General features: G+C 61.6%; 53 protein-coding genes, 4 tRNA genes and 1 pseudogene (1 of these 58 only partly in view). 31 read left to right on the forward strand and 27 right to left on the reverse strand.

What is annotated here, in order from left to right; translation table 11 throughout:
* Positions 1-494: 494 nt before the first annotated feature.
* Entirely contained in the window at positions 495-1,001 is a 507-nt protein-coding gene (locus J4E08_RS18385) for a hypothetical protein (protein ID WP_349539724.1), read from the forward strand.
* Positions 1,002-1,021: 20 nt separating this feature from the next.
* Positions 1,022-1,579, forward strand: coding sequence for a peptidoglycan-binding domain-containing protein (locus J4E08_RS18390; protein ID WP_349539725.1), 558 nt, complete (start codon positions 1,022-1,024; stop codon positions 1,577-1,579).
* A 272-nt stretch (positions 1,580-1,851) separates the two neighbouring features.
* Here J4E08_RS18390 and J4E08_RS18395 read toward each other — a convergent pair whose 3' ends face one another.
* Entirely contained in the window at positions 1,852-2,583 is a 732-nt protein-coding gene (locus tag J4E08_RS18395) for an IclR family transcriptional regulator (protein WP_349539727.1), read from the reverse strand.
* A gap of 127 nt (positions 2,584-2,710) precedes the next feature.
* On the opposite strand from J4E08_RS18395, the gene J4E08_RS18400 reads away from it, so the two are divergent.
* Entirely contained in the window at positions 2,711-3,532 is an 822-nt protein-coding gene (locus tag J4E08_RS18400) for an antibiotic biosynthesis monooxygenase (protein ID WP_349539728.1), read from the forward strand.
* Between the two features lie 12 nt (positions 3,533-3,544).
* A complete protein-coding gene (locus J4E08_RS18405; protein ID WP_349539729.1) occupies positions 3,545-3,895 on the forward strand; it encodes an EthD domain-containing protein in 351 nt (116 codons plus the stop codon).
* A gap of 411 nt (positions 3,896-4,306) precedes the next feature.
* Here the strand turns inward: J4E08_RS18405 and J4E08_RS18410 are convergent, their stop codons facing one another.
* Positions 4,307-5,152 carry a calcium-binding protein gene (locus tag J4E08_RS18410; RefSeq protein WP_349539730.1) on the reverse strand — a complete coding sequence of 282 codons (846 nt, stop codon included), beginning with the start codon at positions 5,150-5,152 and terminating at the stop codon, positions 4,307-4,309.
* A gap of 497 nt (positions 5,153-5,649) precedes the next feature.
* A complete protein-coding gene (locus tag J4E08_RS18415) occupies positions 5,650-6,567 on the reverse strand; it encodes a LysR substrate-binding domain-containing protein (protein WP_349539731.1) in 918 nt (305 codons plus the stop codon).
* 133 nt (positions 6,568-6,700) lie between these two features.
* On the opposite strand from J4E08_RS18415, the gene J4E08_RS18420 reads away from it, so the two are divergent.
* The 5 genes from J4E08_RS18420 (at position 6,701) to J4E08_RS18440 (ending at position 11,894) form a co-directional block, all read left to right on the forward strand.
* A complete protein-coding gene (locus J4E08_RS18420; protein WP_167641876.1) occupies positions 6,701-7,381 on the forward strand; it encodes a type 1 glutamine amidotransferase domain-containing protein in 681 nt (226 codons plus the stop codon).
* Between the two features lie 367 nt (positions 7,382-7,748).
* Entirely contained in the window at positions 7,749-8,228 is a 480-nt protein-coding gene (locus tag J4E08_RS18425) for an SRPBCC family protein (protein ID WP_349539732.1), read from the forward strand.
* 543 nt (positions 8,229-8,771) lie between these two features.
* A complete protein-coding gene (locus J4E08_RS18430; protein ID WP_349539733.1) occupies positions 8,772-9,707 on the forward strand; it encodes a PAS domain-containing protein in 936 nt (311 codons plus the stop codon).
* 534 nt (positions 9,708-10,241) lie between these two features.
* Positions 10,242-10,583 carry a helix-turn-helix domain-containing protein gene (locus tag J4E08_RS24600; protein WP_502949296.1) on the forward strand — a complete coding sequence of 114 codons (342 nt, stop codon included), beginning with the start codon at positions 10,242-10,244 and terminating at the stop codon, positions 10,581-10,583.
* 348 nt (positions 10,584-10,931) lie between these two features.
* Complete coding sequence (locus J4E08_RS18440) at positions 10,932-11,894, forward strand: DUF2332 domain-containing protein (protein ID WP_349539734.1); 963 nt, start codon at positions 10,932-10,934, stop codon at positions 11,892-11,894.
* A 286-nt stretch (positions 11,895-12,180) separates the two neighbouring features.
* On the opposite strand, the gene J4E08_RS18445 is transcribed toward J4E08_RS18440, so the two are convergent.
* Entirely contained in the window at positions 12,181-13,566 is a 1,386-nt protein-coding gene (locus J4E08_RS18445) for an IS1182 family transposase (RefSeq protein ID WP_349539735.1), read from the reverse strand.
* Between the two features lie 141 nt (positions 13,567-13,707).
* Positions 13,708-14,349, reverse strand: a complete 642-nt coding sequence (locus tag J4E08_RS18450) for a suppressor of fused domain protein (protein ID WP_349539736.1) — start codon at positions 14,347-14,349, stop codon at positions 13,708-13,710.
* 277 nt (positions 14,350-14,626) lie between these two features.
* Here J4E08_RS18450 and J4E08_RS18455 point away from each other — a divergent pair, with 277 nt between their 5' ends.
* The gene (locus J4E08_RS18455; RefSeq protein WP_349539737.1) at positions 14,627-16,453 is read left to right on the forward strand and encodes a TniQ family protein; all 1,827 of its coding nucleotides are present in this window, start codon (positions 14,627-14,629) and stop codon (positions 16,451-16,453) included.
* 152 nt (positions 16,454-16,605) lie between these two features.
* On the opposite strand, the gene J4E08_RS18460 is transcribed toward J4E08_RS18455, so the two are convergent.
* Positions 16,606-18,897 (reverse strand): adenosylcobalamin-dependent ribonucleoside-diphosphate reductase, encoded by a 2,292-nt coding sequence (locus J4E08_RS18460; protein WP_349539738.1) that lies wholly within the window; start codon positions 18,895-18,897, stop codon positions 16,606-16,608.
* 190 nt (positions 18,898-19,087) lie between these two features.
* Between J4E08_RS18460 and J4E08_RS18465 the strand changes: the two genes are divergently transcribed.
* The gene (locus J4E08_RS18465) at positions 19,088-19,498 is read left to right on the forward strand and encodes a DUF1489 family protein (protein WP_349539739.1); all 411 of its coding nucleotides are present in this window, start codon (positions 19,088-19,090) and stop codon (positions 19,496-19,498) included.
* 557 nt (positions 19,499-20,055) lie between these two features.
* On the opposite strand, the gene J4E08_RS18470 is transcribed toward J4E08_RS18465, so the two are convergent.
* From J4E08_RS18470 to pdxH, 4 genes are all read right to left on the reverse strand, one after another.
* Positions 20,056-20,132 (reverse strand) — tRNA-Pro (locus tag J4E08_RS18470).
* Between the two features lie 62 nt (positions 20,133-20,194).
* Positions 20,195-20,695, reverse strand: coding sequence for a DUF192 domain-containing protein (locus J4E08_RS18475; protein ID WP_349539740.1), 501 nt, complete (start codon positions 20,693-20,695; stop codon positions 20,195-20,197).
* The gene (locus J4E08_RS18480) at positions 20,671-21,198 is read right to left on the reverse strand and encodes a cold-shock protein (RefSeq protein WP_349539741.1); all 528 of its coding nucleotides are present in this window, start codon (positions 21,196-21,198) and stop codon (positions 20,671-20,673) included. Before J4E08_RS18480 ends, J4E08_RS18475 begins: the two co-directional genes overlap by 25 nt.
* A 171-nt stretch (positions 21,199-21,369) precedes the next feature.
* Complete coding sequence (pdxH, locus tag J4E08_RS18485) at positions 21,370-21,975, reverse strand: pyridoxamine 5'-phosphate oxidase (RefSeq protein ID WP_349539742.1); 606 nt, start codon at positions 21,973-21,975, stop codon at positions 21,370-21,372.
* Positions 21,976-22,113: 138 nt separating this feature from the next.
* Here pdxH and fabI point away from each other — a divergent pair, with 138 nt between their 5' ends.
* Entirely contained in the window at positions 22,114-22,920 is an 807-nt protein-coding gene (fabI, locus tag J4E08_RS18490) for an enoyl-ACP reductase FabI (protein WP_349539743.1), read from the forward strand.
* 257 nt (positions 22,921-23,177) lie between these two features.
* Positions 23,178-23,684, forward strand: coding sequence for a xanthine phosphoribosyltransferase (gene gpt, locus J4E08_RS18495; protein ID WP_183968943.1), 507 nt, complete (start codon positions 23,178-23,180; stop codon positions 23,682-23,684).
* A 59-nt stretch (positions 23,685-23,743) separates the two neighbouring features.
* Here the strand turns inward: gpt and J4E08_RS18500 are convergent, their stop codons facing one another.
* The gene (locus J4E08_RS18500; RefSeq protein WP_349539744.1) at positions 23,744-24,610 is read right to left on the reverse strand and encodes an SDR family oxidoreductase; all 867 of its coding nucleotides are present in this window, start codon (positions 24,608-24,610) and stop codon (positions 23,744-23,746) included.
* Positions 24,611-24,741: 131 nt separating this feature from the next.
* Here J4E08_RS18500 and J4E08_RS18505 point away from each other — a divergent pair, with 131 nt between their 5' ends.
* Genes J4E08_RS18505 through trpE form a run of 4 tightly spaced genes read left to right on the forward strand, consistent with a single transcriptional unit; the run spans position 24,742 to position 29,754 of the window.
* Positions 24,742-25,095: a winged helix-turn-helix transcriptional regulator gene (locus tag J4E08_RS18505; protein WP_349539822.1), complete on the forward strand. Its 354-nt coding sequence runs from the start codon at positions 24,742-24,744 to the stop codon at positions 25,093-25,095.
* A gap of 54 nt (positions 25,096-25,149) precedes the next feature.
* Positions 25,150-26,349 (forward strand): aminotransferase, encoded by a 1,200-nt coding sequence (locus J4E08_RS18510; RefSeq protein WP_349539745.1) that lies wholly within the window; start codon positions 25,150-25,152, stop codon positions 26,347-26,349.
* 30 nt (positions 26,350-26,379) lie between these two features.
* Positions 26,380-28,224: a peptidylprolyl isomerase gene (locus J4E08_RS18515; protein ID WP_349539746.1), complete on the forward strand. Its 1,845-nt coding sequence runs from the start codon at positions 26,380-26,382 to the stop codon at positions 28,222-28,224.
* A 15-nt stretch (positions 28,225-28,239) separates the two neighbouring features.
* The gene (trpE, locus tag J4E08_RS18520; protein ID WP_349539747.1) at positions 28,240-29,754 is read left to right on the forward strand and encodes an anthranilate synthase component I; all 1,515 of its coding nucleotides are present in this window, start codon (positions 28,240-28,242) and stop codon (positions 29,752-29,754) included.
* Between the two features lie 10 nt (positions 29,755-29,764).
* Here the strand turns inward: trpE and J4E08_RS18525 are convergent, their stop codons facing one another.
* Positions 29,765-31,336 (reverse strand): hypothetical protein, encoded by a 1,572-nt coding sequence (locus J4E08_RS18525; RefSeq protein ID WP_349539748.1) that lies wholly within the window; start codon positions 31,334-31,336, stop codon positions 29,765-29,767.
* Positions 31,337-31,947: 611 nt separating this feature from the next.
* Between J4E08_RS18525 and J4E08_RS18530 the strand changes: the two genes are divergently transcribed.
* Positions 31,948-32,021 (forward strand) — tRNA-Gly (locus J4E08_RS18530).
* 10 nt (positions 32,022-32,031) lie between these two features.
* On the opposite strand, the gene J4E08_RS18535 is transcribed toward J4E08_RS18530, so the two are convergent.
* Positions 32,032-33,138 carry an acetoin utilization protein AcuC gene (locus J4E08_RS18535; RefSeq protein ID WP_349539749.1) on the reverse strand — a complete coding sequence of 369 codons (1,107 nt, stop codon included), beginning with the start codon at positions 33,136-33,138 and terminating at the stop codon, positions 32,032-32,034.
* Positions 33,139-33,247: 109 nt separating this feature from the next.
* Here J4E08_RS18535 and J4E08_RS18540 point away from each other — a divergent pair, with 109 nt between their 5' ends.
* Positions 33,248-34,333: an AbrB family transcriptional regulator gene (locus tag J4E08_RS18540; protein WP_349539750.1), complete on the forward strand. Its 1,086-nt coding sequence runs from the start codon at positions 33,248-33,250 to the stop codon at positions 34,331-34,333.
* On the opposite strand, the gene J4E08_RS18545 is transcribed toward J4E08_RS18540, so the two are convergent.
* The 3 genes from J4E08_RS18545 to J4E08_RS18555 all read right to left on the reverse strand — a co-directional run bounded on the left by J4E08_RS18545 (position 34,334) and on the right by J4E08_RS18555 (position 37,465).
* On the reverse strand, positions 34,334-36,160 hold the full coding sequence (locus tag J4E08_RS18545; RefSeq protein ID WP_349539751.1) for an ABC-F family ATP-binding cassette domain-containing protein: 1,827 nt from the start codon (positions 36,158-36,160) through the stop codon (positions 34,334-34,336).
* A gap of 66 nt (positions 36,161-36,226) precedes the next feature.
* Complete coding sequence (locus J4E08_RS18550) at positions 36,227-37,003, reverse strand: GNAT family N-acetyltransferase (protein ID WP_349539752.1); 777 nt, start codon at positions 37,001-37,003, stop codon at positions 36,227-36,229.
* A gap of 3 nt (positions 37,004-37,006) precedes the next feature.
* Positions 37,007-37,465, reverse strand: a complete 459-nt coding sequence (locus tag J4E08_RS18555; protein ID WP_183968922.1) for an outer membrane protein assembly factor BamE — start codon at positions 37,463-37,465, stop codon at positions 37,007-37,009.
* Positions 37,466-37,556: 91 nt separating this feature from the next.
* Between J4E08_RS18555 and J4E08_RS18560 the strand changes: the two genes are divergently transcribed.
* The 9 genes from J4E08_RS18560 to J4E08_RS18600 all read left to right on the forward strand — a co-directional run bounded on the left by J4E08_RS18560 (position 37,557) and on the right by J4E08_RS18600 (position 44,578).
* Positions 37,557-38,135, forward strand: a complete 579-nt coding sequence (locus tag J4E08_RS18560) for a YceD family protein (RefSeq protein ID WP_349539753.1) — start codon at positions 37,557-37,559, stop codon at positions 38,133-38,135.
* 160 nt (positions 38,136-38,295) lie between these two features.
* Positions 38,296-38,502, forward strand: a complete 207-nt coding sequence (gene rpmF / locus J4E08_RS18565; protein ID WP_183968918.1) for a 50S ribosomal protein L32 — start codon at positions 38,296-38,298, stop codon at positions 38,500-38,502.
* 25 nt (positions 38,503-38,527) lie between these two features.
* On the forward strand, positions 38,528-39,661 hold the full coding sequence (plsX, locus tag J4E08_RS18570) for a phosphate acyltransferase PlsX (protein ID WP_349539754.1): 1,134 nt from the start codon (positions 38,528-38,530) through the stop codon (positions 39,659-39,661).
* Between the two features lies 1 nt (position 39,662).
* On the forward strand, positions 39,663-40,664 hold the full coding sequence (locus J4E08_RS18575; protein WP_349539755.1) for a beta-ketoacyl-ACP synthase III: 1,002 nt from the start codon (positions 39,663-39,665) through the stop codon (positions 40,662-40,664).
* Positions 40,665-40,819: 155 nt separating this feature from the next.
* On the forward strand, positions 40,820-41,122 hold the full coding sequence (ihfA, locus tag J4E08_RS18580; RefSeq protein WP_183968912.1) for an integration host factor subunit alpha: 303 nt from the start codon (positions 40,820-40,822) through the stop codon (positions 41,120-41,122).
* A 12-nt stretch (positions 41,123-41,134) separates the two neighbouring features.
* On the forward strand, positions 41,135-42,370 hold the full coding sequence (locus J4E08_RS18585) for a MerR family transcriptional regulator (protein ID WP_349539756.1): 1,236 nt from the start codon (positions 41,135-41,137) through the stop codon (positions 42,368-42,370).
* Positions 42,371-42,458: 88 nt separating this feature from the next.
* Positions 42,459-42,535, forward strand: a tRNA-Pro gene (locus tag J4E08_RS18590).
* A 138-nt stretch (positions 42,536-42,673) separates the two neighbouring features.
* Complete coding sequence (locus J4E08_RS18595) at positions 42,674-43,750, forward strand: 2'-deoxycytidine 5'-triphosphate deaminase (RefSeq protein ID WP_349539757.1); 1,077 nt, start codon at positions 42,674-42,676, stop codon at positions 43,748-43,750.
* A 183-nt stretch (positions 43,751-43,933) separates the two neighbouring features.
* Entirely contained in the window at positions 43,934-44,578 is a 645-nt protein-coding gene (locus J4E08_RS18600) for a DUF1236 domain-containing protein (protein WP_183968909.1), read from the forward strand.
* Between the two features lie 57 nt (positions 44,579-44,635).
* Here the strand turns inward: J4E08_RS18600 and J4E08_RS18605 are convergent, their stop codons facing one another.
* Complete coding sequence (locus tag J4E08_RS18605) at positions 44,636-45,049, reverse strand: SufE family protein (protein ID WP_183968907.1); 414 nt, start codon at positions 45,047-45,049, stop codon at positions 44,636-44,638.
* A 116-nt stretch (positions 45,050-45,165) separates the two neighbouring features.
* Here J4E08_RS18605 and J4E08_RS18610 point away from each other — a divergent pair, with 116 nt between their 5' ends.
* Entirely contained in the window at positions 45,166-45,675 is a 510-nt protein-coding gene (locus tag J4E08_RS18610; RefSeq protein ID WP_183968905.1) for a hypothetical protein, read from the forward strand.
* 136 nt (positions 45,676-45,811) lie between these two features.
* Here J4E08_RS18610 and rnd read toward each other — a convergent pair whose 3' ends face one another.
* The 3 genes from rnd to purM all read right to left on the reverse strand — a co-directional run bounded on the left by rnd (position 45,812) and on the right by purM (position 48,737).
* Complete coding sequence (rnd, locus tag J4E08_RS18615) at positions 45,812-46,966, reverse strand: ribonuclease D (protein ID WP_349539758.1); 1,155 nt, start codon at positions 46,964-46,966, stop codon at positions 45,812-45,814.
* A gap of 85 nt (positions 46,967-47,051) precedes the next feature.
* The gene (gene purN / locus J4E08_RS18620; protein ID WP_349539759.1) at positions 47,052-47,642 is read right to left on the reverse strand and encodes a phosphoribosylglycinamide formyltransferase; all 591 of its coding nucleotides are present in this window, start codon (positions 47,640-47,642) and stop codon (positions 47,052-47,054) included.
* Between the two features lie 48 nt (positions 47,643-47,690).
* On the reverse strand, positions 47,691-48,737 hold the full coding sequence (gene purM / locus J4E08_RS18625) for a phosphoribosylformylglycinamidine cyclo-ligase (RefSeq protein ID WP_349539760.1): 1,047 nt from the start codon (positions 48,735-48,737) through the stop codon (positions 47,691-47,693).
* A gap of 145 nt (positions 48,738-48,882) precedes the next feature.
* Here purM and J4E08_RS18630 point away from each other — a divergent pair, with 145 nt between their 5' ends.
* On the forward strand, positions 48,883-50,142 hold the full coding sequence (locus J4E08_RS18630) for a hypothetical protein (RefSeq protein ID WP_349539761.1): 1,260 nt from the start codon (positions 48,883-48,885) through the stop codon (positions 50,140-50,142).
* Positions 50,143-50,188: 46 nt separating this feature from the next.
* On the opposite strand, the gene J4E08_RS18635 is transcribed toward J4E08_RS18630, so the two are convergent.
* Positions 50,189-50,404, reverse strand: a complete 216-nt coding sequence (locus J4E08_RS18635) for a hypervirulence associated TUDOR domain-containing protein (protein WP_349539762.1) — start codon at positions 50,402-50,404, stop codon at positions 50,189-50,191.
* Positions 50,405-50,502: 98 nt separating this feature from the next.
* On the opposite strand from J4E08_RS18635, the gene J4E08_RS18640 reads away from it, so the two are divergent.
* Positions 50,503-50,579: transfer RNA gene (locus tag J4E08_RS18640), tRNA-Ile, on the forward strand.
* Positions 50,580-51,497: 918 nt separating this feature from the next.
* On the opposite strand, the pseudogene J4E08_RS18645 reads toward J4E08_RS18640, so the two are convergent.
* From J4E08_RS18645 to J4E08_RS18670, 6 genes and pseudogenes are all read right to left on the reverse strand, one after another.
* A pseudogene (locus tag J4E08_RS18645) lies at positions 51,498-51,805 on the reverse strand (transposase); the annotation flags it as partial.
* Positions 51,806-52,134: 329 nt separating this feature from the next.
* Positions 52,135-52,887: an HpcH/HpaI aldolase family protein gene (locus tag J4E08_RS18650; RefSeq protein WP_349539763.1), complete on the reverse strand. Its 753-nt coding sequence runs from the start codon at positions 52,885-52,887 to the stop codon at positions 52,135-52,137.
* The gene (gene kce / locus J4E08_RS18655; protein WP_349539764.1) at positions 52,887-53,819 is read right to left on the reverse strand and encodes a 3,5-dioxohexanoate:acetyl-CoA acetone transferase; all 933 of its coding nucleotides are present in this window, start codon (positions 53,817-53,819) and stop codon (positions 52,887-52,889) included. Before kce ends, J4E08_RS18650 begins: the two co-directional genes overlap by 1 nt.
* Positions 53,820-53,873: 54 nt before the next feature.
* Positions 53,874-54,737: a transporter gene (locus tag J4E08_RS18660; protein WP_349539765.1), complete on the reverse strand. Its 864-nt coding sequence runs from the start codon at positions 54,735-54,737 to the stop codon at positions 53,874-53,876.
* A gap of 36 nt (positions 54,738-54,773) precedes the next feature.
* On the reverse strand, positions 54,774-55,292 hold the full coding sequence (locus J4E08_RS18665) for a flavin reductase family protein (RefSeq protein WP_349539766.1): 519 nt from the start codon (positions 55,290-55,292) through the stop codon (positions 54,774-54,776).
* Between the two features lie 72 nt (positions 55,293-55,364).
* A protein-coding gene (locus J4E08_RS18670) for a p-hydroxyphenylacetate 3-hydroxylase oxygenase component (protein WP_349539767.1) crosses the window boundary here: on the reverse strand, positions 55,365-55,773 show its 3' end. 764 nt of this gene lie beyond the right edge of the window; only the last 409 of its 1,173 coding nucleotides appear in the window; its start codon lies beyond the right edge, outside the window; the stop codon is at positions 55,365-55,367.

A 55,773-nucleotide genomic window follows, 5' to 3' on the forward strand; every position in this document is an offset into this window, starting at 1 on the left:
GCAATCGCCCGCCCCGCTGCGCGAGATGAAAGCTCCGCGCGTCGGGCGATTGCTCAACCTGCGCCAATCGGCGTAAACACTAACCGGGCTCCGGTCGCGGCTGGATGAAAGTTCAGTGGCAGGTCACCGTTTCAGACAGGACGGACAGCGAAGCGAGCGGGTTGCACGGTCAGATCTCGCTGTAATCGCGGTTGATGAGATCAGCGGCCTCAGGCGCCTCGAACTTCATGAACCCCGCGTATCCACGAGAAAGGCATGTGAAAATATAGTTCCAAAAGCACATCAGGGTATCTCGTCGACGTATCGTCGGAGCTGCTTGCGGCCGAGAGTGTGGTAGACGCCTACCGAGACCCGCTGCAACTGGGCAATCACCACTGTCAAGGAGAAGAGATGACAACGGTCGAACAGGAAATCCGCAACCTGATCTTCGAGCAGGCTCCTAATTTTGGCGGACGTCCGAAAAAAACTTTGGTGCAGATGCGAACGCTGATCCAATGGAGGCTGAAGGAGACATCACCGGGCCCTCTGAAGAAACGCTTGCCCAGGCAATTGAGCGGCAAGAACGCAATGCCCACTTTGTCGTCGACCGCTTCGGCTTCGGCTCCATGTTCTGGCCCACACTTCAGGATATGGCCGACCGCTACGACGGGCTAGGCACCCGCGAGCGGGTGCGACAGATCCTCGACAAGCTGGTCTTCCAGGGCATCGAGAACGATCAGCGGCCCGTCGCCCGACAAATCGCCCAGCTCGTGCAGGCGCGTTCCTTCTGGGCTGAAGACGAGCTCCTCGAAGCCCTTAATGATGCTGGCCTTGTCGACAGCCTCGATTACTTCCAAGGTCTTCTCGAATACCTTCAACACCAGGACCTCTTGACGGACCGGAAGGTCGTGAAACCCGACAGGTCCATTTTCGCATCCAACATGTTGATGACCGGCGCAATACCTGCAAGAGTTCGAGAATTGATGGGGGTGTATCCATGTCGCGAATTCTTTGCGCAATAATTCTCTTGGTCGGAATATCTATGCCCGTTTTCGCGCAGAACGGAACAATGTTCTCGCGCGAAATCCGCGCCGAGGCCCAGCAGGCGCTGTCCTATTACGGCTTCGACACTGGACCAGCCGACGGTGTATTTGGATCGCAAACCCGGGCGGCTATTCGCGCGCGGCAAGCTGCGCGTGGAACACCAGCCACCGGGGAGTTCAGTCGTGCCGGTCTGGGCAACTTGCTGGAGCAATATCGCTCCGATCGAAGAGCGGACGCTTCGGCGGCGGACACGTTACCCATGCCCGTTCAAGGTGCAATCGCCGAGATGGCACAGATGTGCGGCACGACCACGGCAGCGCTGGCCGCACGGCAGGGACTGCTGCAAAGTGGCGAGATGAATAACGACGGGATCCTCGACTACGTGATCGACGGATCTGCTGCGCGGTGTAGCATGATTTGTGGTGCAGCCAACTGTTCGGTCACCACCGTTGTTTCGAATGCGAATGGTTACCGTAACAGCGATTTCCTCGGCTACGGCGTCAGTCCGGACAGCTTCAACTGCCTCTCGAACGGCATCTGCGAGTTTGCCCGTTGACCCGCCCACACTTTGTTGGATGCCCGCAAACCACTATTTTTGGCACCGTGAAAGCCGACGTTCACCAGAAGGCAGAAAATCCCCGCCTTGCCGACCTTCACTCAGCGAAATTGCCGAACGGTGGATGAATGACCGGTTCGGTGACGCCGCGCTGCGGCGTGGCCAGACTTGGTCAAGGTCGGCTGTGGGCCGTGAGGGACGACCGCCAGCGCCGCTCCGATGTCGCGGCCGCTGCGCTGCCGCAGGCCAGCTTCGAGCCCTTTGGGACTCTATCAGTCCCGACCGGGACCGGCCACTCCTGACGCGATCTCACGCATGATTTGCGCCATCTCGTCCAGCCGCGTGGCGGTCAGGCGGCTGCTCGGCCCGGCGAGACCGAAGCCCGCGCGGACTTCGCCATCGTCTTGCCAAGGAACGGCAACGCAATTGAGTCCGGGGCACCAGTTCTCTCGGTCAAGGGCGTGGCCGCGTGCTGCTATGGCGTCAATCTCGGTTGCGATCCCCGGGCCGATCCGGGGCGCGTGGACATCGAACATCCGGCGGCGCAGGGCCGGAAGTAATGCCAGGAAGAGAAGACCGATGGCCGAGCCTGCCATCGGCTGGCGCTCCCCGCGCTGGCTAGAGGCACGCAGCGTGCGCGGGCTCTCGATCGCGTCGAGAAAGTAAACCTCGTCACCGGAAGGGACGGCGAGGAATACTGTTTCACTGGTCCGGGTCGCCAGCTCCTCCAGAGCGGGGCGTAACCGGCGGCGCAGGGCATCGTCATCGCCCACCACCCGGGCAAGGTTCAGGATGCGATCCCCGAGATGATAGCGCATGTCGCCGGGGCGGCGTCGGATGTAGCCGGCATTTTGGAGGGTTCTGAGGATATTATGTGCAGTCGTCGTCTTCAGGCCTGTCCCTTTGGCGATCTCTCCGAGAGAGGCAGCACCGCCTGCATGGGCGATCGTATCGAGCATCTCTAGGGCACGGGTGACGGACTGGATCATCAGGAAAATTTCCACATCGCTGAAGTTTTGAATAGATATAGAGGAAACATTCACTTTTGACAGATTTCAACGGAACGGCCCGCGTTGTGGACGGGTTGGCACAGTGACTGCCGCAGCGCAGCATCCCAAGACGGAGACGACCATGACACGCACGATGATCGCAAGGGCCACGCCCAAGGTCGGCCAGACCGAAAGGCTGGCAGCACTGGTGGAGACGCTGGCCCGGCAGGTGCGCCGCGAGGCGGGCAACATCCGCTTCGAGGCGTTCAGCGAAGGTGGCGGAGCAGTGGTGATGCTTGAGGAATATCGCGACGACGCGGCCTTTGAAGCGCATCTGGCCCAGCCCCACACCAAGGAGTTCAATGCTGCACTCGCGGAGGTTGCCACCGGAGGCGCATCGTCCGTGACCGACCTCGCCAGCTTTGCCAGCGCACAGGTCTCGGCCCCGGGCATTCGGGCCGTGGACCATGCGGGGCTTACGGTCCCGGACATCGAGGCCGCGACCCGTTTCCTGTCCGACGCTTTCGGGGCGGTCATGCTTTACGACGTGCTGCCGGAGGGCGGACCCGACATGGAAGGCGAAGGGCCAGAGGCGGAACTGGGTCTTACCTCGGGTACACGGATCAAACACATGCGTCTTGTGCGGATTGGCAACGGGCCGTGCCTCGAGCTTTTCCGGATGGAGGGCGGGTCACAGTCCGATCCTGCGCGCCTTCAGGATCTCGGGCTCACACATCTCGGCCTCTACGTCGATGATATCGATGCGGCATGCGCTGCTTTTACGGCCGCCGGCGGCACGTTGTTGAAGGGCCCGCATCCGCTTGCCAACAACGAGGACAACGAGGGCAATGCGGGCATTTACGGCCGCGCCCCCTGGGGCACGCTGTTTGAGCTGCTGACCTATCCCGGCGGCATCGACCTGCCCACGGATTCCCCGGCTCCCCGCTGGACCCCCCATCCCTGAAGGATCAAGACCATGATTAAGATGACAATGCTTCTGAAGCGCAATCCGGATATCGATCACGCGGCCTTCGTGCGGCACCATCGCGAAACGCACGGGCCGCTGTTCCGTTCAATCCCGGAGGCGAAGACCCATGTGCTTCGCTATATCCAGACCCACCCGACCGAAGGCGAATTTCCTGTCCCGCAGTCCGACTTCGATGGCACCGCCGAAATCTGGTTCGACAGCCCGGAGGGGATGAAAACCGTGCTCGGGTCAGAAACCTATGAGCAGAAGGTCTTCCCCGACGAGAAAACTTTCCTCGACCATGAGAACACGCTCATCCTCGTGGGTGAGCAAACTGAGATCATCGAGGAGAAGGCATAGTCGGAGAAGTGGCGGCACGTCGTGGTGAGTGGGTTTGGAAAAGCGTCCGCTCCTTCCGCCTTTCTCACGCGTGTCTGCTCAGGGGCAGCGTAATCTGAGCATTCGAGCGAACGGCGGCAAAGTCCCGCGCTGCGGACATTGACCCTTTCAAGATGCTGCAAGATGGACGAATGGCCGGTCTGGTGAAGCTGCACCGCAGCGCTCGGCGCCGAGGCAAAGGTCGGGTATGGGCCGCGAGCGACGCCGCACGCGGAGTGACCAGGCGCTTGCCCCTGTCGCGCAGCGAAGTTTCGGAACGAGCCCATTTTCCAGATGCTGCGGATCAGGGGAACCTGCAAAATGCGGACAATTGCGACGTCGTGTAGATTACAAGCGCCGCCCGCAAATATACGAATGGCGGGCGGCGCGTCGTCACCGATCTTCAAAATCTTCCAAACGGAAGTTTCCGATCCATAGGTCTTGCAGATTTAACAGCGAGCCGGCTGTTCCTTGAATCGTGGCCACATGGACCCCGTTGTAGCGCACAATCGCAGGGGCCGCGTCATCGCCGTCTCCGGGCTCTCCCTCGATAACAAGGTTCGCGATGACATCATCGCTACTGAGATACGCACCCGTCTCATCGGTAAAAATCACCGTCTCGATCCCTTCGCGCCCTGCTCCCACCAGCCCGTTACTGGACGGATCGTCAAAGAGATCGGTGATGACGACCGGGGCTGCACCGGGCACGCCGGTTTCAATCTCAAAGCAATCCCGACCCTCGCCGCCGGTCAGCGTATCACCGTCGTCTCCCCCCAGGACATCATCACCTTCACCGCCGAAGACCGTATCCGACGCCCCAAGACCATCATCGCGCGCATTGATGGTGTCCGCGCCAGATCCGCCTGTGATCGTGTCCGATCCGCCGCCGCCATCAATCAGATCGTCACTGGCGCGGCCCGATATGTCCTGATCTTTCAATGTGCCAAAAATGATGTCCTCAATCGGGGTGCCGTTTATTTCGGTATCGTCGTTGGGGACAGGCTCTGTCGCCATGTCATCTGACGTGTCTTCGTCGTCTCCATCATCGAACCCGTTAAAAATTTCCAGCAACCCCCATCCGAACAGCGAGGCAAGTAAAACGGAAAAAATCATCGACACCTCCACAATCATTGAACGAGTTATGACAATGTTTTCGCGCCTTGACGAGTCGAACAGACTTCCCCCAAGTGGCATGCCGATGGGCGACAAGGTCGCCTGATCGGGGGCGCATATCAGCATTTTGAGGCCATTAAGGCGCACATAGCTGTGGAGGCGGCTGGAACAGTGCGGATCAAGCTGCGCATCCGAATTATTCTGGTCTGTCGACTCCGCTTTTCAGCACGACGGACGGACCTGTCCTGCCACTTTTGGCCAAAAACCACCGTTTGTGGAAAGGTCCACGAAAGCGGACGTTTGAACGCCCTGATCAAGGTCGGCAATATCCGGCTCTGCCGACCTTCATCCTCCGAAAATGCTGCGCCATGGACGAATGGCCGGTCTGGTGAAGCTGCGGCGCGGCAGCGGCGTGGTCGGTGGAAGACGGCTCTGGGCCGAATGCGTCGTCTGAATGAAGAAAGCGGAGAGCGGGCCTTGGCCATGGCAAGCCTGAATGCCGAAAGGCGTCGGAAGCGTAAAGTGACGCTGACGACCAGATCGGACAACGCCGCAGGGAGCGGACCCTTTCGGTGCTGCCCCGATCTAGCGGCCTCCGCAGACAATTGACAAGCACAGGATCGTCATGCGCCTCGAAGCCCTTCCATTTCTGCGGATACAAGAGTGTTCAGAAGGTCTCGCAGCCAGATGTTGGGCGCGTCGCTCCGGCTATGCGGATGCCAGGCGATTTGTGTGGGGAAGGTCCCGAGGTTTGCCGGGACCGTCATGTCCAGGAGGCCGTAGGGTTCGGCGACCATGGCGGCGATGCGCGCCGGAACGGTGGCGATGCCTCCGATACGGGCGACAGTCGGCGCGGCCATCAGGAAATGCGAGACGATGATCGAGGTATTGCGGCGAAGCCCCGTGTCGGCCGTCAGCTTGTGCAGGCCAGTGCGCCAGTTGCCGGGCGGTGCCACGACCACATGCGGCAACCGCTCGTAGAGGGGTCGGTCCAGTGTGGCGCCGCCTGCCAAGGCTTCGGGGGCAACGATGCAGCGGAAGCCGTCGGTAAACAGCTCCGAGACCACAAGGTCTTCCGGGGGAGGATAAAACCGTCCGAGGGCAAGATCGAAGCTCTGCCCGGCAAGGGAGCGGGGATCCAGGTCCGGGCCGATCGGCGCGATCTCAAGCTTCGCCCCGGGGGCGTGACGCGCGAAGGCCGCTGCCAGCGGCGGGGCCAGCACCACCTCCGCGTAGGGCCCCAGCAACAGCCTGAACCGCCGCGTGCTTCGGGCCGGATCGAAAGGCTCGGCGGCACGGAAGGCCTGTTCGAGCCGGGACAGTCCGGCCGCGACGTCCGGCGCAATCTGCAGGGCTTTCTCGGTCGGCTCGACGCCGTACCTCGCGCGCAGGAAAAGCTCATCCCCCAGGGCAAGGCGCAACCGCGCCAGGGCCGCACTGACGGTGCTTTGGGATTGGCCGAGGCGTCGCGCCGCGGCGGTGACATTGCGTTCCTCCATCACGGCGTGGAAGACCCGCAGAAGGGATATGTCGGCGCTCATTCGTCCGGTATATCGATTTCTGGGATCGCACGCATCAATTTCTCGATTGGCGGGTCCAGTCCCATATCAGTTCGGAGACGTTCCGGAGGTGAGCCTCGCGGGACGTTGCGAACGCCTCAAGGAGACCCTGAAAATGGCACGTATTCTGATCCTCTCGACCGCGACCGACGTCTTGGGCGATACCGGCAACCCCACCGGCGTCTGGTACGAAGAGCTGGCGAGCCCCTATTACGCCTTTCTCGACGCGGGACACGACGTCACGCTGGTGACGCTGGGCGGCAAGCCCATCCCCATCGACCCGAATTCCGACGTGAGCGGTGAGGATGCCCCGGCCTCGGTCACCAGGTTCCGCGCGGATGCCGAGGCGACGGCGCTTCTGCACAATCCCGGTCGTCTCGAGGACGAGGACGTCACCGCCTATGATGCGCTCTACATCCCGGGGGGCCATGGCGCGATGTTCGACCTAGCCGAAAGCGCGCTTGCGGCAAATGTCATCGGCAAGGCCTGGGACAGCGGCAAGATCGTCGCCTCGGTCTGCCACGGCCCGGCGGCCTTTGCGAAGGTCGTGGATGCGAACGGCGATTCCATTGTGAAGGGCCGCAAGGTCACCGCCTTCACGAACAGCGAGGAAGAAGCCGTGGGCCTTGTGGAGGCCGTGCCCTTCCTGCTGGAAACGAAGCTGCGCGAGCTCGGCGCAAAGTTCGACGGCGTCGACAACTGGCAGCCTCACGCCGTGGCCGATGGCCGCCTGGTCACCGGGCAGAACCCCGCATCGTCGGAAGATGCCGCGAAGAAGGTCTTGGCCCTGCTGTAACGCCCTGTGACGCCGCCCCGCGACGGGCGGCGTCACCTGCGCCAGATGGTCCGACCGAAGCGCCTCATGGCGCGCCGGGCGTCGTTCCTCCTCCCCGCGCCGGGGCTGTCCTTCACCTAGGGCTTTCCTACCAAACCGAACCTTCGGTACCGGTCACGCGCGCGTTCGCTGTGCGGGCCCAACCTGCCGTTCAGTCCCTGGCCGATCGCCGCAGTGCGCCTTCCCCATACCGGCCATTCGTCCATCGCACAGCATTTTCGGAGGCTGAAGGTCGGCTGGGCGGACGAAGAAGCCATTCAATTCGTTGCTTCGATATCCGGTTTCGTTTTATCCAGAGGGCAAAACTTTATAGGCTATTGGAGCATCTATGAAGACCGTGATCCTAGAGCACGAATACGCAGCCCCGGCAAAGGAGGTCTGGGCGTTGGCAACGGACCTCGATGCTCTCAAAGAGATCATGAAAGGCGTTGTCACCTTCGAAGGCTTGCCGAGCGGTCGCGTGCATCAGGGCCAGAAGATCACTGTGCAGGTGTCGCTGTTCGGCAAGTTGCCACCTCAGCCGTATTTCATGGAAGTCCTGGAATATGATGACAAAGCCATGATATTACGGTCTTTCGAAAAGGGCGCAGGCGTCAAGGCGTGGTGCCACACGCTGACCGTCGAACCGCAGCCATCGGGATCCCGGCTGCGTGACGTCATTGAAATCGACGCGGGCTGGATGTCGTGGGCCTTCGCACTCTGGGCACGGTTTCTGTATCGCAAGCGCCATGAACCGCGCGTTCGGATGCTGGCGGACATGCAAGCGAAACAGGCCGCCACTGACTTGGACGGTTCAAATTTGCGCTGAAACACGCCAAGATGGGTAGAGGCCTTTCGCGCGATGTGCAGCATCCAGAAAAGTGGGCTCGAAGCCGACCTTCGCTGCGCCGAAGGGTCAAACTGCTGACCACGCATCATGCGACCTCGCTCTCGGCCCTAAGCAGACCTTCAAGCCAAGGGCAATGGATGGCCGGTGTCAGCCCTGAGCACATCCAAGGCTCCAGACGCCGTTTTGCGATCACTGACCTTCACTGCACGGGCCACAAACTGACAATGTGCGGGTCGAAGCGATTACTCTTCGACAAGACTGTCGGCTTTTTCGACTGGCGATGGTCCGCAAAAGGTTGCGCCATTCGTTCAGACATGCAGCGGGAGGCCTCCTGTCGTCTGTCTGGCCAATCTTGCCCTCGACCGTAGACAAGTCAATGTTCCTATGCAATTTAGTATGCCGGAAAAATAAGTGCATCATTCCGGCATGATGCATGTCGCTGCAGGATGGCCCATGACCAAAACTGTATTTCATCTGGCCCCGCTCCAGGCATATTAGACCCTGACCGAGGGTCAGAAGACCATGGGGCTCGACCTTGCGGGTGTTGGACTGACGGCGGTGGACTACATCGCTGATACCGTTATTCCGGACGCGCGGGTTGCGGAGCTGTTCGGGCTGGAGCCGAACGTGGCCGTATCTCGGGACACGTTTCACGCGCGCATCCATCCCGCCGACCTGGCGGGCGTCCTCGCTCAGGTTGATCGTCTGCTCGACCCAACCTGCGAGGATGTGATCGAAGTAACGCACCGCACCATCGCGGCCGACGGATCGACACGGTGGGTAAATGCGCGCAAGGCGATTTACCGCGACGAACTGCACCCGGGACGTCCGGCGTCGACAGGCGTTGCGGCCATCCTCGACATTACAGCCGAACGCGAGGCTCAAGAGTGCAGCCAGCTGCTCGTACGCGAGCTTCAGCACCGGACGGACAACATCATTTCCGTCCTGTTGACGATCGCACGCATGGTGATGCGAACCGGAGCGCCCGAGCAGTTCCTTGAACGGTTCGAGCCGCGTGTTAGAAAACTCGCGGAGAAGTTGAAGTTGCCAGATGACAAAGATGCCGCCGATCTCGGGTCGACTGTACAAAACGCACTCGAGTCCTTTGTGATCGATGCAGACCAACTCGATTTGTCCGGCCCCGAAATCCGACTGAATGGCCCTCAGGCACAAGTGTACGCGATGGTCGTTCATGAACTCGCGACCAACGCGGTAAAGTATGGCGCGTGGTCGCAGGTCGGTGGCCGCGTCGATATCCGGTGGTCGCATGACGGCGGGGGTCAGCTGGTCTTCACCTGGACCGAACACGGCGGCCCGCGGGTGACCGCGCCGTCATCGCGCGGGTTCGGCACGCAAGTCTTGAATCGCTTCGTACAGGTGACCATCGGAGGAGAGGCCGAGACCCTCTACGAGCCTGATGGGCTGCGCTACAAATTGAAGGCAAAGCAGGAAATCTGAAGACACCGCCGCCTGAGCAATTTGCGCAGGATGACGTTTGGTCTGACGCGCGCCGCAGAAGAGCCGCTCCCTGTTTCACGCGGGTCTTCCGGCGCGTTCCCAGGCATTGCACCCGCTCCGCTGCATATTGCCCGGACCTGCCTTGCTTGCTTCAGCGAAGCCCAATGCGGCGAGGCCTGGCGCGGTCCGGATGTTCCAAAGCATGAAGGCTTCGCTGCCGTTGCAGGGGTGTGCTTCGAGCAACGTTCGCCGGGTCTCTGCGGGATAGCTGGCCGGATCCGGGCCGTCGACGCCGGCCCGCAGAAGGACCAACACAGAGGTCGGCGTTTGACCAAGGCGATCAGAGAACTAGCCGGTACACTGCCCCTCATAGCCGTCGCAATGGCCAAAAGACCGCGATGGCGGCCGACGAAGCTGATTGTGTTGATTTCTACCCAGAAGTGACCCGGGTAGCGGCATAATTTCCATTAAGAATTGACCCATGTGAGCCTTCCCACAGCGCCATGCGCAGCGGGGGACATTGGAGTGATACACATGGGACTTTTGAACATCATCCGACGTATGGCGTTGCGACAGAAGTTGCCGATCCGAGAGATTGCGCGGCGGACCGGAGTGTCGCGCAACACCATCAAGAAGTATCTCAACGCAGGTACGATCGAGCCGCGGTTCGCGACGCCGGAGCGGCAGAGCAAGCTCGATCCGTTCTCTGGCAAGCGCTCCGCTGCCATTCGTTCTGCGCGCAGCGAACGGCTGCTTCCCGCCCAGGTGACGTATGCTGCGCCAGCTCATCATGTGCCTTCGCAGGCGTTGAGGGTCGCTAGGAAGTTTACCCGGATATATCTGGGGCACCGGTCGGCGAACCTGCCGTGCCGATGAATTACCATCGTGCTCACGAAGGTTGCCGACGGTTTGCATCCAGTAAGTCTGGTTACATACCGGTATGCAACCGAACATACCGGTGCCTTACCAGGAGCCATTTCCGCCGTTGGTGTCGACGGCGCGGGTCATGCTGCACATGCCCAAAGGTTCTGGAAGGGCTGAGATCGGCCCTTCGCTGAGCCTGGGGCGAATGGCTGGAGTGGGCCGGAAGCGCTAGGGTGATCAACTTGGGAAGCCGAGCCTTCCGCCGCACTGCCGCATGGCCGCTTCGAGCCCAATTCTGACCTTGCTCCAAACCCGTGACGCCGCCAGGCTAGGACGAGTAGGAAAGCCGTGGACTAAGTCATGGATGCCATAGCCGAACGCTATCAACGCTTTGCGCGAGCAGAAGCCGCAGGGCGTTCTGTGCTGTACGAGACTCTGGCCAAGCATGTGGCGGAATCGCCGGATTCGCTGACATTTCTCAGCCGCCTTCCCCAGGACCGGCAACAGCCGAACCTTCTTTTCGCCGCGCTACGCCTGATCGCTGGAACACCCGCGTCGGTCAGAGAATTTGACCATGCCCTTGAAGAGCATGCGAACGCGATAGCCGAGGTCATGCTGACGCGCACAACCCAGACGAATGAACCCGGACGTTGCGCGGCACTTCTGCCCGCGCAGGCGCGGATCGAGGGTCCGCTGGCCGTGATTGAGGTCGGCGCATCTGCGGGTCTGTGTCTCTTACCGGATGCCTATGGCTATGACTGGGGGCGTCAGAGCCTGGCTCCGCCCGCACGATCCGACTCAGCTGCGACTTTATTTCAGTGCAATGCCTCGGAGGACACACCGCTTCCGGTCCGACACCCCGAAATTGTCTGGCGGTCGGGACTGGACCTGAATCCTCTGGACGTGACGAACGAAGAGGATGTCGCATGGCTTGAAACCCTTGTCTGGCCCGAACATTACGAGCGACTGGCGCGCTTGCGCAAAGCCGTCGGAATTGCCCGAACCGAGCGTCCCCGCGTTGTGGCCGGGGATCTCAGACAGGATTTGCAGGCGCTGATCGCCGAGGCGCCGGGCGATGCGACTGTCGTCGTTTTTCATACCGCCGTCCTGAGTTATGTCGCGGACCAGGTTGAGCGCGATGAATTTGCCGCCGAGATGATTGGCGACGCAAGAGTGAAATGGCTTAGCAACGAAGGGCCGCGCATCTTTCCCCAGTTCACTGAGGCGGCCGGACCGGTTCGCGAGGACATGTTCTTGTTGGCCGTTAACGGGCAACCCATGGCATGGACCGGCCCTCATGGACAGGAGATACGCTGGATTTGAGTTGGCGGCGGAGGCCAACCGGCAGCTTTCGTCCGCAGAGCTGACCTTGGGGCCTCGGACTATGCTGCGCGGTGCAATGAAGGTCCGTCTGGGGAAGCCGCGCTGCGGCAATGCTGATCCTGGCCAATGACTGGTGAGGGCCGGGAGCGACGACCGCTGCGGTCCGCCAGGTGTTCGGTTCGCTGCGCCGCCGCAGGTCGGCTTTGAGCCCATTCCGTTGAAAAACTCGCCCCAGTAGCTGCGTTGAATAGCTCACGAGATTGATCGCGCGTTGACCGTCCACTCTTCAGCAGCCGATTTTTGGTGGCGGCAGGAGCTTTGCGAGCTTGCGGAGGTTCTGGGCGGTGGCTGCGAGGTGGAATTCGTCGCGTGCGCCGAGAGGTCCGCGCAATCGAAGACGGTTCAGCCCCAGGATCCTCTTCAGATGGGCGAACAGCATCTCGACCTTCTTGCGCAGTTTGCAGGAGATCGCGTATTCCGTGGTCCGGGCAATCGCACGGGCCCGATCGCGGGATGGCTCGTAGATCGATCGGAGCACTTTGCGGGAAGGTTCCTTCGGGCAACAGCGCAATTTCAGGTCACAGACATCGCAGTCGGCCTTGCTGGCCCGGTAGCGCAGCATCCCATCCTCATCTGGTTTCTTCTCCCGGGGTTTCGTAAATGCTCGGCGGGTTTGCTTCAACTCCTTGCCGCCTGGACAGGTGTAGGTGTCCTGCTCGGCATTATAGGTGAAGTCGGCGCGTTCGAACGTGCCGTCCCGGCGCGCCGACTTGTCGAACACTGGAATATGGGGCGCGATCCCGCGCTTCTGATCCAGCCAGTCCAGCATCTCGCCCGTGCCGTAGGCGGTGTCGGCGATCAGCCGTTCGGGCCTGAGGCCGAAGCTGTCGCTCACCCTGTCGATCATCGTGCGCACCGATCCGACTTCGGCCTGGCGGATCGAACGGGTGGCCTCGACATCAAGGATCACGCCGTTGTCGGTATCGATCAAGTAATTGGTGGAATACGCAAAATAGGCTGGTCCACCCCGCGCTCCGGTACACTGCGACGCGGGATCGGAATGCGAGGTAAACTTAGGTTCGACCGGGCTCGCCGCGCCGAAGGCCGCATCATCCAGCGTGGCCAGGTATTCCCGAACTGCCCGCGGCGCCTCCTCGGGATCGATCTTGTCTGGCTGCCAATCGGCCTTGGATGTCGAGTTCTGCCGGTTCGCGTCTGCTTGAATGATGCTGGCGTCGGCCGCAAAGCGCTGGCCGCTTGCCAATCCCTCTGCGATGCAGCGCGCGACCACCGTCTCGAACAGATGGCGCAGCAGATCGCTGTCACGGAAACGACCATGCCGGTTCTTGGAAAAGGTCGAATGGTCCGGCGCCGGGTCGGTCAGGTCGAGGCGGCAGAACCAGCGGTAGGCGAGATAGAGATGGACCTCCTCGCAAAGTCGACGTTCCGAACGGGTCCCCATGGTGTAGCCGATCAGCAGCATCCGGATCATCAGTTCAGGATCAACCGACGGTCGCCCGGTGGAACTGTAGAACGGTGCCAGGTGCTGCCGGATGCCGCCCAGATCCACAAACCGGTCCACCGCGCGCAGCGTGTGATCGGCCGGGACATGCGCTTCGATCGAGAGCTCGTAGAACAGAGCGCTCTGCGCTTCTTGCCGGGATCCCATCATCGCCGTTCACCTCCACCTGTCTCAAGTGAATTGAATCAGCGCTCAGGACTTCAGGCAAGCAGAGTTTTTCAACAAAATAAGCCCAGACTCGCCGATGCTGCGCTTCGTATGAATGTCGGCTGTGATATAACTTCAGATAGCCTATCGGCGGTGAAGGTTAGTGGACGGGAATTTCCCTTCGGAACGAAGCTTGTCGCGGAGGGCATCAAACCCTTCGTCTCGCGCGAGGTCGCGCTCTTCATCTGTCACACCTATGAATTGTAGGATGTTGACCTTGCCAGAAGGCAGTTGAAAGCTGTTCGGATAGCTCTCGGGAATATGTAATATGGCATTAGTTACCGAGGTTCCTGGGTTGCCATCTATTGGGCTTCTCAAGGGAATTCTGTCATGGAGATTGAGAGTGGGCTTTTCGCCAAAATGGCCCGATGACAGAAGGAGATCGAACGCAAGCATCCGTAATAAGAAACGTATTGCCCAATCACCTCTTTCTTGAGTTTCAATGGAGAACTCCACGCCTGCACCAGAGGTTGCTTCTGGTCGGTATTCATCTGGTGAAAGGTCCCATGGGTTTGAGTGGCCAGAGGTAACATATAGCCAGCTTTTTCGACGCTCGGTTGGGGCAAACTCAAAAACACCGTAGTGCAGCCAGCGTGGGTCAATTCGAGCATTAGGGAAAGGCTGAAATGAATTCTGCGATAGTGGAAAAATACCTCTAGACTCGCCGCCAAAAAGCTCAGGGAAGATTACATCTTCACGGTGAGCCCAAACAGTTTCTAAATCCATATCCGTCTAGTATCCCTTCCACTGCAGACAGTTTACTGGATCATTGTCAAAGGGCAACAACAGACCTTTGAAAGCCAACAATCAACGGCCGCTTTGTCCGCACTGCCGACCTTCGAGCCCCGCCAGGGTCCGCAAGTGCGGCGAACTGCTGCTTTGGTGGGCCGCGCCGCAGCATTCTGATCCGAGGCTGAATGTCGGCAGTGGGCCGTTCACTACAGGCTTTTAAGCTTGCATCCGACAGACCCGAGTTTACGAAGCCGGAGACTGCGGAGCGATCATGGCCACATCCATTACCTATAAACAGCGTGAAACCATCGCTTCTTTCGTCTCGAGGACAGCAGCTGCCTACCATGTGGACGCGACGACCTTCTCGGCAGACAGGGAAACTTCATTCCTCGCAGTGATTTCAGGATCCTCCACCGCCATCGAAGCCCTCGATGCCTTCGGCTGCCCGATCCCTGAAGATCTCACTTCATGGTCGCCCTCGAAGGAAGGGGTCGGCGGAACCATGCGCCTATTCCGCAATCATACCTTCCCGTCCAAGGTACTACAGCCCCCGAAGATGCGCGGCTGCCCGGAGTGTCTTCGTCAGGACTTTGAGGATCAAGGAACTGGACCGGCGGCGATGGCGATGCGCGGGCATTGGTTGGTGCCGCATGTGACGCTCTGTCTGGAGCACAGTACCCCGTTGGTGACGCTATGGCGAGAAAGCAGCCCCGCTCTGCGGTTTGATTCAGCGCTGCATCTCGCCTCACTGATCCCGGCCATCACTGTAGGAAGCCTGACCCTCGAACCGCGAGCCGCAACCGGTTTCGATACGTGGCTGGATGCACGGCTGGAAGGTCACGGCGACGGCAACTGGCTGGAACAGCACCCGCTGCATGCGGTCTGCAATTATTGCCTGATGCTCGGCACCTCGCTTTTGCGTCACATCACGTCGGCCCCTTCTGCCGTGACAGATGAGGATAAATGGTTCGTGTACGATCTGGGCTTTCAGATCGCCCGACAAGGTGAGGTGGCGATCAGGGATGCCTTGCAGGGCCTCCAAGACCTCCCGGGCGGACCGCACGATGGCCCGAAGAAGATCTTCCCGAAGATGTACGACCGGCTGGCCTACGACACCATCGACAACCCTGAATACGATGAATTCCGGCGGATCCTGCGGTCACACATGTTCGAGACATGGCCCCTCGGTGTCGGGGACGAACTGCTCGGCGAGCCCATTGTCGAACGGAGGCTTCATTCGGTGAGAAGCGCGGCCAAGGCAACAGGGATCGACCAGAGACGCCTGCGAAAGATCCTTGCCGCGGAAGGCATCGTTCCCGAAGAAGGTCTGCCAGACGCCTGGCAGGTCTTCGATGCGAAACTGGCCGACACGGTACTGAAAGCCGCGACAACCCTGATCACCGCGAAGGACTTCGCCGAGGGCATCAATGCCTCGCGGTCCCAGTTCGATCTGCTGGTCGCGGGCGGGGTCCTCGCGCCGCGGCTGCCATCCGTCGACGACGCCGGGACCAAAGCCATCTGGGACCCGGCCGATGGCGTGCGCTTCCTCGACAGCGTGTTTGTCGGCGCATCGCCGCTTCGCCAAGCGCAGCATGGCTGGGAGCACATCTCGAAGTCCGCCGCGCGCCTGATGGTTGGTCCGGAAGTCATCATCCGGGCGATCCAGAACCGGCGGATCGTCAGAATCGGAAACCACGCCGATTTCGACGGCTACGCGGCGCTGTACGTCTACCATGACGAGGTCTGCTCTGTCCTGATGCCTGAGCCCTCGTCGAACCAGAGCATCGAGCTGTTCTCGAAAACCGTCGGCATCGGCCAGCCCATCCGCATGAAGCGCCTTGTCATCAATGGCCACACGCCGGCGACGGAGCTGGTGCATCCCAAGTTGAAGACGAAACAGCTCTTCATCACCCGCGACGACGCGGACGTCTTCCACCGACGCTTCTACACGCCGCGGACCATGGCGCAGGCCCACGGAAAAAGTTGGCAGTCCATGACGGCAAGCTTGCGAGCCGCTGGGGTCACGGTCTTCTCGCCGGATGGAGAGGATTACGGCACGTTGTACCTGCGGGAAGACGTCGACCAGACATTCTCGTAAATATCTGAAATATTTGAAAAAGAAAAAGGCCGCGCTGTTGCGCGGCCTCGTCATGCATTCATTCTGCGATCTGGGGCCTCCCGATCCGGAAATCAGATGAGGTGATTTCCGGAACTCGGATGAGGTGATTCACACAAAGGCCCTAACTCAGATCACCCGCATTTCGAATGCCCGCACGACGAACATGTCATGCAACCTTCCACCATCATCATGGAGAACTGCCCGCATGACGGACAAGCTTTCCCGCGAGGCGCGTCCAGGCCGACAACCTTGGCGGTGGGGTCGGCTTTCAACCCAAGGCCCTGGCCCTCAACAAAACCAGTGGCCACAAGGTGTTGCTCGATCACGCCGCCAATAGCCGCCAGGATCGAAGGAATGTACTTCCCTTTAACCCAGGCCCCACCGCGCGGATCGAACACGGCTTTCAGCTCTTCGACCACAAAGGACACGTCTCCACCACGACGGAATACCGCCGAGATCATCCGGGTCAGCGCCAGCGTCCAGGCGTAGTGTTCCATGTTCTTGGAGTTGATGAAAACCTCGAATGGGCGTCGATGGCCACCGACAACAATATCGTTGATCGTCAGATAGATGGCGTGCTCGCTGTCGGGCCACTTCAGCTTGTAGGTGTTGCCTTCGAGGTGCTCTGGACGGTCCAAAGGCTCTGCCATGTAGATCACGTCACCATGCGGCTGCTGCGGCTCGGCATCGTCGTTGGCCACCACGGCGGGCGCGTCCTTTTTCTCTTCGGACACCGAGAGCACAGACCCTGTCACATCGTTGGGACGATAAGTGGTGCACCCTTTGCAGCCGGTCTCATAGGCTTCAAGGTACACTTCCTTGAAGGCCTCGAAGGAGATGTCTTCCGGGCAATTGATCGTTTTGGAAATGGACGAGTCCACCCATTTTTGCGCCGCAGCCTGCATGCGCACATGGTCCAGCGGCGCCAGCGTCTGGGCGTTCACGAAATACTCGGGCAGCTCTGCGTCGGCGCCGAACTCTTCGCGGTACATCTGGACCGCGTAATCGACAACTTCCTCTTCGGTGCGGGTGCCGTCCTTTTGCAGGACCTTGCGCGTGTAGGCGTAGGCAAACACGGGCTCGATCCCGGAAGACACGTTGCCCGCGTAAAGCGAGATCGTCCCCGTCGGTGCGATCGACGTCACCAAAGCGTTGCGAATGCCATGGGCACGTACGGCCTCGCGCACGTCGTCATCCATTTGCATCATGTTGCCGGAGGCAAGGTATTTCTCCGCATCAAAAAGCGGGAAAGCCCCCTTCTCTTTCGCAAGCTCCACAGATGCCAGATAGGATGCACGCGCGATCTGTTTCAACCAGCCTTCGGCCACGGCGGCGGCCTCTTCCGTGCCGTATTTCTGGCCGCACATCAGCAATGCGTCGGCCAGACCGGTGACGCCCAGGCCGATACGACGCTTGTTCTGCGCTTCCAGTTCCTGCGCAGGCAGCGGGAATTTCGACACATCGACCACATTGTCCATCATCCTGATGGCACAGGCCACGAGGTCGTCGAGCGCCTCCTGATCCAGATCTGCATCCGACCCGAATGGGTTCTTCACCAACCGCGCGAGGTTCACAGAACCCAACAGACACGCGCCATAAGGCGGCAGAGGTTGCTCACCACAGGGGTTGGTGGCCGCGATGGTCTCGCAATAGTTGAGGTTGTTGGCCTTGTTGATGCGGTCGATAAAGATCACGCCCGGCTCGGCGTAATCGTAGGTCGCCTTCATGATCGTGTTCCAAAGGTCGCGCGCCTGCACGGTCTTGTAGACCACACCGTCAAAGACCAGCTCCCAAGACCCGTCCGCCTTCACCGCTTCCATGAAGTCGTCTGTCACCAGCACCGACAGGTTGAACATCCGCAGGCGGGCCGAGTCGGACTTTGCCGCGATGAAATGCTCCACGTCAGGGTGGTCGCAGCGCATGGTCGCCATCATCGCGCCACGGCGCGACCCTGCGGACATGATCGTGCGGCACATCGCGTCCCACACATCCATGAACGACAGCGGGCCAGAGGCATCCGCAGCCACACCGGCCACGGGCGCGCCTTTTGGCCGGATGGTCGAGAAATCATAGCCGATCCCCCCACCCTGCTGCATGGTCAGCGCGGCCTCTCGCAGCATGTCGAAGATTCCGCCCATGCTGTCCGGCACGGTGCCCATGACGAAACAGTTGAACAGCGTCACGGTGCGGTCGGTGCCCGCCCCTGCGGTGATGCGGCCCGCGGGCAGATATTTGAAATCTTCCAGCGCCGCGTAAAAGCGCTTTTCCCAAACCTCGGGATCCGATTCAGCTTGCGCCAGCGCGCGCGCGATCCGACGCCAGGTGTCCTCGACCGTGGTATCCAGAGGGGTGCCATCCGCCTCCTTCAGGCGGTACTTCATGTCCCAAATCTGTTCAGCAATAGGCGCGGCAAAACGGGTCATGGCAGGCGATTCCTCTATGTCGATAAAAAGCAGTGAGCAGGCGGTTTGGGTAGCCGGGTTCAGGTCGCTTTTGAACCCCTAAAAACTCAATTCTGAACTTACTTGCCGCTAGGACTTGAAGTTATGAGCCTTGCACATACCATATACAGCCTCAAAGAGGAAATCAGAATTGGCCGAAACAACCCACTTGATGAAGCTTTCCGCAGGCACAGAAAGCGTCGATAGCTTGATGGAATGGCAAAAAGGCTTTGCCAAACGGTTCACCGACGGGCTGCCCCGCCACCGCACCCGCATGTGGCCGAAAAAAGAGGCAGACATCGTTGCCGCTGGGTCAATCTACTGGGTGATCAAAGGGCTGATACAATGCCGCCAGCGCGTGCTCCGGATGGAGGAGCATATCGCCGATGACGGCATCCGCCATTGCCTGCTGGTGCTTGACCCCGAGATCGTGCGCACCACGACCTCGCCGCGCCGCCCGTTCCAAGGCTGGCGCTACCTCTCCCCCGACGATGCTCCTCGGGATCTGCCCAAAGGCCGCGCCGCAGAGGACCCCCTGCCCCCGGAACTGGCGGGCGCCTTGGCAGAGATCGGCGTGATTTAATTGCAAATAGGGCGACCTCGCAGACCGCCTTTTTCAAATCCCCGATCCGACAGATCAAAAGCCGGTGATGCCAACAGCATTTGTCACGCCACGCGGCGCGCAGACCTGTTCGGCGAGGGCCCGCACCTCCGCCCAAAACCGGCACGGCCACGCCACCGCCATCAACTTTCGACGCCGCGAATCCTGCATAATTGTTGCGGTTCACGCTGGCCCCATTGACCTGCGCTGTCTCACTGCTTTCCTCGAACGGAACTGTGTGCGCGTATCTCCGGATACGCCGCGCTAGATGCCCAACCACATCCTGCTCGAATCCAGCCGATGACCGTGAATCCCAGAAAAGGTCGAGCGCGTGTTGTGTTTGGAAGGGCGCTGACCAGTCAAAACCGATGAAAACCAGTTCCTCCTGTCGCAGCGACAAGCCGGCAAGACGTAGACCTTACAGGCCATACTGGTGTCTACTTCACGCTGTGCCCCAAGGCACTTTGTTGGCAAACAACCTTTACCGACAGACAACAACAGGATGTGGCCGAAAGGTGTTGCTCAAAGAAGTTGTAAAATGGTCGGGGCGGCGAGATTCGAACTCACGACCTTCTGTACCCAAAACAGACGCGCTACCAAGCTGCGCCACGCCCCGACTGGCCGCTCACATAGCGACCTATGCCGCGGATGAAAAGCGAAAAATGAAGGTCTCTCCCGCTATTCGCACGCCCAGGCCGCCCCCTCGATCGCCGGGTGCCGCAACTGTGTGCCCGGACCGATCCCAAGCATGGGCGCAAGCCCGCCGTTGATCTCGAAAACGTATTTGATCTGGCCCTTACCGGGAATCGACGTCAGATCACCCGGCACTGCATTCACATGCACGTTCTGAACAACCCCCGCCGCATCGGCAAAGATCATGTCGAGCGGAATCAATGTGTTCTTCATCCAGAATGCCACCTGGCGCGGGCGTTCGAAAACAAACAGCATCCCGTAGCTTGCTGGCATCTTTTCTACGAACATCAACCCACGATTGCGTTCCGGCCCGGTATCGGCCACGTCGATTGTGAATCTGGCCTCGCCAAAATCGCCCCGCATATGCAGGACATCATCGCGGCATTCAGACGCCGCAAAGGCAGCACCGCTGGTCATAACCATGACCAGCGCCGCCGCCACAAAACTGTTTAAATTGGTCTTTAACGCGTCAATGCGGCTTCCCATGCGTTCACTTCCATTGCCATTCGTCCGCGACGACCGTCGACCACCCGGATCGCCAAGGCTTCGCCCGGTTGCAGATCCGCCAGCCCTGATCGACGCAGAACCTCGATATGAATGAAAACATCATCGGACTTTCCGAAGACGTTTGCAAAGCCAAAGCCTTTGGCCTTGTCGAACCATTTCACCCGTGCCGGTTCAAGCTCTGCCTGCTCCATGACCTCTGGATCGAGATGTTCGAAATCCGCGAGCGGCGCACCTTCAGGCGCCTCCGGCGGTTCGATACTGACAACCTGGACCGCCTGCACGCCGCGATCCGTGCGCTGCACCTCGATCTCGACACGCGCGCCATCCGCCACTGAGCTCTGTCCGAAATTGCGCAGCACATTGGCATGCAAGAGGATATCCGGCCCACCCTCGTCAGCCAGCACAAAGCCAAAGCCCTTTACAGGGTCGAACCACTTTACCTTTCCGGCGATCACTCGCCCGTCTTCTGTCTCTTGTTCCACGGTGTTCCCAACGAAAATCACATATCCCCGATATGTTTTTGGAACAAAGCGAGGAGGGGAAGCAAGGCATCCCCTGACCGAATTTGTGTCAATAGCGTTCACAATCGCTACACTACATGCCGCTTTTGCACTTCACGTAACGTGAATTAATCATATAATGTCAATGGCTTACTATGGGTTTAGACGGATGACCGACCAGTCGGTATTTTTTTCTCCCCGTTCCCAACGAAAACGGTCGTGTAAGCGAAATGCACCGTCGGCCCAGAATTCTATTTCATACGGACGTATACGAAACCCTCCCCAAAAGGGGGGCCTTTTGGGATTTGGCCCATGAGTCGCGGTGACCCTTGCAACCTCTGCCATCAGGTGCCCACGGCTCTCCAGGGGTTTGCTTTGCTCCGAGGCCCAGGCCCCCAGACGGCTCTTGAGCGACCGGGAGGCATAGTAGGCGTCCGCGTTCGGCCCCTCCTCACGGGTCACAGTGCCCCGAACCCGGATTTGTCGCCGTAAGCTCTTCCAATGCATGACAAAAGCCGCCTTCCCCGCCTGCTCGATTTCCTGCGCCTTCACCGATCCGTAATTGGTGTAAAACACAAAGGCATCGTCCTCGATCTCCTTGAGCAGCACCATCCGCGCGTTGGGCATTCCATCGGCATCCACCGTCGACAGGGCGATGGCATTTGGATCGTTGATCTCAGTTTTTTCGGCCTCCGCCAGCCATGCGCGCGCCAAAGCAAAGGGGTCATCGCCTGCAAAAATTCCGTCTCTCTCGGTCATATCGCTGTCTTTCCCATCATGTGGCGGGGGCCACACCACCACCGCTCAGTATATTGTTTCACCGCTTTGCGCCCTTGTTCGCCCGAAAGCGATACCGTAGACGAGCCTTTGACGGACGATTTGGTTGAAGGGGCGGACATGTCAAACGGTTTGATGGCAGGCAAGCGTGGTCTCATCATGGGGCTGGCGAACGACAAGTCGATCGCCTGGGGGATTGCCAAGGCACTCAGCGACGCTGGCGCGGAGTTGGCATTCTCTTATCAGGGCGAGGCACTGAAGAAGCGCGTCGTGCCGCTGGCGGAGCAGCTGGGATCGAGCATCGTGCTGCCCTGCGACGTGGGCGACGAAGGCTCCATCGACATGCTTTTCGACAGCCTGTCCCAGGATTGGGAAGACCTCGACTTTATCGTCCATGCCATCGGCTTTTCCGACAAGAACGAGCTTCGGGGCCGCTATGTGGACACCACGCGCGGCAACTTTCAGCTGACCATGGACATCTCTGTCTACAGCTTCACCGCCGTGATGCAGCGCGCCGAAAAGATGATGAAGCCGGGCAGCTCCGCCGTGACGCTGACCTACTACGGCGCAGAGCGCATCATGCCACATTACAACGTGATGGGCGTGGCCAAGGCCGCGCTGGAGGCCTCCGTGCGTTATCTGGCCGAAGATCTGGGCAAGGACGGGATTCGCGTCAACGCGATCTCCGCCGGACCGATCAAGACGCTGGCCGCCTCGGGCATCGGCGATTTCCGCTACATCATGAAGTGGAACGAGTACAACTCGCCGTTGCGCCGCAACGTGACCATCGACGATGTGGGCGGCTCTGCCCTGTATCTGCTGTCGAACCTTTCCAACGGTGTCACCGGAGAGACGCACCACGTCGATAGCGGCTATCATATCGTCGGCATGAAGGCGGTGGATGCGCCAGACATCTCAAAGGGCTGATACGCCTCCCCTGACAACGCATGAAACGAAAGCCGTAGCCGATGAGGCTGCGGCTTTCGTATATGAGAGCTGTATTGCTTCAAGCATCGCCGTTGATTTTCCCGCCAACGCCCCGAACTCCCCTCGGAATGAACGGCGCAGGCCCGCGTTGGGCGCTCCTGACGCTGCGCCGACAGCACAGCTTTCCTTTTCAAGCCTTGCCCTTCGGGCGCTCACTGGCCTAAGACCCCCTCCAAGCTGCTATCGAGGATATCGCCATGGACAACCGTCTTCCGCATGAAAAAGGCTTTCACGTCAGTTGGGACCAGCTGCACCGCGACGCGCGGGCGCTGGCCTGGCGCTTGCAGGGGCACGGGCCCGATGACGGCGCTTGGCGCGCGGTCGTGGCCATCACGCGCGGCGGCATGGCCCCCGCGATGATCGTGGCGCGGGAGCTGGACATTCGCATGGTCGATACGATCTCCGTCAAGTCCTACAATCACCAGACCCAAGCCGAGCCCAAAGTGATAAAGTCCCCTGACATGGATGTGATCGGTGACGGCACCGGCGTTCTGGTGGTCGATGACCTCGTGGACACGGGCCGCACGCTCGAAGTGGTGCGCAAACACATGCCAAAGGCGCATGTCGCAACGGTCTATGCCAAGCCGCAGGGCAAACCGCAGGTGCAGACCTTTGTGACCGAGGTCAGCCAGGACACATGGATATTCTTCCCGTGGGACATGGCGCTGCAATACGTCAAACCCTATCACGGCGCGGATGACTGATCGATCAAGCTGATCAGACTTTTCGGGGCGAGACCTTTGCCGGTCTCGCCCTTTTGCGTTCAGGCCAAAGCCGCTTTGAGCGTGTCGCGCCAGGGCGTTGTGGGACGGCCAATCAGCTTGGACAGGGTTTTGTCGTCGCTGAACAGCCCGCCTTGAGATGCGCCATTGTCACTGTCCGCCAGCATCTCCGCCAGACCATCGGGCAGGCCCGCCTGTTTCAATGCGCCCGCATAATCAGACTGCGACAGGTTCACATAGGGAACCTCCTTGCCAGTGATCGCAGAGATCTGCGCCGCGAAGTCATCCAGCGTGTAGCTGTCATCGCCCGCAAGCTCAAAGACCGTCCCGCTGGCAGGCAGTTCACCGGTCAGAACCGCTGCCGCCGCCTCCGCGAAATCGACCCGTGCCGCGCTGGCAATGCGCCCATCGCCCGCCGCACCATACAGCGCGCTCAACGCCACAGCCGTCGGCGCGCCCATGGCGTAGTTCTCCGTGTACCAACCGTTACGCAACACGGCGTAGGCCAAGCCGGAGGCCGCGAGCGCGTCCTCGGTCTCCACGTGTTCGCCGGGGAGAATCGTCAATGGCGACTCCTTCGCCTCCAGGATCGAGGTATAAGCGACAAAGCCCACGCCAGCCGCCTGGGCCGCGTCTATGACCTTTTGATGCTGCGTCGCGCGGCTGCCCACCTCGGAAGATGAGATCAGCAACAGCCGCTCCACGCCGTCAAACGCTGCCTTCAGCGCCTCCGGCTCGTCGTAGCTGGCGAGACGCACGATCACACCTTTGGCCTCCAGCGGTGCGGCGGCCTCGGGGCGGCGGACCAAAGCGCCGATGCTTTCGGGTGCCTCGGTTTTCAGCAGCGCGTCGATGACCAATGCTCCCAACTGGCCGGAGGCCCCGGTGACAAGATATTTCAGTGACATGATGTTTCCTTTCATGACCGTCCCGAATCGGGATATGGTCTCATATGTAGACCGCTAAGCCAAAGCCGTGAAGGAGGCATCATTTCGTGACCAAGGCACCTTTAGGTAACCTTCTGTTTGCCGATGCGCCGATGGGGGCGCCGCCGGCACCGGGCCTGTGTCCGATCCGCGATGTGCTCAGCCTCGTGGGTCAGAAATGGACCCTGCTCATCCTGATCGCGCTGGAGGCAGAGCCGCGCCGTTTTTCAGCGCTGCAACGGGCTGTCGGCGATATCTCCAAGCGGATGCTGACGCAAACGCTGCGGGATCTGGAACGCGACGGCATGATCTCGCGCGAGGTGTTTCCGACAAAGCCGCCCGCGGTGGAATATGCGCTGACCGATCTGGGACGCTCCGCCCTTGCCCCCATCGCCGGGCTGAAGGACTGGGCCAACCGTCATCATGGCGCGATCAAGGCCGCGCGAAACGCATTCGATGGCGTCTGACTTGCGCGCGCTGTTGCCGCTGATAGCCTCCGCACACAACGTGAGAGGCCAGCCATGACGACGCGCACCGACGCCACTTTCTTTCCGCCGATCCCCGAGGCGCAGCGCTGGCTGAAGGGCGTGTCGTTTCCCGACGACCGGCCTCTGATCAATCTCGCGCAAGCCGCCCCCGCCAACCCGCCGCCTGCGCCGATGCTGGCGGCCATGTCGGACATGCTGGGTGAGGCCGACAGCCATCTGTATGGACCGGTTCTGGGCCGGCCCGATCTGCGCGCAGCACTCGCCGCGGATTGGTCCGCGCATTACGGCGCAACGCTCGGGCCGGAAAATTTCGCCATTACAGCCGGTTGCAATCAAGCCTTCGCCGCCACGCTGTCTGCTTTGACCGGCGAAGGCGACGAGGTTCTCCTGCCCGTGCCTTGGTACTTCAACCACAAGATGTGGCTGGACATGAGCGGGGTGCGCACCGTCCCCCTGCCCTGCACCGACGCGCTGATCCCCGATGTGGACGCCGCCCGCGCGCGGATCACCCCGCGCACCCGCGCCATCGTTCTCGTATCGCCGAACAACCCCACTGGCGTCGAATACCCGGCGGACACCCTGCGCGCGCTCCATGACCTATGCCGCGAGACGGGCATCAAGCTGATCATCGACGAGACCTACCGCGATTTCGATTCCCGCACGGGAGCGCCGCACGACCTGCTCAGGCTCCCTGACTGGGACAAAACGCTGATACAGCTCTACAGTTTTTCCAAAGCCTACCGGCTGACCGGGCACCGCGTCGGCGCAATCATCGCCGCGCCCGACCTGCTGCATCAGATCGAGAAGTTTCAGGACACCGTCGCGATCTGCGCCCCCTCCCTCGGGCAAAAGGCGGCGCTCTGGGGCCTTACCCACCTTGCCGACTGGAAAGCAGACCAACGCCAGGAAATCCTGCAACGTCGCGCGGCTCTGGCAGAGGCATTCGCCCCGCTGGAGCACAAGGGATGGAGGATGCGCGGCCTCGGTGCCTACTTCGCCTATCTCGAACACCCTTTTGCCATGGGCGCGGCTGACCTCGCTCCGCTGATGGTGCAAAAGGTTCAGGCCCTCGTCCTGCCCGCCACCATGTTCACGCCCCCCGGCGATGCCTCCGGTGACCGCTGCCTGCGCGTGGCGTTTGCCAATGCGGATGCGGCGCGGCTGCGGACCTTTGTTTCACGTCTCGAACAGCTTGACCTGCCGCCCCTTGCACCGCCCGCGACCCCGGCTTAGACAAGGCCGAACCAGCGCGGGGAGGCAGAAATGATTAGAAAAGCAGGCGGTGTCGGCAAGACAGGCGGCTACATCCTATTGGGTTTGCTTCTTCTGGGGCTTGGCGGCTTTGGCGCGACAAATTTCGGTGGCACCGTAAGCTCGATCGGCCGCGTCGGTGACACGGATATCCCGGCGCAGGACTATTTCCGCAACCTCCGGTCCGAAATCAACGCCGTGCAGGCCGAAACCGGCGAGCCGTTGACCTTTCAACAGGCCCGCGCCGCTGGCCTGCCCGATGCGGTCTTGTCCCGTGTTGTCATCGCAGCCGCGCTCGAAGACGAGGCCGCCCGCATGGGCCTGTCCGTGGGCGACGAACGTCTGGCGCGTGACCTGCAGAATGTCGCGGGATTCCAAGGCGTTGATGGCCAGTTCAGCCGCGAAACCTACCGTCTCGCGCTGGAAAACGCGGGCTATACGGAGGCCGAGTTCGAAGAAAACCTCCGCGCAGAAAGCGCCGCGACCTTGCTTCAGACCGCGGTTCAAGGCGGCGTGAGCCTTCCCGATACCTACATCGACACGCTCATCGGCTACGCCGGCGAACGCCGCGCCTTCACCTGGGCGCAACTGTCCGAGGACCGTCTGGACACCGGCGTCGCCGTGCCCACGGATGAGGAGCTGCAGGCGTTCTACGAGGACAACCTGGACCGCTACACCCGCCCGCAGACCAAGCAGATCACCTACGTCTGGCTGACCCCAAGCATGATCGTGGACACCGTCGAAGTGGACGAAGCCACGCTGCGCGCCGCCTACGAGGAGCGTGAGGCCGAGTTCAACATGCCGGAGCGTCGCCTTGTGGAACGACTGGTGATGCCGAATGCCGACGCAGCGCAAGACGCGGCCGACCGCATTGCCGCTGGCGAAACCACGTTCGAGGACGTGGTCGACGCGCGCGGACTGGAGCTGGCCGACACTGATCTGGGCGACGTGGCGCGCGACGATCTGGGCGCGGCGGCAGAGACGGTCTTTGACGCCAACACAGGGGACGTGGTCATCGCGACATCGAACCTTGGCCCGGCGCTCTACCGTGTGAATGCCGTGCTTGCGGCGCAGGAAACCAGCTTCGAAGACGCCATCCCCGATCTGCGCGACACCGTGGCGCTGGACCGGGCCCGCCGCGTCATCGCCACCCAGGGCGCCACGTTTGACGAGGAACTCGCCGCTGGCGTCACCCTGGAAGAGCTGGCCGAAACAACCGAACTTGAGCAGGGTCAGATTGGCTGGAACGGCCAGAACAGCGGCGACATCGCAGGCTACGAGGCCTTCGGCGAGATCGCGAACGCCGTAACAGTTGACGACTATCCGGCCATCGAAGAGTTGGGCGACGGCGGTATCTTTGCGCTGCGCGTCGACGAGATTCAGGACGCGGCCCCCTACGCCTTTGACGAGATCCGCGACCGCGTCGCCACCGACTGGGAAGTCGACGCCCGCGCCGACGCTCTGGTCGCTCAGGCCGAGGCGCTCAAGGCGCAAATCACCGACGGCGCGAGCTTTGAGGAGGTCAACCTTGAGGCCCGCACGGAGCCGGGCCTGACCCGGACCGCCTTCGGCGCGCAAATCCCTCCGGGCGCATTGCGCGAAGTATTCGAGATGGAGGCCGGTGCGGTCTCCGTTCTGAAGGGCAACGGAACAGCCTTCGTCCTGCGTCTTGACGAGATTCTGCCCGCCGACACCGAAGGCGATGCAGCCGACCAGATGCGCTCGATCTTCGCCCAGCAGGCCGATCAGGACGTGGCGCAGGATCTGTTCCGCGCGCTGGCGCAAAACATCCAGTCCCGCGCCGGGGTCTCCATTGATCAGGCGGCCGTCAATGCCGTGAACGCCAACTTCCAGTAATCACGGGTGCCCTGAATGTCCGCTTTGACCCCAGCCTTTGACGCCTTTGCCTCTCGTTACGAGGCTGGTGAAAATCAGATCGTCTACACCCGTTTGGCCGCCGATCTCGACACGCCCGTGTCTTTGATGCTGAAGCTGACCGGCGCCGCCAAGGACGCCTTCGTGCTGGAATCGGTCACTGGCGGCGAAGTGCGCGGGCGCTTTTCGATGATCGGGATGAAGCCCGACCTGATCTGGAAATGTCATGGCGAACAGGCGTCGATCAACCGTCAGGCACGCTTTGATGCGGATGCGTTCGAACCCTGCGCCGACGATCCGCTGACCTCCTTCCGCGCGCTTCTGGCAGAGTCGAAAATCGACCTCCCCGAGGATCTGCCGCAAGCCGCGGCGGGCCTCTTTGGCTACCTCGGCTACGACATGATCCGTCTGGTGGAACGCCTGCCCAACGTGAATCCTGATCCGCTGGGTCTGCCGGACGCCGTGATGCTGCGCCCTTCCGTTGTCGCCGTGCTCGACGGGGTCAAAGGCGAGGTCACCGTGGTTTCGCCCGCCTGGGCACAGGACGGCATGTCCGCCAAGGCCGCCTACGCGCAGGCCGCCGAGCGCGTGATGGATGCGGTGCGTGACCTGGAACGCGCCATACCGCAGGCCTCGCGCGATCTGGGCAATGCCGCCGATCTGGGCGAACCCGTCTCCAACTTCACGCGCGAAAGCTACAAGGACGCGGTCAACGCGGCCAAGGAATACATCAAGGCGGGCGACATCTTTCAAGTTGTCCCGTCACAGCGCTGGACGCAGAATTTTCCGCTGCCGCCTTTCGCGCTCTATCGCTCGCTGCGCCGGACCAACCCGTCGCCCTTCATGTTCTATTTCAATTTCGGCGGCTTCCAGGTCATCGGGGCGTCTCCGGAAATCCTCGTCCGTGTCTTTGGCAACGAGGTGACGATCCGGCCCATCGCAGGCACCCGCCCCCGCGGCGCAACCCCTGAGGAGGACAACGCGCTGGAGGCCGATCTGCTCGCCGACCAGAAAGAGCTGGCGGAACACCTGATGTTGCTCGACCTCGGTCGCAACGACACCGGCAAAGTCTCCAAGATCGGCACGGTTCGCCCGACGGAAAAGTTCATCATCGAACGCTACAGCCATGTGATGCACATCGTATCAAACGTGGTCGGTGAATTGGCCGAGGATCAGGACGCGCTTTCCGCTTTCTTTGCCGGAATGCCCGCCGGAACGGTGTCCGGCGCGCCAAAGGTTCGGGCGATGGAAATCATCGACGAGCTCGAGCCGGAAAAGCGCGGCGTCTATGGTGGCGGTGTCGGCTATTTCAGCGCCGGCGGCGACATGGATATGTGTATCGCCCTGCGCACTGCCATCGTAAAGGATGACAAGCTCTACATTCAGGCGGGCGGCGGCGTGGTCTATGACAGCGACCCCGAGGCCGAGTATATGGAGACGGTGCACAAGTCCAACGCCATCCGACGCGCCGCCGAAGACGCGGCGCGCTTTACCGGGCACGGCAACGGCTGATCGGTTCCGGTCAGTCCGCGCTCCGCGCCAGCATCTTTGCCGCCGACCCTGCGTTGGCAGGATCGCGAAGACAGGCGTCCCGCATCAGGTCGAGACAGCGCAAAAGAACCCGCTCATAGAATCGTTCGTCGGTCTCGGTCGCGTGTTTCGTGGGCAATGGCGTGCAGTCATAATGTATCTCTTCGCCGCGCAGATGGGAGCACCCCCAGATCAGCGGCGCATCGCACTGCAAAGCCAGCCGCGGCACCGTGGTGGGTAAGGACACCTCCACCCCGTGGTGGCGCAGCCGCATCATCGGCGTCACGTCCAGATCAACGGCAAGGGCGACAATTCCATTCTCTGCCAAGGTCTTGCGTGCCAAAGGCCCGGCATATCCGCGGTGGCCGCCCGGTGGCATAGGATGCAGCATTTGCCCACCGGGATAGATTTTGCGATGACAGGGGTGGCCGCCAATCATCGTGACATCGGTCAGTCCCGCTTCCTGAAAGAATGTCGTGATCTGCATCACAAGCCCGGTATGCGCGGTCACCAGGATCCCGCGCTGCCCTGCATCGGCCAGGGCCTTCAATGGGCCGAGGTCCGGCGCGCGTCGACGGCTATCGAAATCGGCACGAAACGCCGGATCGCTGGCGTATAGAAAATCCACCTCCGCCGACAGACGCATTCCATAGTCCAGTCGCGTCAACCACTCAGCTCGATCCGCCTCCGCCACATCGAGCCAACGCAAGACCTTTTCGTAGCTTTGAGCCAACAGGCTTTCCCGTTGCGGTGTCAGCGATTGAGCCTGCTTCGGCCAGACCTGCGGCGCTTGATGGGACCGACACCGCTTCAGAATGTCTCGACCAATATCCTGTAGTCCGGCACGGTCGCAGGCATGTCCAAGAAAGAACAATGCGCGCCCGACCGGCAGGTTGTGTGCCGCCTCCGCCAGGACCGAATGCTGCCTGTCAGCGTCAAAAGAAGACAACGCTCCAAGCAGGCTCGCGACGCTGTCCCCCTCCCACCAAGCCAGGAATCGTGCAAGGTCGGCGCCTGACCCACAGCGAAGGCAGCTTTCAATCAGCGACTGACGCAGCGCCAGTTTCACGGCCTTGAACCCGGAGGTTTTGAAGAGTTGCCAAATCGCATCCAACGCATCGACCCGAGCAAGGCAAAGCAGCGCGTGCTCCACCATGGCGGGTCGGTCTTCGAACGCCTCGCAAGCTCTGAAGGCAAGTGCCACGGTGGCGTCCTGATCACCCAATGCCGCAACAACTGACAGTTGGGCGCGCAACATCTGAAACCCTTGGCTGTCACAGTGCTTTGTCAAAGCCCGGTGCGCCGAAACAGGGTCATCACATTCCAAAAACGCCTCTGCCAGGATCTTCGCAGGGCCAGGGGCCTCCGGCGACTCCCCGAATCCCCCGATCACAGCGGCAATCGCGTCCTCCGGCATGCCGTCTTGCAGCGCGATCTCGGCCCGGACCAATTGCGCCGCTCGCGTGGGTAATCCGCCCAACTTGCCAAGCAAAACCTGCCGCGCCGCCTGAGACCCCGAGGCTGTAAGCGCTGCGCGAATTTCCGAATTATCTGTCTGCGACATCACTCTGCCGTCCCATATGGCTCTGTGTTCGCATTCAGCCACATGTCGTGTCACCAATTGGTTAACGTCCCCCCGGACAAAGGACCGCCAGGGCGATTTTCCACATAAGATGCGTTGATTGCGACGTTTCCTCGGCTGATCTGGATAATGTGTTTGCTTCACTCGCGGATCGAGCAGGCAGGTGTCGTTCACCTTTGCAACGGAAGCCGCCACCAAAAGGCGGGCCAGTGCCGGATCGCTCAAGACCTCTGAAAACCGATTGAATTTGCTACATAAACCGCGACATTTCCGCGACGTTTGATACCGCTTTGCAATGAACGGCCTACGAACTCACTCCGGAATGAACCAAAGAAGGTGCCAACTGAACGATTATATCTCACCGACACAGCCGAGAAGGCCACCGCTGCTGAGACCAAGGTCCTCCGCCTAATCAAAAGCGCGATCAAGAAGCCCCGCGACGACCAGAAGGACGTGCACAGAAAAACGACGCATTGCAGTTGAACGGCACGGAAAACGAGGTCAAAAAATCGAGCTTCTCGCCGGCACAATGCTGCAAACCGCAGCTTTTGGTCTTGCCGATACGTGTTCAGCAGTGATAATCACCGGGCATCGCGGGTGTATCTCAATGGTAGAGAAGCAGCTTCCCAAGCTGATGACGAGGGTTCGATTCCCTTCACCCGCTCCACTCCCCAAACCTAGTGACCCAGCCGCGCCCTGAGCACGGCCACATCAGCGCGCAGATCAGGTGAAATTTCACCGTTGCGCGGCGCGTCCACAAGCGTGGTCAAAAGCGCCTCTTCAGGCTGCCCTTTACGACGCCAAGTGAGCGTCCGCAGCACGTCTTGGGCAGCAGTCGGCAGGACCTCCGGCACCTCGTGCCCCGCCAAGGTCCCCCACACTGCCGACCAGCACCGCGCCGTGCTCCACGGGTTGTAGCCGCCGCCGCCAGAGACGATCAGGCGCGGGGACAGCGCCCGCAGCGCGGTCACCGCGTCGACGTGGCTCTGGTTCGACAAGGACAGCCGTGCCAGCGGGTCTTCGGCCAGAGCATCGGCGCCGCATTGCAGGAACACGGCATCCGGCGCAAAGGCCTCGACCGCAGGCAAAATCATCTCGTTCAGCACAAACGCAAACTCCGTGTCGTTGAAGCCTCGCGCGACCGGCAAGTTCCACGCAGCCCCACCACCGCTGTCCTCCAGCGCGCCGGTAAAAGGCCAGCGCCGCGCCTCGTGGACAGAGATCACGCGCACCTCCTCCGACCCCTCGAACGCACATTGCACGCCGTCACCGTGATGGGCGTCGATGTCGACATAGGCCACCCGCGACAGCCCCATCGTCAGCAGCCGCCGAATGGTCAAAACCGGCTCGTTGAGAAAGCAGAATCCCGCCGCGCAATCCGGCATCCCGTGATGCTGGCCGCCACCGGGATTGTGCACCACGCCGCCACCCCGCACCAGCTCTGCGGCCAATAGCCCGCCGCCCACGGCGGTCGCGGGCCTTCGGTACATCTCGGGAAAAACCGGGTTCGACAGGGTGCCCAAACCGTGGCGCGTGCGGACAGCGTCGGAAACGCTTTGCTGGTCCTCGGCCCGCATGAGGGCGGCGATATAGTCCTCCGTGTGAAATCCCGTCAGTGCCGCTGGTTTGGCGCGTGGCGACGTGCGGTAGACATCCGGAGTAAGCCATCCCAACGCGCGGCACAGATCCGTCACCGCAGGCACCCGCTGGATGGACAGTGGATGCTGGCTGCCGTAAACTGATCCGCGATAGATCCGCGATCTAATGAAAAGTGGCGTTTGCATGAGGCAGAGCTAGCGCATTGTTTGAGCGTGCAAAACCTATCTTGCTCCCTGCCCGCATATCCGCTGCAATGTGACTTGCCGTACTTTGTATGCGACAGTATACAAAATCATGACCTTTCCGCAGATCGCCCCACGCACCCTTGTTCTGACCGCTTTTTTCCTTGCCATCGGCGGCAGTGGTGGCGCTCTGGCCTCCTTCGTGGGCACGCCGATGCCGTGGATGCTTGGCGCGCTGGTGGCCTCCGGTCTCGTGTCCCGCTTCGCGCCGGAACGGCATTGGGACGGCTACGGCTTTCAGATGGGTTTCCGCACCTTTTTCGTCGGCCTGATCGGCGTGATGATTGGCACGCAAGTCACGCCGGACCTCGCGGCACTCGCTCCCGATCTGCCTTTGACCCTGGGGGCGCTGTTTGTCTTCGTGCCGTTGGCGCATTTCACAAACATGACCATCTTTCGCAGGCTCGGCGGCTTTGATCGTGCCACCGCCTTTTACGCCGCCACCCCCGGCGGGTTGATGGAGTCGATCTTCATGGGAGAGAGCGCCGGGGCAGACATTCGCACGCTCACCATTCAACAGTTCTTGCGCATCATCCTTGTGGTGACAATCCTGCCGTTGGGCCTGTCCCTCTGGACCGGGCAAGCGGTCGGCAGTTCAGCAGGTCTCAGCAACGGCCCGCAAGATCCGGTCGACCTGGGCAGTTTGGCGCTGATTGCGGTGACGGCGATCCTTGGCCTGCAGATTGGCCGGCGGGTGCGCCTGCCCGCCGCGCAATTGACGGGACCATTGCTCCTGGCGGCGCTGGCGACACTCACCGGCGCGCTGGACCTGCACCTGCCCTTTTGGCTGATCGCCACAGCGCAACTGGTGATCGGCACCAGCCTCGGGATGCGCTTCCAGGGCATCGACGCAGCCTTGCTGCGCCGCTCGATCGCTCTGTCATTGGTGTCTGTGTCGGCGATGCTGCTGATTGGCGGCACGTTTGCGCTGATCTTGCACACTGCGACCGGAATCGAGGCCCTGCACCTGCTGATCGCCTACGCTCCCGGCGGTGTGGCCGAGATGTCGCTGGTGGCCCTGTCGCTCGCCGCAAGCCCGGCGTTGGTCAGCCTGCACCATGTGACGCGCATTCTCATCACTGTGGTTGAAATGCCTTTGGCGGCGCGAGTCCTGAGGCTTCGCGCCGAAGATCTGTAATCAGGCCTCGTCTTTTTCCATCAATGCCATCCATTCCTCTTCGGCATCGGACAGCATGTTGTGGCGCTCCACCAACGCATCGGTCGCCTTCTGAAACTTCAGCGGCTCGGCGGTAAACAGATCCGGCGCGGCGAGGAACTCTTCCAGCTTGGTGATTTCCGCGTTCAGGCGGTCGATCTCCGCTGGCAGCGTTTCCAGACGATGCCGTTCGGTGAAGGACAACCCCTTGGAGGCACTGGCCGTCTCCGGCGCGGCCTTGCCGTTGGATTTCTTCGCCCCGGACGATGCCTTGCCCTTTGCCGGGGCAGACCCGCCCTCGGCCTCGCGCTTTTGCGTCTGGTAGTCGGTCCAGCCACCGGCATAGACCACGGCGCTTCCGTGCCCTTCCATTGCGACGGTCGTCGTCGCCACGCGGTCGAGGAAGTCCCGGTCGTGCGAGATCAGCAGAACGGTGCCGTCGTAGTCGTCCAGAAGCTCCTGCAACAGATCGAGCGTTTCGACGTCCAGATCGTTTGTCGGTTCGTCGAGCACTAACAGGTTGGATTCCCGCGCCATGATCCGCGCCAACAGCAGACGCGCCTTTTCGCCCCCCGACAGCGCCCGCACAGGCGCCCGCGCCTGCCGTTCGTCGAACAGGAATTCCTTGAGGTAGCCAATGACGTGCTTGGGTTCACCCCGCACCATCACCTGATCAGACTGCCCGGACACTCGCATGTCCTTATCCGTGGTCAGCGCATCCCAAAGCGTCATTTCGGGGTCAAGCTGCGCGCGCGTCTGGTCGAAAATCGCCGGAACAAGGTTCGTGCCCAGCTTCACCGTGCCGGAATCAGGCGTGATTTCCCCCATCAGGATGCGGATGAGCGTGGTTTTGCCCACACCGTTTGGCCCGACAAAGGCCACGCGGTCGCCGCGCTGCACCTTCAGTTCAAGGTCCGTCACGATCGGCTTGTCGCCAAAGGCGTGGGTCAGCCCTTCGACCTCCACCACCTTGCGGCCCGATTTCGGCCCAGACGCCAGGTCCATCGCCGCCGTGCCCTGCCGCCGGATTTGACCGCCGCGCTCGGACTTCATGTCTTGCAAGCGGCGCACCCGGCCCTGGTTGCGCTTGCGTCGGGCACTGATGCCCTCGACGGCCCAACGCGCCTCCGCCTTGATCTTGCGATCCAGCTTGTGGCGGGCGGTGTCTTCCTCTTCCCAGATCTTGTCGCGCCACGCCTCGAAGTTCTTGAACCCTTCCTCGGACCGGCGTACCTGCCCGCGATCCACCCAAAGGGTCGCGCGGGTCAACACATCCAGAAACCGCCTGTCGTGCGAGATCAGGACAAAGGCCGTGCGCGTGGTCTTCAGCTCGTCCTCAAGCCATTGAATCGCTTCGATATCAAGGTGGTTGGTCGGCTCGTCGAGCAGCATCAGCTCAGGCGCCTCAGCCATCAGCTTGGCCAGCGCGGCCCGACGCCGTTCCCCGCCAGACGCGGTCGCCACGGGACGGTCGGGGTCGAATTTCAACCCTTCGGAGGCGCGCTCCACCCGGTACATCTCGGACTCTTCCAGCCCGCTGGAGGCAAATTCGCCCAGCGTTTCAAAGCCGGACAAATCCGGGTCCTGTTCCATGTAGCCAACGGTGACACCCGTGGGCACGACGTGGTCGCCTTTGTCGGCCTCCACCAACCCTGCCATGATTTTCATCAGCGTCGACTTGCCAGAGCCATTGCGTCCCACCAGCGCGATCCGGTCGCCGGGTTGGACGTTCATCGACAAGTTGTCGAACACGGGATCGCCGCCAAAGGTGAGCGAAATTTCGGAGAGTTGTAGAAGAGGTGCTGCCATATCTCGCCAGCTATGGGGCCGCGCCGCCAAGGTCAAGCACCATGCGCATCCACATCAGAGCGGTGATCAGCCCACCACAGCCCGCAGCAGCCGTTTGCGTGCCTCGGGGATTGAAGAAATCTCAACGCCGACAAAGACATGCAGTGTGTTCATCTCGTGATCAACGACCGCGTGATCACTGACCCAGCCGCCCATCGTCAAATAGGTGCGCAGCAAAGGAGGCATCTGGCGCAGGGCCGCGCCGGGGTCCTTCGCGGACAGGATGTCAAAGCGGTGGACCTCTGCCGCCTTCGGCCCTGGCGCGCGGTCCGCAGGCGCAAGATGTCTCTCCCTCAGGCGGTCAAACGCCGCCGCATAGCGGCCCGGATCGGTCCCGGCAAAAGAGGCACAGCCAAACAGCAACGCCACGCCGCCCGCATCCACCAGGGTTGTCATCGCCGCCCAGGCAAGCCGCAGGATATCCGGGTCCCGATGATCGGGATGCAGGCAAAACCGCCCCAGTTCCAGCATCGGCCCGTCCATTTGCGCGACCAACGACAAATCATAGACCTGCGCCGCGTAGGAGCGTCCGATGTCCGCGCCGCTCGCCAAAGGCAACAGCCGGTAGCAGCAAACGACGCACTCCAGCGTCAGGTCCTCAACCAGCACATGCGTGCACAGGGCGTCAAAGGGGTCGGCGTCCACGTCCAGGCCGAAGGCACGCGCGCGCAATTCCAGCGCCGCGGCCATATCTTCGGCACTCACCGCATAGCGCGCCCGATACCGGCCACGCACCAATGGCAAAGCGGCCTGCTCTGTCCCGGAAAATCCGATGGTGCCCGGAACGCAGCCCGCTCCGGTCATGACTTACTCGCCCAGCAACTGGCCGACGTTCAGACCACCGATGTTGCCGAACAGCTTGCGAATAAAGGAAATGTCGCCGTCCGAGGTGCGCGTCACACGGCGCGACAATGGCACGACCTTGCCGTCATCCAACCCGTAGGATTCGATGTTCTCCACCACGCCCGCCGGATCAAAGGTGATCGCGACAATCTGGCGATCCGTCACCGTCGGCTTCTGCCAGGCGAAATGCTTCACCTCGGACTGTATATAATAGTAGCCGGAATTGTTCAGCACGCCCGACGCATTGGGCACGCCGATCACATCCTCCACTGTCGCACGGGTGTCGATTCCCGGCACGATCTGTTGCAGGTCTTCTTCCGGCGGAACGTATCCGTGGTTGCGATAGCTGGTCTCGCACCCGGCCAGCCCGACGCACGCAACAGCGACGAGGGTGTATTTCAGCGTGGTCTTCATGCCGATCATTCTCCGGCCCCTCTTGTCTTGACGTGCCTTGGCTCGTATCTCGATTACTGAACTTTATCGCCGCAAGCAAGAACAGGAAACCCTTCCCCACATGTCAGCCTCCGAGCCGTCCTCTTCCGCCCCGCAAGCCCGCCTGCGCGTGGCCTCGCTGCGCCAGACCGGCGAAACGCCCTTCTCTCTGGAACCCAAAGCTTCCGCACGCGACGATCTGGCCCGTGCGCTTGGCATCGAAGGCATTCGCAAACTGCGCTTTACCGGGACAGTCTCGCCGCGCGGTCGCGACAGCTGGGAGCTGAAGGGAAAGCTGGGCGCCACCGTGGTGCAGGCCTGCATTGTAACGCTGGACCCGGTCAACACGCGCCTCGATGTGGATGTGGAGCGGCGCTACATGCCCGGTCACCGTTTCGAATCCCCCGATGCCGGGACCGAAATCGAGATGCCCGAGGATGACAGCCTTGAACCTCTGGGCGAGGTGATCGACCTCGAAGCGCTGATGGCCGAAGAGCTGACCCTGTCGTTGCCGCCCTACCCGCGCAAGGATGGCGTCGGGCTGGAATCCGCTCAGTTTGCCGAAGACGGTGTGGCCCCCATGACAGATGAAGACGTCAAACCATTCGCAGGGCTTGCAGCGCTCAAGGAAAAAATGGACAAGGGCGACACTGAGAGCTGAGAAACCACTTGCGATTCCTCGCATCATGCGTATTTTCGCGCGCTCATGAACATGACTGGCCGACCGGGTCGGAACAGGTGCTTGGCACCGCCACCGTCGGGACCAGTTCATAAAGAGACACAGGCAGGCTTCGACCCTGCAATTCGAGAAAGGTTGAGACATGGCTGTCCAACAGAACAAGGTTTCGAAGTCGCGCCGCAACAATCGCCGCGCCCATGACTCCCTCACGGCTGCAAACCCGAACGAGTGCGACAACTGCGGTGAGCTGAAGCGCCCGCACCATGTCTGCCCGTCCTGCGGCCATTACGCAGAGCGCGAAGTCATCGCACAGGCGAATGACGTCGATCTGGACGAAGACGCAGCATAATCGCTGAAGTGCGGGGCCCCGCGGCATGACTTCCGAACAGGATCGACAGCCTATGGGCACTGTACAACACGTGGTAATTTCGGTCGACGCCATGGGCGGAGACCGTGGGCCGGCGACTGTTGTCGCCGGCATTGCCGATTCCGCCCGCAAGAACCCCGAGATCGCCTTTATCCTGCACGGCCCCAAGGCCGAGCTGGAACCGCTCGTGGCGAAGCGCAAGGAACTTGCCGGGCGCGTGACGCTGCGCGATGCCACTGGCGTCGTCTCCATGGCGGACAAACCCAGCCAGGTCATGCGCAACGGCAAGGGCACCTCCATGTGGTCGGCGCTCGAATCGGTGCGCGACAAGGAGGCGACGGTTGCGGTCTCCTGCGGCAACACGGGCGCGCTCATGGCGCTTTCCATGATCCGGCTGCGCAAATTGCCCGGTGTCGACCGCCCCGCCATCGCGATCCTTTGGCCCTCCCGCAATCCGCAGGGCTTCAACGTGATGCTGGACGTGGGTGCGGACATCAAGGCCAACGCCCGCGACCTGCTGCAATACGCCCTCATGGGCTCCAGCTACGCGCGCAACGGTCTGGAACTGGAACGCCCGCGCGTCGGCCTGCTGAATGTCGGCACCGAAGAACAAAAAGGCGGCGCCGAGCTGAAAGAAGCGCATGACCTGATGAAGGCGCAGGCCGATGCCGATGGCTATGACTTCGTTGGCTTTGTCGAAGGCGGCGACATCCCCGGCAAGCGCTGCGATGTGATCGTCACGGACGGGTTTACCGGCAACGTTGCCCTGAAGACCGGCGAAGGCACAGCCTCGCTGATCGGCGACCTGCTCAAAGAGGCTTTTGCCTATTCGCCGCTCTCGCGCATCTCCTCTCTCTTGGCCCTGTCGTCCCTGACTCGCCTGAAAAAGCGCATAGATCCGCGTCGCGTGAACGGCGGTGTTTTCCTCGGGCTGAATGGCACCGTGGTCAAATCGCACGGCTCTGCGGACGAGACCGGTGTCTCGGCGGCGGTGAAACTGGCTTTTCAACTGGCCCGCTCGGGCTTCAGTGAGCGCCTTGCCGCGCGGGTCGCGGCAAGGCTGGAAGAATCCGACGCGTCAGCTGTTGCCACTGACGCCCCGTCACCGCAGGATGCGGCCGGGAAGAAGGACGTGAAATAAAATGACCACACGTGCCACCGTTATCGGAGTGGGCCACTATCTCCCCGACCGTGTTGTGGAGAACAGCGAATTCACCACCGGCCTCGAAGGGATGACCGACCACCCCATCGTGCTTGAAACGTCAGACGAGTGGATCAGGGCACGCTCCGGCATTGAACGGCGCCACTTTGCGGCGCCCGGGCAGATGACCTCTGACCTTGCCACCCGTGCCGCCCGCGCCGCTCTCGCGGATGCGGGGATCGAGCCTGATGATCTGGACGCGATCGTGCTGGCGACCTCGACCGCCGATCTGACCTTCCCGTCTGCGGCCACCATGGTCCAGGCGGAACTGGGAATGACGCGCGGTTTCGCCTTTGATGTTCAAGCGGTCTGCGCGGGATTCGTCTACGCACTCAGCAATGCCAACGCGCTGATCCTGTCGGGCCAGGCAAAACGTGTGCTTGTCATCGGGGCCGAAACTTTCAGCCGGATCATGGACTGGACCGACCGCGGCACATGCGTGCTGTTCGGTGATGGCGCTGGCGCCCTGATCCTTGAGGCACGCGACGGCGACGGCACCGTTGATGACCGTGGGATCCTTTCGTGCGATTTGAATTCCGATGGTCGCTTCCGGGATATCCTTTACGTTGATGGCGGCACCTCGACCGGAGACACCGGCTTTCTGCGCATGGAGGGGAAGGAAGTCTTCCGCCACGCCGTGGAAAAGCTCGCCTCCACAGCCACCAAGTCGATGGAAAAGGCCGGAATCACCTCTGACAAGATCGACTGGGTCGTGCCGCATCAGGCCAACATCCGTATCATCGCCGGCACCGCGAAAAAGCTCGGCCTGCCGATGGACCGCGTGGTGACCACGGTTCAAGATCACGGAAACACCTCTGCCGCGTCGATTCCGCTCGCCTTGTCGGTGGGCAAGGCGCGTGGGCAGATCAAACCCGGCGACGTCGTCGTGACCGAGGCCATCGGCGGTGGCTTGGCCTGGGGCTCCGTTCTTCTGCGTTGGTGATCCGTCTTCATCGCTGGCCCGGCTCCGCTCTGGCCCGATAAGCTTGCACTGCAAAGCTTAACTTATTCTTAATGTGCATCATCCAAGCCATTGATATTGACTTGTGATTTGACGCGGGCATAAGCTGCGACCAAGCTGCTGGGAGGGAATGACTTATGGGCGACAAAACCCTGACGCGTATGGACCTGAGCGAGGCGGTTTTCCGCGAAGTCGGTCTGTCGCGCAACGAGAGTGCGGAACTGGTCGAAGCGGTGCTGACGCATATGTCTGATGCCCTCGTCGAAGGCGAGCAGGTCAAGATATCTTCGTTCGGTACGTTCTCCGTCCGGGACAAGGCGGCCCGCGTCGGCCGCAATCCCAAGACCGGCCAAGAGGTTCCAATTCAACCTCGTCGTGTGCTGACCTTCCGGCCATCGCACCTGATGAAGGACCGTGTGGCCGACGGCAACAAAGCCTGAGCTGCCTGACCGATGCCCAAATCACCTGACGCGTTTCGCACCATTTCGGAAGTGTCCGAATGGCTTGAGACCCCGGCGCATGTCCTGCGATTCTGGGAGAGTAAGTTCACGCAGGTGAAGCCGGTCAAACGCGCCGGTGGACGGCGGTACTACCGTCCGGGCGACATGGAATTGCTGGGCGGAATCAAGAAGTTGCTGCACGACGACGGGATGACCATCAAGGGCGTCCAAAAAGTCTTGCGCGAACAGGGTGTGCGCCACGTCGCGTCCCTGTCCTCCCCCGTCGACCCAGAGGAAGAGATCGCCGACGCGCCCTTCATCGAGGCCGAAGAAGACCCGCGTGATTCCGTGGTGGCCTTCCGCCGTGAACCCGACGTGGCGCCGCAGAACGATACCGATGCGTCCCCGAATGATGCCGAGTTGGCTGAGGATCACACCGCCCCAGATGATCAGCACAGCGCGCAGCCCGAGATCGCAGAAGACGCAGATGTTCAGCCCGTCGCGCCGGACATGTCTGATCCGTCGCCCAAAGCGTTCGACGCGGATGCCGCCCCTGCGCCCGTCGATGAGGATAAAGAAGCGATGGCCGACACCGACCAAACGATCTTTGCTTTCGACATGCCGGAAGCCGCCGCCAGCGACGACGACGCTGTGCTCGACGATATGACAGACTGGGACGACGGCGAATCGCATCCGGAAACGGTCGAGCCGCTGGGGGCGCTGGCCGACGATCCCGACGAGACGATTCTTGCGCCTCTGCCGGAAATTCCCGCAGAGGATACCGATGACACGCCAGAGATCGAAGACGTGGTGACCCATGACATCGATCCAGTTGCGGGACCTGACCCGGTCGAGCCCCAGCACGACGACACGCCCGAGCCTGAACCACTGCTTGCCGACGCACCCGAGTCCGAGCCGCCGCACGTGGAAGACCCCGAACCTGCGCCACGGCTTGCGGACGCACCGGCGCCAGTCGACCTTGATGACGCGTCGGAGCAGGAGCCATCCGAAACCCTTGACGCTGCGGCCCCGGTCCAGCCAGAGCCTGCTCGGGCCACCGCGTCCCAAAGCCTGCACTTGCCTGATTTCTCCCGATCAGAAGAGGAAGGCCCCGAATCCGTCTTCCCCGGTTTGCTTGCCTACGCAGCCCGGATCACCTCTCTGACACCGGCACAGGCGGAAGCCATCGCCGCACACCTCCCCAAATTGAAGGCCCGCGCGGACCGCCGCGACACCGACAGTCTTTAGGCCCTGAGGCCCCGTCACGCCCCTGCACATTTTTCGTCGATTAATGGGTTGCGCGCGCCGGATAATCGGGTAAATACGCCGGACAAGTCGGGCTATGGCGCAGTCTGGTAGCGCGTCCGTCTGGGGGACGGAAGGTCGCAGGTTCGAGTCCTGCTAGCCCGACCAAAACTACCTCAATACGGTCTTCGGACCCACGCAACCCCGGCCACGTGCCGGGGTTTCGCGTTTCTGGCCTCCTGCCCGTCAAAATCCCCTTTCCTTCCCGCTTGTCATTGGTATCACGGCGCAAACGGAGGACAGCCCATGACCGGCGTATTGGCCAGCCAGCAGATCGAAACCCTGATCTCCAGCGGTGCCCTGCACAGCGACACCCCTTTCGCCGATGGACAGGTGCAACCTGCCAGCCTGGACCTGCGACTGGGCACCACCGCCTATCGCGTGCGCGCGTCGTTCCTCGCCGGTCAGGGCCGCACGGTGAAGTCCCGCATCGCGGAATTCGAAATGCATCGGGTTGATCTTTCGCAGGGCGCCGTGCTGGAAAAGGGCTGCGTCTATCTCGTGCCCTTGATGGAACAGCTGACGCTGCCCGGCGACATCACCGCCATCGCCAATGCCAAAAGCTCCACCGGGCGGCTCGATCTGCTGACCCGTGTCATCACCGATGGCGGCGTGGAGTTCGACCGGATCCCTCAAGGCTACGCAGGCCCGCTTTACGCCGAGATCTGCCCACGCAGCTTCTCCGTGCTGGTGCGCCCCGGCATGCGGCTGAACCAGATCCGGTTTCGGCGCGGTCAGGCCGTCCTGAGCGACACCCAACTGCACGATCTGCACGACCGCGTGCAACTGGTGAACGGCGGCAAGGCGGTGATCGACAATGGCCTGGGCTTTTCCGTCGATCTGGAACCGGGTGACGCCGGCATCGTCGGCTACCGGGCAAAGCCACACACCGGCGTTATCGACCTCGACCGCATCGGGCAGTACGATCCGCTGGAATTCTGGGAACGGCTGCGGACCGACAAGAAGCAGCTGATCCTCGATCCCGGTGCATTCTACATCCTCGTCAGCCGCGAGGCCGTGCACATCCCCCCCGGATTCGCCGCAGAGATGGCCCCCTATCTGGCGATGGTCGGTGAATTCCGCGTGCATTACGCGGGTTTCTTCGATCCTGGGTTTGGCCATGCCGAAGCAGGCGGCGCAGGCGCGCGCGGCGTGCTGGAGGTGCGCTGTCATGAGGCCCCCTTCGTGCTGGAGCACGGTCAAACCGTGGGACGTCTGGTCTACGAACATATGTCAGAGATCCCAGAACAGCTTTACGGCCAGGGCATCGCGTCGAACTATCAGGGCCAGGGACTGAAGCTTTCAAAGCACTTTCGCACCTGACCTAGCGTGAGCCTGTGGAACGCGCGCTTTGTCGCGCAGTCCACTGTGGCAAAGGCGGAATTCCGCAAAGGCTTGCGGGCCATTTTCCCTTTGCATGGAACGACTTGGCGGCCTGTCTGGTTTGGTCTGTATCGGCAGCGGCTGAAAACACCGCCCGCCAAGACAGTCTAGAAAGGACAGCTGATGTACAAGAACTTGACCCTCGCCACCGCCCTGACCGCAGTTTCCGCCATGCCGCTCATGGCCGCTGTGACCGCCGCCACCACCACGGAACTGAACCTTCGCGCCGCTCCCGGCCCGCAGGCAGAAGTTGTCGCCGTGATGCCGCAGGACGCCACCGTCGATATCGCCGGCTGCACCAGCACTGACTGGTGTAAGGTCAGCTTTGACGGCACAGAGGGTTGGGCCTACAGCCCCTATCTGATCAACACCACCATGCCCGAGCCGACCGTGATCTATCAGAACACCGGCACCATGGAAATTGAGACGATCGAAGTGGACAACAACGCGGCTGACGCGACGGCCGGTGCTGCGATCGGTGCTGGCGCAGCCGCGCTGCTCGTCGGTGGGCCCGCTGCCGTCGCAGCAGGCGCGATTCTCGGTGCCGCCGGTGGTGCCGCTGCCCCCGCGGACGAAACCGTGACCTACGTCACCCAGAACCCGGTTGAGCCTGTCTACCTGAACGGTGAGGCGGTCGTCGGCGCAGGTCTGCCGCAGGAAGTGGAAATCTACACCGTGCCTGAGTCCGAGTATTCCTACGCCTACATCAACGACGCGCCGGTTCTGGTGAACCCAGAAGATCGCCGCATCGTGTACGTGGTGCGCTGACGTTCAGACCTAGACAAAAGGCCCCGCCATTCGGTGGGGCCTTTTTTCGTGGCTTTGTCAGCCCGCCAGAACCTTGGCCGTTTCCTGGATTCGGTCGATCATGGCCCGCAGCCCGTTGGACCGCTGGGCCGACAGGTGATCGTTCAGCCCCAGGCGCCCCAGTTCTGCTTTTGCATCCACGCCGGTAACCTCGTCCATGGGCATTCCGTCGTACAGACGATGCAGCAGCGCGATCAAACCCTTGACGATCATCGCATCGGAATCGCCCTGAAAGTGGAACGTCCCGGCCTCTGGCGCGATGTGCAGCCAGACCTGACTGGCGCAGCCTTCGACCTTGGTGGCGGGCACTTTAAGCGCCTCGTCCATCTCGGGCATGTCCTTGCCCATTTCGATCACCATGCGGTAGCGGTCTTCCCAGTCCTCGAGGAACTCGAAATCTTCCACCACCTCTTCGAATACCGCCTGTGCCATAAACGCCTCCTTGTTGCGGCAGAGGTAGGGGCGCAATGGCCAAAGGTCCAGCCCTACAGGCTTTTCAACTCCCGCTGTTTACGGTAATCCGGTGCCAATCAGGCAAGGGTCGTACAATGCTTAAACCGATTTCCGTTCTCGTTCTTTCGACTCTGGTCTTGACCAGCTGCGGCACAATTCGCGAGTCGCGGGTCAACCCGATAAACTGGTTTGGCAGCAGCACCTCCCAGCCAAGCACGGTGCGCTCCGACACGGGTGGCGCGAACTCTCTGATTCCGCCGCAACGCCGCAGCATCTTTCGCGCCAAGAAAGAGGCTTACGCAGGCACCGATGTGGATCAGATCACAGAGCTGCACGTGGAACGACGCCCCGGCGGCGCCATTGTCCGCGCCGTGGGTGTGACCCAATATCAGGGGCCCTACGACGTCAGACTGGTAAAGCTCGACGATCAAAGCACCGGCGGCGTTCTGACATATGCCCTGCGGGCGGAGCAATATCGCGCGGGGTCCGGTGCAGCCGCTTCGCGGTCCGTTCAGGCGGCTGTCTGGGTGACGGACAACGATCTCAACGGCGTGTCCGACATCCGTGTGGTGGGCCGCAGCAATCAACGCACGGCGCGCCGCTGACACAATCGCACAGGATGATCGGACAATGGCCCCGTTTCAGACGGCGGGGCCCGTTGTCAGACTATGGCTAAGTCAAACTCTGGCTATATCAGATCGCGTCTTTCAAAGCCTGTCAAAGATGCTCTGACCGCAGCGGTCAGAGCTCGATAACCTCGACGTTCTTGCCTTTCGCGGCAAGCGCAATCTGCCCGTCGCACAGCCGAAGCGCATCCAACCCGAACACTTCGCGCCGCCACCCCGACAGCGCGGGCACATCGCGCATTCCGGCGGCAATGGCATCCAGATCGCTTGCGGGCGCAATCAGCTTGGACGCAACGCCGGATTTCTCGGTCTTGGCTTTCAACAAGACGCGCAGCAGGTCGGCCAAGGCCGGGTTCACCTGCAATTTGTCCCGCAGATCGTCTGCCTTGGGAAGCTGGTCTTTGGGCATGTTCAGCCCCTCCTGAACCGCAGCGAGGATACCGTCTGCAATCGGGCCCTTGCGCGCCTCGCGCAAAAGCAGCCGCGAGCGTCCCAGATCTTGCGCATTGGCTGGCTTTGTAGAGGCCAGTTCCACCAGCGCGTCGTCCTTGAACACGCGGTTGCGCGGGATGTTGCGTTCTTGCGCATAGGATTCGCGGAAAGCGGCCAAACGGCTGACAATTGCCAGGAATCGCGGGCTGGCGGAGCGGGTCTTCACCCGTTTCCAGGCATCCTCGGGCTTGGTCACATAGGTTTCCGGTGCCGTCAGAACCGCCAGTTCTTCGTTCACCCAGCGCGCGCGCCCGGTCTCTTCGAGCTTCGCGGAAAGGTATTCGTAAATGTCGCGCAAGTGGGTCACATCCGCCAGGGCGTAGGTCTTTTGCGCATCGGTCAGTGGACGCCGCGACCAGTCGGTAAAACGGCTGGACTTGTCGAGCTGCTGCTTGGCGATTTTCTTCACCAGCGTCTCATAGCCAACCTGCTCGCCAAAGCCACAGACCATCGCCGCGACCTGCGTGTCGAACAGCGGCGTCGGAATCACCCCGTTGTCGATATAGAAGATCTCCAGGTCCTGACGGGCGGCGTGGAACACCTTCACGATGCTCTCGTCGCGGAACAGCTCCATCAAGGGATCAAGCGACAGCCCGTCCACAAGCGGGTCCAGCAGAACCGCCTCGCCATCCGCGCCCGGCAGCGCCAGTTGCACGAGGCAAAGCTTGGAATAATACGTGCGTTCCCGCAGAAACTCGGTGTCGACCGTGATATAAGGCTTGCCCTTGGCGCGTTCGCAAAACTGGGCGAGTTCGTCGGTGGTATAGAGTGTCTGCATTCGCGGGTTTTTCCGTTCTCATGTGCGTCGCGCGGCGGTCAGCCCGTCATAGCGCATTTGTGGCCGGAGGCAAACGGCCCACGCGTCACGGCAGGAAAACCGTGTCCCGCTTGCCCTCGATAAAGCGTCTCAACACAAGCGGATACAGCTGATGCTCCATGCCCAGCACGCGCGCGGCCAGCGTGTCCGGCGTATCATCGGGCGCAACCGTCACCCGCGCCTGCCCCAGGATCGGGCCGTCATCCAGAGCTGACGTGACCTCGTGCACGGTGCACCCCGCCTCCCCATCGCCCGCCTCCAAAGCACGCGCATGGGTGTGCAACCCTTTGTATTTGGGCAACAAAGAAGGGTGAATGTTCAGCATCCTCCCCTGCCAGGGCGACACGAATCCGGCGGTCAGAACCCGCATGAACCCTGCCAGACAGATCATGTCCGGCTCGAACGGCACCAGCGCCGTCTGCAGCGCGTCCTCAAAACTCTGGCGATCCTTGCCAAAGGGGCGGTGATCCACGGCCAGCGTCGGCACGCCCATATCTGCGGCTTTTTTCAGCCCTCCGGCATCAGGCTGATTTGAAAGCACGACGCAGGCGCGGCCCGGATGATCGCCGGTCATGCTTTCGACCAGCTTCACCATGTTCGAGCCTCCGCCCGAGACGAAAATTGCCACGCGTGTCATCGCTGGTCCTTTATCCTGTGCAACGGGGCGCTCGCGCCCCTGCCCGGCTCAGAGCAGCGCGCCGGTGTAGCGCACACCCTCACCTGCGGTGATCTTGCCGATCTCATGGACGTCGTGGCCAGCCTCGGTCAGCGCCGCGCGGGCCTCGGCAGCCTTGTCCGGCGTGACCACGGCGATCATGCCGATACCGCAGTTGAAGGTCTTGAGCATTTCAGACGCGTCGATATTGCCCGTCGCCGCCAGCCATTTGAAAATCGGCAGAAGCTCCCACGCTTCAAGGTCGATATCCGCGCCCATGCCCTCGGGCAGAACACGCGGCAGGTTTTCGGTCAGACCGCCACCGGTGATATGCGCCAGCGCGTGCACCGCCCCGGCCTTCACTGCCGCGAGGCTGCCTTTGACGTACAAGGTGGTCGGCGCCAGCAGAGCCTCGCCCAGCGTACCCTCGCCCCATGGGCAGGCGCTGTCCCAGGTCAGGCCCGACACCTCCACCAGCTTGCGCACCAGCGAATAGCCGTTGGAATGCACCCCGTTGGATGCCACGCCAAGCAGGATGTCGCCCTCAGCCACACCCTTCGGCAGATCCGCGCCGCGCTCCATCGCGCCCACGGCAAAGCCCGCAAGGTCGAAGTCACCCGCCGGATACATGCCCGGCATTTCGGCCGTCTCGCCGCCGATCAGCGCACAACCGGACCGCACGCAGCCCTCTGCGATGCCTTCGACGACGCGTGCGGCGGTGTCGGTGTCCAGCTTGCCGGTGGCGAAATAATCGAGAAAGAACAGCGGCTCCGCGCCCTGACACACAAGGTCGTTCACGCACATGGCCACAAGGTCGATGCCCACGCCGTCCACCAGCCCGGTGTCGATGGCGATGCGCAGCTTGGTGCCCACGCCGTCAGTCGCGCCCACAAGGATCGGATCGTTGTAGCCTGCGTCCTTCAGGTCGAACAGCGCGCCAAACCCGCCAAGGCCGGACATCACGCCGGAGCGGTTGGTACGCTTGGCGGCGGGTTTGATCCGCTCGACCAGCGCGTTGCCCGCATCAATGTCCACGCCCGCCTGGGCATAAGTGAGACCGTTCTTACCGTCGCTCATGGTGTTCTCCGGAGGGCTGTGGGCGCTGTCACGCGGTTGTTGCGCCGCGCTTACCGCAAAGGCACGCAGGCTGCAACGGGCTGGGACCGGGTTGACGCCAATGATTCGTTTACCATGATGGCGGTAGGGGAATGTGGGGTTGCAAGTGGTCGAGAATGAAGGCTGGCGGCTGGCCGTCGATATCGCGACGCTTGTCGGTGTGCCTCTCGCTTTGTTCGGTGTCTGGGCTGCCATACAAGGGCGACGCAAAACCGAGTTGAAAGAGCGCATCGCCTCTCCCGCCTACCGTCACGCCGAGATCGCCGCCAACATTTGCACACGCTCGGAACGCTATTGCCACGGCCAGCGCCGGCTGTTGGACTGGTTGGCGCGCCGGGTGGGCGGCATCTGGAGCGTCAAGAGTTTTGCCACCTGCATGACCCTCGCATACCTGTACCCTATCGCCGGCGCATTCCTTGGTTGGATCATCAGCGGTCAAACCACGCTGGGCGGACTGGAGCTTTTTCAAGGCGCCGAGAGCTTCACGGGCCGATTGTCTCGGGCCGCTCTGGTACTTGCGGCAATGGCATTCTTCGCCTGGTTCTGGAAATTTTCGATAAAGAAGTCGGCACATTGGGGATTGCTCGCTGAACGACGACTAGACAAGCTTCTCCACCGGACCGGTTTTCTTCCGAAGGCGGTCCGGTGGGGAATTGAACTGTCAGGTGCCGTTGTCGGTGCCGTTGCCTTTGCCGTTGTCGGTGCCGTTGCCTTTGTCGTTGTCGTTGTCGGTGCCGTTGTCGGTGTCGGTGTCGGCGTTGTCGGTGATGATCTACAACAATCCGCGCTCATCGCATTTGTCTGGCTCCTTCTTCCCCTCCTCAATGCTGTCGCGGACTACCTTTCATTCAACGTCACGCGCGGCTTCCTGACCGCCGCCAGCGGCCAGGCCCGCTCGGCGTGGTGGCTGGTGTCCCGCCTCGCGCTTGACCTGATCTTCGGCCTCATCTGCCTCGCTCTGCTGCTCTTCACCCTCCGTTGCAGCCTTGACCTCTGGGCCGACCTCTCGCCGGAAACCCTGCCGCTCGACTGGCGCGCCTATTGGGCCGACGCGCGGCAGGACTGGTCCCAAGGCATCGCGCTCTGGATCATGTGCGCCACGACTCTCGTGCCGACCTTCGTTCATGTCATCTGGGGCTTTGTGCATTGGCAGACCGCCGCCTCGCAGCACATGCAGGACGCGGTGGCCCTCATGGCGGCGCAGCCGACCGAGGCGCATATCACCGACAATGCCGTTCTCAGCCACATCGTCCGTGACCTGCGCCGTGGTCAGATCAACGCCGCCCTCCGGGTCACAGCTGGCGTCACGGCCTTTGTCGTCGTCAGCGCGGCACTTATCCTCTCCGCGCAGCGCATCTTCGGGTAAAGAATTCCTTTCCCCACCGTCCGACAGAAATTGTCAGCTGACAATTTCAGGCCTTCTTCAACTCGCTTCCCTTCTTGAGCACCTCGTCACCGTCGTCCTGTTCGATCCGATAGGCGGGGTTGTCATCATCCGCGTCGCGCGTCACCTCACTGCCCTTGATCTTCAGCGTGATTTTCCGAGTGTACTTTTTCTGAATGGTTCCGGTGCCTTCGCCGTTTCCCCAGTCCCACTTGACCTTGTCGCCCTCATCAAAGTCTTTCATCTTGTGCCTCCTGTTGATGAAAAGACAATGCGCGGACCGCTCAAGGCGTTCCCGATCTTGACGTCGCCGCCGCAGCGACTTAGTCAAAGCGGCACGGTGGGCCTGTAGCTCAACTGGTTAGAGCAGGGCGCTCATAACGCCTTGGTTGCGGGTTCAAGTCCTGCCGGGCCTACCAAAACCGCCGCATATCCCATGCCCAAGGTTCCCGCGCGTCCGACAGTCGCATCGCGGTAGGATCGCATTCCGCGTGTACCCTAGCCTTTCCGCCGGAACCTCGACAGTGTTGGCGGCGCGGCGCGAGGTGGAAGAAATCCATAGCGCATTCACGCCTAAGCGTCCTCTCGCTCTCGGTTTTTCAATGCCGCAGAACGGCCAAAGATGGATGATCGCCCCGAGGGGTGACCAATTCACCGACAGGATACGCTCGGCCAAAGGGTTAAGACAACGATTGGCTCTGGTGCACAAATCGGCCGATGGCTGTGCTTCCGGTTTCCCCGGACGGAATTTTCCTTCTGGCGCTGTGACGGTTAGGCCGAGCGCGGTACAGCCGGTCATGACGGCGATGCGAATATGGAGTTCCGCGACCCGGCGGTCGACGTGTCATGCCATGCATTGTCCACCAGTGGCGTGTCTTCAACCCTTGAGAGGGTTCGTCTCGACGCGGCTTCGGCAATGGTATCCGCGCCAGTTTCACCAGATGGCACAACAGAGGTCTGGTAGCGTGCGCCTGCGCCTGCTGTGTCCGGGCCTTGGCGTTCCTGCGAGACGGGAGGATGCCAGCATGCGCACCGCGAACGGCCCCTTTACGTGCAAGTAACTATTCACTGCCGGGCACGTGGTTGATATCGTGGCGGTGGTGCGTATCGCAGGCGCCGTCAACTGCCCGACAGGAGAGTGCGAAGCAACCTGCCACGAGGGCGCGGTGACGCTGCCGGTCTGGTCATCCGGCGGGATCTGATCTGGCCTCGCAATTCGGGCAGGACGTTCGCTACGCGCCGGGATCGGCGGCGCTGGGTCGCTCACCCTCGCTGATAGGGTTCCCGCTGATGCCCCTCCCGGGAGATTTGCGATGCAAATCGCGTGTCGGGAAATGAACGGCTCGGACGTCAAGTGCTTGCGTGTTGACGGCGAGATGAATCTTGGACCTGGCTTGCCGCTTGCCACCGTCATGCTTGCGGGCGTGCCACTCGCCGTCGCCCTCAACCTTGATCCCGGGGCTCTCGGCTGCCCGGTCCCGATAGGGATCAGCACGTGCAGCGGCCTTCTGGAGTTGCGATACGGGACAGGCACCGCGTAGGTCTTCCGACGTCGGGACAGCTTGCTGAAGTCCTCCACCTGCCAGTTCAGACAGAGCAGAGCCAGCAGACTCTCGACGAAATCGTTCGTTTGCCGCAAAGCCATGTCGCACATACACAGAGACAGCCATGCTGAGCGCTTGTGGCAAACCTCTTCGACCCGGGAACCTGTAATATCAAATCATGGCCGCCCCACCATGCTGACGTGGGTGCACAAAATTTCCAAAGGTCTGTTACCAGTGCGGACCAACAGTGGCTTTCAAAGGTGTTCGAGACGTCAGGACTGCGTCGAACCCGCGAAGGGCGCAGGAATGCACAGGGTCGCCTCTGCTTGTCCCAACAGGGCAGCCAGCGCAGGAAACTGCGCCCACCGGATGCACAATGTTTTCAGACACGCCATGTTTATCGGGAAGCTTGCGAAGGGTAATTTCAGGATCAAGGCGAAAAGCTGGCCCGGATCCGGGCGGCATGTGCGCGCAGAAATCCCTGATCGGACATGGTGAGAAACCCAGTGGCGCCCCGCGCGCGAAAATGCTCTGCTTCGGCGGGATCAGAGGCCATGATCAAGGCGGGCAGACCAGCATCTCGCGCCGCTTTCAGGATAACATCCACTGCGTGATCAAGCCCTCCGTCCCGGGCGGCCGCGCCCATGCTTGCGGCGAGGTCCGCGCGACCAACGAAAATCGCATCAAGGCCTTCGGTGACAACGATATCTTCGATGTTGTCGACGGCCTCCGCGTCTTCGATCATTGCGATGACGGCGCTGCGGGCATCCTGCGTGGCCATGTGTTCGGCAACGCTCGTCGCGCCAAACTGCCCAGCGCGCGTCGTGGGCGACAGACCACGCACACCGCTGTAGCGGGCCAGAGAGACTATCTCGTGCGCAACGTCGGCAGAGGTGACATGCGGCACAAGCACGCCATCCGCACCGCAGTCCAGAACGCGCAGGATGTCGGCGGGCTGACGCACCCGCACCAGCCCGGCCATGGCATGCGCCCGACAGGCCAGCAAAATGGCATCCGTTGTCTCGGGGTTCAGGGGGGCATGTTCCTCGTCGATCACCACGAAGTCGAAGCCCAGCGTCCCGAGGATCTCGGCGGGCTGGGTCGACGGGATCTTGAGGAAGGTGCCGAGCAGCGCCTTTTGGTGCCTGAGGCGTGCACGAAATTCCATTTTGTCCTGCGTCATCAAAAAGCCACCTGTTTCGCGCCCTTGGTCCCGAGCATCTCGCGCGCCTCGTCCGGCGTGGCAATCTCGTGGCCAAGCTCTTCGAGGATGCGGCGCACTTTGGCGACCATTTGTGCGTTGCTCTCGGCCAGCTGCCCCCTGGCAATGTAAAGGTTATCCTCAAGCCCGACACGCACGTGCCCGCCAAGGATCGCGCCCATGGTGACCAGAGGGAACTGCGACCGCCCTGCCCCCAGCACCGAAAAAAGGTAGTCGTCACCAAACAGCCGGTCAGCGGTGGCGCGCATATGCATGAGGTTCTCCGGGTCGGTGCCTTGCGCGCCCGTCACGCCGAAAATCGCCTGAACGAAAAACGGCGGCTTCACCAACCCGCGGTCCGCGAAATGCGCGAGGTTGTACAGATGGCCGGTGTCGTAGCACTCGTACTCGAACCGGGTGCCCAGCGCGTTCAGCTCGGTCAGAACCGCTTCGATCTGGGTGAAGGTGTTCGACATGATCAGGTCGCGGGTGCTGCGCAGGTAATCGACCTCCCACGGTTGCGGATCGTGACAGCCCTTTTCCGCGGCGGAGATGTTGAAGTTGAACGATCCCATGTTGAGCGAGGCCAGCTCTGGCGCGGCCTGAAGCGCCGGGGCGATGCGCGCCTCCATCGACATGCCAAGGCCACCGCCGGTGGTGATGTTGACGATGGCGTCGGTCGCCTCGCGGATGCGCGGCAGGAAGGCGGCGTAATGGACGGGGTCCTGACTGGGTGCGCCGGTCTCGGGCCTGCGGGCGTGCAGGTGCAGAACGGCGGCCCCGGCCTCTGCTGCGCCAATCGCGCTTTCGGCGATCTGATCGGCGGTCACCGGCAGGTGAGGCGACATGGACGGCGTGTGGATGGAGCCAGTCACGGCGCAGGAGATGATGGTCTTCTTCGAGGGGCGCGGCACGGCGGGTCCTTTCAGGTCAGGTCCGGCCCGGAGATGCCCCCGGGCCGGCGTGGATCAGAACACCTTGACGAGGCGGATCTGGGTTACGCTATCGTATTCAAAGCCGCCTTCGACATTGAAATCCTTGCCGATCATGCCTTGGATCTGGGTCGTCGGGTTCAGGAAATGCGTGCCGTACAGGCGCAGCTGATCGCGGTGCGTCTTCAGGCCGGTCTTGGCGCCGCCGACACTTTGGTCGCCGCCGCGCTGTCCGGAATAGCCGATGGTCATGGACGTGCCCGGCCCCCACTGCTTGCGCAGCATGGTCTGCAGCTGCCACGATGGGTCGCGTTCGTGGGTCACGCCGTTCTCGTCGTGGTCCTGCTGAAACGCGACGTCCAGTGCTCCGTCGAAGTAAAAGCCATTGCCCAGCCCCTGGATCACGCCGACTTGCGGGGTGATGGTAAACGTCCCCTCGCCGATCCCAAGCCGTGCCGGATCATAGTCCCCGGTCGGCAAGGTCGCGAAGAGCGAAAAGCCAAGCGTGGTTCCGGTGTCGGGGGTGTCGGGCTGAACCGGCCAGAGCGTCAGGCCCAGCGTGGTATCCCCCAGCCCGTCGGTGGTCTTTTGGCCAAAGCCGCCGATGTCGGCGTCGATGCTGGCAAACGGCGCGACGACGTGGAACGCCGCAGGCATGTCGCCCAGCGTGAAGTAATTCAGGCTGCGCATAATCGCGATGTCGGCCTCGAAGCTGGAGCCGGGCACATCCGAGCCGTCCACGCGCAACGTGTCAGAGCTGAGATGCTGCCAATACAGCATCCCCACCGTGGTCCCGCCCGGCAGGATCGTGTAATCTGCGGGGCCGACGTCAATGGCCTGCGCGGGTGCGGCGAGGCTTAGCGCGACGGCGGTCGCGCCAAGGGTTTGGGTCATCTTCATTCAGGTCTCCTCCCTGTTTTGATGTCAGTTTCAGGATCAGCCGGCGGCGACCTGCGGATGTGGCCGGGCCATGGAATAGCCGCCCCGGTGATACAAAAGCGGCGCGTGCTCGGACGCGGCGAAGTCGGTAACCCGGCCGATCAGGATCCAGTGATCGCCACCGTCGAGAATGTTTTCACGACTGCATTGGATCGTGGCGCAGGTGTCGGGCAGCAGCAGGCAGCGGCCGTGCCCTTCGGCCACGTCCAGCCCGGCGAACTTGTCGTCGCTGCGGCACGCGAACTGGTTCGACAGGTCGATCTGGTCGTGGGCGAGGATATTGACCGCGAAGTGGCTGGCCGCTGCAAACGTCGGGTAGCTCGACGACGTTTTCACAAGGCTCCACAGGATCAACGGGGGATCGAGTGACAGCGAGTTGAAGCTGTTGGCGGTGACGCCGACGCGCTTGCCGTCCGCCTGCGCGGTGATGACGGTAACGCCGGTGGCAAAGCAGCCAAGCGCTGCCCTGAAGGCACGGGGATCGAACCCGTCGGCGGCGGGGAAATCTTCGGTCATCGGGACCTCTGCGGTTTGTGTGAACTTTGGGGATGTGGCCTGTCCCGGTGGGCGGGACAGGCCGGGGCGGAGTCAGAACAGGGAGGGATCCGGTTCCAGCCCCATCAATGCGCGCCCGAGGATCTGCGCGCAAATGTCATAGTCGGTATAGGCATGGGCAGCGGTCATATGGGCATCGCGGAACAGGCGCTGGCCTTCGGCATCGTCGAACCATGACGATCCGCCCGACGCCTCGAACAAGCGATCCACTGCCGCAACGAACATCTTGACCGCGTAGGCCTGATTGGTGCGCCAGAACGCCATCTTGGTCTCGTCGGGGAAAACGCGGCGCTCGGCGTGGTCGCGCATGTCTTCCCACGTCTTTTCAAGGAACGCCCGGCCCGCAGCCACCTGATGTGTGCTTTCGGCGAGGCGCATGCAGGCGGGGATCGATTGCCCGACCTTTGCCCCGGTATAGGCGCGCACACGGTTCTGCGTCCGC

The sequence above is a fragment of the Sagittula sp. NFXS13 genome (assembly GCF_040148795.1).
Lineage (GTDB): Bacteria > Pseudomonadota > Alphaproteobacteria > Rhodobacterales > Rhodobacteraceae > Sagittula > Sagittula marina.

Bases quoted from the DNA above. Each gene is read 5' to 3' on its own strand.
- plsX (WP_349539754.1), top strand. From the start codon at position 38,528: ATGACTTCCGAACAGGATCGACAGCCTATGGGCACTGTACAACACGTG.
- fabI (WP_349539743.1), top strand. From the start codon at position 22,114: ATGTCAAACGGTTTGATGGCAGGCAAGCGTGGTCTCATCATGGGGCTG.
- J4E08_RS18440 (WP_349539734.1), top strand. From the start codon at position 10,932: ATGGATGCCATAGCCGAACGCTATCAACGCTTTGCGCGAGCAGAAGCC.
- J4E08_RS18460 (WP_349539738.1), bottom strand. From the start codon at position 18,897: ATGACCCGTTTTGCCGCGCCTATTGCTGAACAGATTTGGGACATGAAG.
- J4E08_RS18500 (WP_349539744.1), bottom strand. From the start codon at position 24,610: ATGTCACTGAAATATCTTGTCACCGGGGCCTCCGGCCAGTTGGGAGCA.
- J4E08_RS18475 (WP_349539740.1), bottom strand. From the start codon at position 20,695: ATGGGAAGCCGCATTGACGCGTTAAAGACCAATTTAAACAGTTTTGTG.
- J4E08_RS18540 (WP_349539750.1), top strand. From the start codon at position 33,248: ATGACCTTTCCGCAGATCGCCCCACGCACCCTTGTTCTGACCGCTTTT.
- J4E08_RS18510 (WP_349539745.1), top strand. From the start codon at position 25,150: ATGACGACGCGCACCGACGCCACTTTCTTTCCGCCGATCCCCGAGGCG.
- trpE (WP_349539747.1), top strand. From the start codon at position 28,240: ATGTCCGCTTTGACCCCAGCCTTTGACGCCTTTGCCTCTCGTTACGAG.
- J4E08_RS18605 (WP_183968907.1), bottom strand. From the start codon at position 45,049: ATGGCACAGGCGGTATTCGAAGAGGTGGTGGAAGATTTCGAGTTCCTC.
- J4E08_RS18515 (WP_349539746.1), top strand. From the start codon at position 26,380: ATGATTAGAAAAGCAGGCGGTGTCGGCAAGACAGGCGGCTACATCCTA.
- J4E08_RS18455 (WP_349539737.1), top strand. From the start codon at position 14,627: ATGGCCACATCCATTACCTATAAACAGCGTGAAACCATCGCTTCTTTC.
- J4E08_RS18660 (WP_349539765.1), bottom strand. From the start codon at position 54,737: ATGAAGATGACCCAAACCCTTGGCGCGACCGCCGTCGCGCTAAGCCTC.
- J4E08_RS18545 (WP_349539751.1), bottom strand. From the start codon at position 36,160: ATGGCAGCACCTCTTCTACAACTCTCCGAAATTTCGCTCACCTTTGGC.
- J4E08_RS18650 (WP_349539763.1), bottom strand. From the start codon at position 52,887: ATGACGCAGGACAAAATGGAATTTCGTGCACGCCTCAGGCACCAAAAG.
- rnd (WP_349539758.1), bottom strand. From the start codon at position 46,966: ATGCAGACACTCTATACCACCGACGAACTCGCCCAGTTTTGCGAACGC.
- purM (WP_349539760.1), bottom strand. From the start codon at position 48,737: ATGAGCGACGGTAAGAACGGTCTCACTTATGCCCAGGCGGGCGTGGAC.
- J4E08_RS18405 (WP_349539729.1), top strand. From the start codon at position 3,545: ATGATTAAGATGACAATGCTTCTGAAGCGCAATCCGGATATCGATCAC.
- J4E08_RS18635 (WP_349539762.1), bottom strand. From the start codon at position 50,404: ATGAAAGACTTTGATGAGGGCGACAAGGTCAAGTGGGACTGGGGAAAC.
- J4E08_RS18665 (WP_349539766.1), bottom strand. From the start codon at position 55,292: ATGACCGAAGATTTCCCCGCCGCCGACGGGTTCGATCCCCGTGCCTTC.
- J4E08_RS18445 (WP_349539735.1), bottom strand. From the start codon at position 13,566: ATGATGGGATCCCGGCAAGAAGCGCAGAGCGCTCTGTTCTACGAGCTC.
- J4E08_RS18550 (WP_349539752.1), bottom strand. From the start codon at position 37,003: ATGACCGGAGCGGGCTGCGTTCCGGGCACCATCGGATTTTCCGGGACA.
- J4E08_RS18450 (WP_349539736.1), bottom strand. From the start codon at position 14,349: ATGGATTTAGAAACTGTTTGGGCTCACCGTGAAGATGTAATCTTCCCT.
- J4E08_RS18560 (WP_349539753.1), top strand. From the start codon at position 37,557: ATGTCAGCCTCCGAGCCGTCCTCTTCCGCCCCGCAAGCCCGCCTGCGC.
- J4E08_RS18400 (WP_349539728.1), top strand. From the start codon at position 2,711: ATGACACGCACGATGATCGCAAGGGCCACGCCCAAGGTCGGCCAGACC.
- J4E08_RS18410 (WP_349539730.1), bottom strand. From the start codon at position 5,152: ATGCTGATATGCGCCCCCGATCAGGCGACCTTGTCGCCCATCGGCATG.
- gpt (WP_183968943.1), top strand. From the start codon at position 23,178: ATGGACAACCGTCTTCCGCATGAAAAAGGCTTTCACGTCAGTTGGGAC.
- J4E08_RS18575 (WP_349539755.1), top strand. From the start codon at position 39,663: ATGACCACACGTGCCACCGTTATCGGAGTGGGCCACTATCTCCCCGAC.
- rpmF (WP_183968918.1), top strand. From the start codon at position 38,296: ATGGCTGTCCAACAGAACAAGGTTTCGAAGTCGCGCCGCAACAATCGC.
- J4E08_RS18535 (WP_349539749.1), bottom strand. From the start codon at position 33,138: ATGCAAACGCCACTTTTCATTAGATCGCGGATCTATCGCGGATCAGTT.
- J4E08_RS18600 (WP_183968909.1), top strand. From the start codon at position 43,934: ATGTACAAGAACTTGACCCTCGCCACCGCCCTGACCGCAGTTTCCGCC.
- J4E08_RS18505 (WP_349539822.1), top strand. From the start codon at position 24,742: ATGGGGGCGCCGCCGGCACCGGGCCTGTGTCCGATCCGCGATGTGCTC.
- purN (WP_349539759.1), bottom strand. From the start codon at position 47,642: ATGACACGCGTGGCAATTTTCGTCTCGGGCGGAGGCTCGAACATGGTG.
- J4E08_RS18465 (WP_349539739.1), top strand. From the start codon at position 19,088: ATGAAGCTTTCCGCAGGCACAGAAAGCGTCGATAGCTTGATGGAATGG.
- J4E08_RS18385 (WP_349539724.1), top strand. From the start codon at position 495: ATGGAGGCTGAAGGAGACATCACCGGGCCCTCTGAAGAAACGCTTGCC.
- J4E08_RS18585 (WP_349539756.1), top strand. From the start codon at position 41,135: ATGCCCAAATCACCTGACGCGTTTCGCACCATTTCGGAAGTGTCCGAA.
- J4E08_RS18555 (WP_183968922.1), bottom strand. From the start codon at position 37,465: ATGATCGGCATGAAGACCACGCTGAAATACACCCTCGTCGCTGTTGCG.
- pdxH (WP_349539742.1), bottom strand. From the start codon at position 21,975: ATGACCGAGAGAGACGGAATTTTTGCAGGCGATGACCCCTTTGCTTTG.
- J4E08_RS24600 (WP_502949296.1), top strand. From the start codon at position 10,242: ATGGGACTTTTGAACATCATCCGACGTATGGCGTTGCGACAGAAGTTG.
- J4E08_RS18420 (WP_167641876.1), top strand. From the start codon at position 6,701: ATGGCACGTATTCTGATCCTCTCGACCGCGACCGACGTCTTGGGCGAT.
- ihfA (WP_183968912.1), top strand. From the start codon at position 40,820: ATGGGCGACAAAACCCTGACGCGTATGGACCTGAGCGAGGCGGTTTTC.
- J4E08_RS18415 (WP_349539731.1), bottom strand. From the start codon at position 6,567: ATGAGCGCCGACATATCCCTTCTGCGGGTCTTCCACGCCGTGATGGAG.
- J4E08_RS18425 (WP_349539732.1), top strand. From the start codon at position 7,749: ATGAAGACCGTGATCCTAGAGCACGAATACGCAGCCCCGGCAAAGGAG.
- J4E08_RS18525 (WP_349539748.1), bottom strand. From the start codon at position 31,336: ATGTCGCAGACAGATAATTCGGAAATTCGCGCAGCGCTTACAGCCTCG.
- J4E08_RS18595 (WP_349539757.1), top strand. From the start codon at position 42,674: ATGACCGGCGTATTGGCCAGCCAGCAGATCGAAACCCTGATCTCCAGC.
- J4E08_RS18610 (WP_183968905.1), top strand. From the start codon at position 45,166: ATGCTTAAACCGATTTCCGTTCTCGTTCTTTCGACTCTGGTCTTGACC.
- J4E08_RS18390 (WP_349539725.1), top strand. From the start codon at position 1,022: ATGCCCGTTTTCGCGCAGAACGGAACAATGTTCTCGCGCGAAATCCGC.
- J4E08_RS18430 (WP_349539733.1), top strand. From the start codon at position 8,772: ATGGGGCTCGACCTTGCGGGTGTTGGACTGACGGCGGTGGACTACATC.